The 54,145-nt window shown below is 69.8% G+C and carries 54 protein-coding genes, 3 tRNA genes and 1 pseudogene (1 of these 58 running past the window's edge); 38 read left to right on the top strand and 20 right to left on the bottom strand.

Going from position 1 to position 54,145, the window contains the following annotated elements; all coding sequences use genetic code 11:
* Positions 1–40: 40 nt before the first annotated feature.
* Genes ACO0LV_RS13970 through ACO0LV_RS13940 form a run of 7 tightly spaced genes read left to right on the top strand, consistent with a single transcriptional unit; the run spans position 41 to position 6,185 of the window.
* On the top strand, positions 41–193 hold the full coding sequence (locus ACO0LV_RS13970; RefSeq protein WP_424788519.1) for a hypothetical protein: 153 nt from the start codon (positions 41–43) through the stop codon (positions 191–193).
* A 60-nt stretch (positions 194–253) separates the two neighbouring features.
* Positions 254–3,217, top strand: coding sequence for a DUF4040 family protein (locus ACO0LV_RS13965; protein ID WP_424788518.1), 2,964 nt, complete (start codon positions 254–256; stop codon positions 3,215–3,217).
* Entirely contained in the window at positions 3,214–3,666 is a 453-nt protein-coding gene (locus tag ACO0LV_RS13960; RefSeq protein ID WP_424788517.1) for a sodium:proton antiporter, read from the top strand. Before ACO0LV_RS13965 ends, ACO0LV_RS13960 begins: the two co-directional genes overlap by 4 nt.
* On the top strand, positions 3,666–5,225 hold the full coding sequence (locus tag ACO0LV_RS13955; protein ID WP_424788516.1) for a monovalent cation/H+ antiporter subunit D family protein: 1,560 nt from the start codon (positions 3,666–3,668) through the stop codon (positions 5,223–5,225). The genes ACO0LV_RS13960 and ACO0LV_RS13955 overlap by 1 nt, the downstream gene beginning before the upstream one ends.
* Complete coding sequence (locus ACO0LV_RS13950; RefSeq protein WP_424788515.1) at positions 5,222–5,581, top strand: Na+/H+ antiporter subunit E; 360 nt, start codon at positions 5,222–5,224, stop codon at positions 5,579–5,581. Before ACO0LV_RS13955 ends, ACO0LV_RS13950 begins: the two co-directional genes overlap by 4 nt.
* Complete coding sequence (locus ACO0LV_RS13945) at positions 5,578–5,835, top strand: monovalent cation/H+ antiporter complex subunit F (RefSeq protein WP_424788514.1); 258 nt, start codon at positions 5,578–5,580, stop codon at positions 5,833–5,835. The genes ACO0LV_RS13950 and ACO0LV_RS13945 overlap by 4 nt, the downstream gene beginning before the upstream one ends.
* On the top strand, positions 5,832–6,185 hold the full coding sequence (locus tag ACO0LV_RS13940) for a cation:proton antiporter (protein ID WP_424788513.1): 354 nt from the start codon (positions 5,832–5,834) through the stop codon (positions 6,183–6,185). Before ACO0LV_RS13945 ends, ACO0LV_RS13940 begins: the two co-directional genes overlap by 4 nt.
* Positions 6,186–6,227: 42 nt before the next feature.
* Here ACO0LV_RS13940 and ACO0LV_RS13935 read toward each other — a convergent pair whose 3' ends face one another.
* The gene (locus ACO0LV_RS13935; protein ID WP_424788512.1) at positions 6,228–6,761 is read right to left on the bottom strand and encodes a nitroreductase family protein; all 534 of its coding nucleotides are present in this window, start codon (positions 6,759–6,761) and stop codon (positions 6,228–6,230) included.
* Between the two features lie 86 nt (positions 6,762–6,847).
* The gene (locus tag ACO0LV_RS13930; protein WP_424788511.1) at positions 6,848–7,795 is read right to left on the bottom strand and encodes an NAD(P)-dependent oxidoreductase; all 948 of its coding nucleotides are present in this window, start codon (positions 7,793–7,795) and stop codon (positions 6,848–6,850) included.
* A gap of 130 nt (positions 7,796–7,925) precedes the next feature.
* Here ACO0LV_RS13930 and ACO0LV_RS13925 point away from each other — a divergent pair, with 130 nt between their 5' ends.
* On the top strand, positions 7,926–8,342 hold the full coding sequence (locus tag ACO0LV_RS13925; protein ID WP_424788510.1) for an SDR family oxidoreductase: 417 nt from the start codon (positions 7,926–7,928) through the stop codon (positions 8,340–8,342).
* 6 nt (positions 8,343–8,348) lie between these two features.
* Here ACO0LV_RS13925 and ACO0LV_RS13920 read toward each other — a convergent pair whose 3' ends face one another.
* From ACO0LV_RS13920 to aceA, 5 genes are all read right to left on the bottom strand, one after another.
* A complete protein-coding gene (locus ACO0LV_RS13920; RefSeq protein WP_424788509.1) occupies positions 8,349–9,500 on the bottom strand; it encodes a YeeE/YedE family protein in 1,152 nt (383 codons plus the stop codon).
* Between the two features lie 155 nt (positions 9,501–9,655).
* A complete protein-coding gene (locus ACO0LV_RS13915; protein ID WP_424788508.1) occupies positions 9,656–10,867 on the bottom strand; it encodes a sulfurtransferase in 1,212 nt (403 codons plus the stop codon).
* Positions 10,868–11,032: 165 nt separating this feature from the next.
* Positions 11,033–11,503 (bottom strand): protein-tyrosine phosphatase family protein, encoded by a 471-nt coding sequence (locus ACO0LV_RS13910; RefSeq protein WP_424788507.1) that lies wholly within the window; start codon positions 11,501–11,503, stop codon positions 11,033–11,035.
* Between the two features lie 113 nt (positions 11,504–11,616).
* Positions 11,617–13,284, bottom strand: coding sequence for a malate synthase A (aceB, locus tag ACO0LV_RS13905; RefSeq protein ID WP_424788506.1), 1,668 nt, complete (start codon positions 13,282–13,284; stop codon positions 11,617–11,619).
* The gene (aceA, locus tag ACO0LV_RS13900) at positions 13,284–14,621 is read right to left on the bottom strand and encodes an isocitrate lyase (RefSeq protein WP_424788532.1); all 1,338 of its coding nucleotides are present in this window, start codon (positions 14,619–14,621) and stop codon (positions 13,284–13,286) included. Before aceA ends, aceB begins: the two co-directional genes overlap by 1 nt.
* Before the next feature lie 138 nt (positions 14,622–14,759).
* Here aceA and ACO0LV_RS13895 point away from each other — a divergent pair, with 138 nt between their 5' ends.
* The 3 genes from ACO0LV_RS13895 (at position 14,760) to ACO0LV_RS13885 (ending at position 17,610) form a co-directional block, all read left to right on the top strand.
* Positions 14,760–16,223, top strand: a complete 1,464-nt coding sequence (locus tag ACO0LV_RS13895) for a helix-turn-helix domain-containing protein (protein ID WP_424788505.1) — start codon at positions 14,760–14,762, stop codon at positions 16,221–16,223.
* A gap of 111 nt (positions 16,224–16,334) precedes the next feature.
* Complete coding sequence (locus ACO0LV_RS13890; protein WP_424788504.1) at positions 16,335–17,315, top strand: LLM class flavin-dependent oxidoreductase; 981 nt, start codon at positions 16,335–16,337, stop codon at positions 17,313–17,315.
* Between the two features lie 70 nt (positions 17,316–17,385).
* On the top strand, positions 17,386–17,610 hold the full coding sequence (locus ACO0LV_RS13885; RefSeq protein WP_424788531.1) for a DUF6506 family protein: 225 nt from the start codon (positions 17,386–17,388) through the stop codon (positions 17,608–17,610).
* 425 nt (positions 17,611–18,035) lie between these two features.
* Here the strand turns inward: ACO0LV_RS13885 and ACO0LV_RS13880 are convergent.
* Positions 18,036–18,108, bottom strand: a tRNA-Arg gene (locus ACO0LV_RS13880).
* A 178-nt stretch (positions 18,109–18,286) separates the two neighbouring features.
* Between ACO0LV_RS13880 and ACO0LV_RS13875 the strand changes: the two genes are divergently transcribed.
* From ACO0LV_RS13875 to ACO0LV_RS13860, 4 genes are read left to right on the top strand one after another with little or no spacing between them, the layout of a single operon-like run.
* Positions 18,287–19,501 (top strand): extracellular solute-binding protein, encoded by a 1,215-nt coding sequence (locus ACO0LV_RS13875; protein WP_424788530.1) that lies wholly within the window; start codon positions 18,287–18,289, stop codon positions 19,499–19,501.
* Positions 19,498–20,460 carry a carbohydrate ABC transporter permease gene (locus tag ACO0LV_RS13870; RefSeq protein WP_424788503.1) on the top strand — a complete coding sequence of 321 codons (963 nt, stop codon included), beginning with the start codon at positions 19,498–19,500 and terminating at the stop codon, positions 20,458–20,460. The genes ACO0LV_RS13875 and ACO0LV_RS13870 overlap by 4 nt, the downstream gene beginning before the upstream one ends.
* Positions 20,461–20,465: 5 nt before the next feature.
* A complete protein-coding gene (locus ACO0LV_RS13865) occupies positions 20,466–21,305 on the top strand; it encodes a carbohydrate ABC transporter permease (protein ID WP_424788502.1) in 840 nt (279 codons plus the stop codon).
* A gap of 40 nt (positions 21,306–21,345) precedes the next feature.
* Complete coding sequence (locus tag ACO0LV_RS13860; protein ID WP_424788501.1) at positions 21,346–22,632, top strand: ABC transporter ATP-binding protein; 1,287 nt, start codon at positions 21,346–21,348, stop codon at positions 22,630–22,632.
* A gap of 46 nt (positions 22,633–22,678) precedes the next feature.
* Here the strand turns inward: ACO0LV_RS13860 and ACO0LV_RS13855 are convergent, their stop codons facing one another.
* Positions 22,679–23,677, bottom strand: a complete 999-nt coding sequence (locus ACO0LV_RS13855) for a P1 family peptidase (protein ID WP_424788500.1) — start codon at positions 23,675–23,677, stop codon at positions 22,679–22,681.
* 164 nt (positions 23,678–23,841) lie between these two features.
* Here ACO0LV_RS13855 and ACO0LV_RS13850 point away from each other — a divergent pair, with 164 nt between their 5' ends.
* The 6 genes from ACO0LV_RS13850 (at position 23,842) to ACO0LV_RS13825 (ending at position 31,841) form a co-directional block, all read left to right on the top strand.
* Positions 23,842–25,479 carry a hypothetical protein gene (locus tag ACO0LV_RS13850; RefSeq protein ID WP_424788499.1) on the top strand — a complete coding sequence of 546 codons (1,638 nt, stop codon included), beginning with the start codon at positions 23,842–23,844 and terminating at the stop codon, positions 25,477–25,479.
* Complete coding sequence (locus tag ACO0LV_RS13845; RefSeq protein WP_424788498.1) at positions 25,476–26,993, top strand: GTPase; 1,518 nt, start codon at positions 25,476–25,478, stop codon at positions 26,991–26,993. The genes ACO0LV_RS13850 and ACO0LV_RS13845 overlap by 4 nt, the downstream gene beginning before the upstream one ends.
* Before the next feature lie 234 nt (positions 26,994–27,227).
* Positions 27,228–27,815, top strand: coding sequence for a single-stranded DNA-binding protein (locus ACO0LV_RS13840; protein ID WP_424788497.1), 588 nt, complete (start codon positions 27,228–27,230; stop codon positions 27,813–27,815).
* Between the two features lie 158 nt (positions 27,816–27,973).
* The gene (gene ettA, locus ACO0LV_RS13835) at positions 27,974–29,656 is read left to right on the top strand and encodes an energy-dependent translational throttle protein EttA (protein ID WP_424788496.1); all 1,683 of its coding nucleotides are present in this window, start codon (positions 27,974–27,976) and stop codon (positions 29,654–29,656) included.
* An 18-nt stretch (positions 29,657–29,674) separates the two neighbouring features.
* Entirely contained in the window at positions 29,675–30,196 is a 522-nt protein-coding gene (locus ACO0LV_RS13830) for an acyl-CoA thioesterase (RefSeq protein ID WP_424788495.1), read from the top strand.
* 166 nt (positions 30,197–30,362) lie between these two features.
* A complete protein-coding gene (locus tag ACO0LV_RS13825) occupies positions 30,363–31,841 on the top strand; it encodes a glycoside hydrolase family 3 N-terminal domain-containing protein (RefSeq protein ID WP_424788494.1) in 1,479 nt (492 codons plus the stop codon).
* Between the two features lie 23 nt (positions 31,842–31,864).
* Here ACO0LV_RS13825 and ACO0LV_RS13820 read toward each other — a convergent pair whose 3' ends face one another.
* The 3 genes from ACO0LV_RS13820 to ptsP form a co-directional block, all read right to left on the bottom strand.
* Positions 31,865–32,758 (bottom strand): acyl-CoA thioesterase, encoded by an 894-nt coding sequence (locus ACO0LV_RS13820; protein WP_424788493.1) that lies wholly within the window; start codon positions 32,756–32,758, stop codon positions 31,865–31,867.
* Positions 32,758–33,174, bottom strand: coding sequence for a globin (locus tag ACO0LV_RS13815; protein ID WP_424788529.1), 417 nt, complete (start codon positions 33,172–33,174; stop codon positions 32,758–32,760). The genes ACO0LV_RS13820 and ACO0LV_RS13815 overlap by 1 nt, the downstream gene beginning before the upstream one ends.
* A gap of 87 nt (positions 33,175–33,261) precedes the next feature.
* Complete coding sequence (ptsP, locus tag ACO0LV_RS13810; protein WP_424788492.1) at positions 33,262–34,947, bottom strand: phosphoenolpyruvate--protein phosphotransferase; 1,686 nt, start codon at positions 34,945–34,947, stop codon at positions 33,262–33,264.
* A gap of 104 nt (positions 34,948–35,051) precedes the next feature.
* On the opposite strand from ptsP, the pseudogene ACO0LV_RS13805 reads away from it, so the two are divergent.
* The 4 genes and pseudogenes from ACO0LV_RS13805 to ACO0LV_RS13790 form a co-directional block, all read left to right on the top strand.
* Positions 35,052–35,327: pseudogene (locus tag ACO0LV_RS13805) on the top strand (glucose PTS transporter subunit EIIB); the annotation flags it as partial.
* A gap of 34 nt (positions 35,328–35,361) precedes the next feature.
* Positions 35,362–36,267, top strand: a complete 906-nt coding sequence (locus tag ACO0LV_RS13800) for an acyltransferase domain-containing protein (protein WP_424788491.1) — start codon at positions 35,362–35,364, stop codon at positions 36,265–36,267.
* A gap of 108 nt (positions 36,268–36,375) precedes the next feature.
* Positions 36,376–38,538 (top strand): 4-alpha-glucanotransferase, encoded by a 2,163-nt coding sequence (gene malQ, locus ACO0LV_RS13795; protein ID WP_424788490.1) that lies wholly within the window; start codon positions 36,376–36,378, stop codon positions 38,536–38,538.
* Positions 38,535–39,041, top strand: coding sequence for a PTS sugar transporter subunit IIA (locus ACO0LV_RS13790; RefSeq protein WP_424788489.1), 507 nt, complete (start codon positions 38,535–38,537; stop codon positions 39,039–39,041). The genes malQ and ACO0LV_RS13790 overlap by 4 nt, the downstream gene beginning before the upstream one ends.
* A 27-nt stretch (positions 39,042–39,068) precedes the next feature.
* Here ACO0LV_RS13790 and pepN read toward each other — a convergent pair whose 3' ends face one another.
* On the bottom strand, positions 39,069–41,642 hold the full coding sequence (gene pepN, locus ACO0LV_RS13785; protein ID WP_424788488.1) for an aminopeptidase N: 2,574 nt from the start codon (positions 41,640–41,642) through the stop codon (positions 39,069–39,071).
* A 114-nt stretch (positions 41,643–41,756) separates the two neighbouring features.
* Here pepN and ACO0LV_RS13780 point away from each other — a divergent pair, with 114 nt between their 5' ends.
* The 4 genes from ACO0LV_RS13780 (at position 41,757) to ACO0LV_RS13765 (ending at position 44,338) form a co-directional block, all read left to right on the top strand.
* Positions 41,757–42,368 carry a DsbA family protein gene (locus tag ACO0LV_RS13780; RefSeq protein ID WP_424788487.1) on the top strand — a complete coding sequence of 204 codons (612 nt, stop codon included), beginning with the start codon at positions 41,757–41,759 and terminating at the stop codon, positions 42,366–42,368.
* A 64-nt stretch (positions 42,369–42,432) separates the two neighbouring features.
* Complete coding sequence (locus tag ACO0LV_RS13775; RefSeq protein ID WP_424788486.1) at positions 42,433–43,023, top strand: hypothetical protein; 591 nt, start codon at positions 42,433–42,435, stop codon at positions 43,021–43,023.
* 291 nt (positions 43,024–43,314) lie between these two features.
* The gene (locus tag ACO0LV_RS13770) at positions 43,315–43,821 is read left to right on the top strand and encodes a rhodanese-like domain-containing protein (RefSeq protein WP_424788485.1); all 507 of its coding nucleotides are present in this window, start codon (positions 43,315–43,317) and stop codon (positions 43,819–43,821) included.
* Positions 43,822–43,888: 67 nt separating this feature from the next.
* Positions 43,889–44,338, top strand: a complete 450-nt coding sequence (locus tag ACO0LV_RS13765; protein ID WP_424788484.1) for a ribose-5-phosphate isomerase — start codon at positions 43,889–43,891, stop codon at positions 44,336–44,338.
* Here the strand turns inward: ACO0LV_RS13765 and ACO0LV_RS13760 are convergent.
* On the bottom strand, positions 44,320–45,027 hold the full coding sequence (locus tag ACO0LV_RS13760; protein WP_424788483.1) for a hypothetical protein: 708 nt from the start codon (positions 45,025–45,027) through the stop codon (positions 44,320–44,322). The genes ACO0LV_RS13765 and ACO0LV_RS13760 overlap by 19 nt on opposite strands.
* Before the next feature lie 20 nt (positions 45,028–45,047).
* Between ACO0LV_RS13760 and ACO0LV_RS13755 the strand changes: the two genes are divergently transcribed.
* Complete coding sequence (locus ACO0LV_RS13755) at positions 45,048–45,389, top strand: MGMT family protein (protein ID WP_424788482.1); 342 nt, start codon at positions 45,048–45,050, stop codon at positions 45,387–45,389.
* Between the two features lies 1 nt (position 45,390).
* On the opposite strand, the gene cysE is transcribed toward ACO0LV_RS13755, so the two are convergent.
* Together cysE and cysK are read right to left on the bottom strand one after the other, a co-directional pair.
* Positions 45,391–45,993, bottom strand: coding sequence for a serine O-acetyltransferase (gene cysE / locus ACO0LV_RS13750; RefSeq protein WP_424788528.1), 603 nt, complete (start codon positions 45,991–45,993; stop codon positions 45,391–45,393).
* Positions 45,994–46,022: 29 nt separating this feature from the next.
* Positions 46,023–46,958, bottom strand: coding sequence for a cysteine synthase A (gene cysK / locus ACO0LV_RS13745; protein WP_424788481.1), 936 nt, complete (start codon positions 46,956–46,958; stop codon positions 46,023–46,025).
* A 249-nt stretch (positions 46,959–47,207) separates the two neighbouring features.
* Between cysK and ACO0LV_RS13740 the strand changes: the two genes are divergently transcribed.
* From ACO0LV_RS13740 to rpmF, 4 genes are all read left to right on the top strand, one after another.
* Positions 47,208–47,564, top strand: coding sequence for a GntR family transcriptional regulator (locus ACO0LV_RS13740; RefSeq protein WP_424788480.1), 357 nt, complete (start codon positions 47,208–47,210; stop codon positions 47,562–47,564).
* Positions 47,554–48,576, top strand: a complete 1,023-nt coding sequence (locus ACO0LV_RS13735) for a DUF1648 domain-containing protein (protein ID WP_424788479.1) — start codon at positions 47,554–47,556, stop codon at positions 48,574–48,576. The genes ACO0LV_RS13740 and ACO0LV_RS13735 overlap by 11 nt, the downstream gene beginning before the upstream one ends.
* Before the next feature lie 270 nt (positions 48,577–48,846).
* The gene (locus tag ACO0LV_RS13730; RefSeq protein ID WP_424788478.1) at positions 48,847–49,101 is read left to right on the top strand and encodes a type B 50S ribosomal protein L31; all 255 of its coding nucleotides are present in this window, start codon (positions 48,847–48,849) and stop codon (positions 49,099–49,101) included.
* Positions 49,102–49,192: 91 nt separating this feature from the next.
* Complete coding sequence (gene rpmF, locus ACO0LV_RS13725) at positions 49,193–49,363, top strand: 50S ribosomal protein L32 (RefSeq protein ID WP_424788477.1); 171 nt, start codon at positions 49,193–49,195, stop codon at positions 49,361–49,363.
* Positions 49,364–49,567: 204 nt separating this feature from the next.
* On the opposite strand, the gene ACO0LV_RS13720 is transcribed toward rpmF, so the two are convergent.
* Positions 49,568–49,641, bottom strand: a tRNA-Gly gene (locus ACO0LV_RS13720).
* Positions 49,642–49,753: 112 nt separating this feature from the next.
* Here ACO0LV_RS13720 and ACO0LV_RS13715 point away from each other — a divergent pair.
* A tRNA-Pro gene (locus ACO0LV_RS13715) sits at positions 49,754–49,830 on the top strand.
* A gap of 12 nt (positions 49,831–49,842) precedes the next feature.
* Here the strand turns inward: ACO0LV_RS13715 and ACO0LV_RS13710 are convergent.
* A complete protein-coding gene (locus ACO0LV_RS13710; RefSeq protein ID WP_424788476.1) occupies positions 49,843–50,550 on the bottom strand; it encodes a winged helix-turn-helix transcriptional regulator in 708 nt (235 codons plus the stop codon).
* Positions 50,551–50,672: 122 nt separating this feature from the next.
* On the opposite strand from ACO0LV_RS13710, the gene ACO0LV_RS13705 reads away from it, so the two are divergent.
* Genes ACO0LV_RS13705 through ACO0LV_RS13695 form a run of 3 tightly spaced genes read left to right on the top strand, consistent with a single transcriptional unit; the run spans position 50,673 to position 52,324 of the window.
* The gene (locus ACO0LV_RS13705; protein WP_424788475.1) at positions 50,673–51,311 is read left to right on the top strand and encodes a maleylpyruvate isomerase family mycothiol-dependent enzyme; all 639 of its coding nucleotides are present in this window, start codon (positions 50,673–50,675) and stop codon (positions 51,309–51,311) included.
* A gap of 17 nt (positions 51,312–51,328) precedes the next feature.
* Positions 51,329–51,976 carry a maleylpyruvate isomerase family mycothiol-dependent enzyme gene (locus ACO0LV_RS13700; protein ID WP_424788474.1) on the top strand — a complete coding sequence of 216 codons (648 nt, stop codon included), beginning with the start codon at positions 51,329–51,331 and terminating at the stop codon, positions 51,974–51,976.
* A 57-nt stretch (positions 51,977–52,033) separates the two neighbouring features.
* Positions 52,034–52,324 (top strand): DUF1905 domain-containing protein, encoded by a 291-nt coding sequence (locus tag ACO0LV_RS13695; protein WP_424788473.1) that lies wholly within the window; start codon positions 52,034–52,036, stop codon positions 52,322–52,324.
* Between the two features lie 2 nt (positions 52,325–52,326).
* Here the strand turns inward: ACO0LV_RS13695 and ACO0LV_RS13690 are convergent, their stop codons facing one another.
* Together ACO0LV_RS13690 and ACO0LV_RS13685 are read right to left on the bottom strand one after the other, a co-directional pair.
* Entirely contained in the window at positions 52,327–53,871 is a 1,545-nt protein-coding gene (locus tag ACO0LV_RS13690) for a SulP family inorganic anion transporter (RefSeq protein ID WP_424788472.1), read from the bottom strand.
* A gap of 205 nt (positions 53,872–54,076) precedes the next feature.
* Positions 54,077–54,145: the 3' portion of an MFS transporter gene (locus ACO0LV_RS13685; protein ID WP_424788471.1), read on the bottom strand. It continues 1,128 nt past the right edge of the window; only the last 69 of its 1,197 coding nucleotides appear in the window; its start codon lies off the right edge, out of view — the gene reads right to left on this strand; it ends in the stop codon at positions 54,077–54,079.

The following is a 54,145-nucleotide window of genomic DNA, read 5'->3' as shown; positions in this document are numbered from 1 at the left end:
GGTCGCTCAGCCACCCCGCCGCGGCAGCTATCATCGAACGATGCGCTCCGTGACCACCCCTGCCGGAACGGGTTTCAACCCGGTGCACCGGACGCTCCCGCCGGGGGTGGGCACGAACGGTCAGGTCTGCACCTGGGGCGCCCAACTCGCAGGAGCCGCACCACCCGAGCGGTGGACGTTGAGCCGCGGCTAGGAGCGCCCAACCGGGCCCGAAGGCCGCTTGCGAACCCACGACGAACCGAGTGAGGTCCTGGTGTTGGTGACAATCCTGGCCGGCGCGGCCCTGCTGGCGCTGGTGGCGCCGTTCGCCGGCCGCGCCCTGGGCGCGGGCGCCGGCTGGCTGCTGGGCGCCGGGTTGGCCGGACTGTGCGCGGCGGTCGCGGCACTGGCCCCCCAGGTGTTCGGTCGGTCGCCGGTGGTGCAGACCGTGCCCTGGATGCCCACCCTGGATGTGCACCTGATGCTGCGCCTTGACGGGCTCTCGCTGGTATTCGCGCTGCTGGTGCTCGGGATCGGCGCGATCGTGCTTGCCTACAGCGCTCGCTACCTGGGTAGGGGACCCCATGCCGGCTTCTACGGTTGGATGAGCGCCTTCGCCGCCGCGATGCTGGCGCTGGTGCTGGCTGACGACGTAGTCGTGATGTTCGTGGCGTGGGAGATCACCACCCTGTGTTCGTTCTTCCTGATCGCACGCTCCGGCCCGAGCGCACGCGAGCCCGCCATCCGCACCTTGCTGGTGACCGTGGCCGGCGGCTTATCCCTGCTGGCCGCGGTGGTGGTGATGGTGGTGGCCACCGGCACCACCAGGCTCAGCGCGATCCTTACCGATGGGATCTGGGCCGAGCATGGCGTCCTGACCACCACGGTGCTGGTGCTGGTGGTGCTGGCGGCGTTCACCAAGTCCGCCCAGTTCCCCTTCCACGCATGGTTGCCCGATGCGATGGCCGCAATCACCCCGGTCAGCGCGTACCTGCACGCCGCCGCGATGGTCAAGGCGGGGATCTACCTGCTGTTGCGTTTCTCCGCCGCCTTCGCCCAGGTGCCCATCTGGAACGTGCTGCTGATCAGCGCGGGACTGACCACCGCCGTGCTGGGGGCGGTGGTGGCGTTGCGCCAGCATGACCTGAAGGAACTGGCCGCCTACTCCACGGTGAGCCAACTGGGTCTGCTGGTGGCCGTGATCGGGGTGGGCACGCAGGAGGCGATGGTGGCCGGTGTCGTGCACACCGTCGCCCACGCACTGTTCAAGGGGTCGCTGTTCATGCTGATCGGTGTGGTGGACCGTCAGGCCGGCAGCCGGGACCTGCGCCGCATCGGCGGGGTGGTGCGCGCGATGCCGCTCACCGCGGTGGCGTTGGTGGCCACGGTGGCCTCGATGGCCGGCATCCCGCCGCTGCTGGGATTCGTCTCCAAGGAGAACCTGTACGAGGCGTTCCTCAGCGTCGAGGGACCCTGGGGCCCGGTGTTGGCCGGGGTGGCCGTGGTGGCCTCGGTGTTTACGGTGGCCTACTCCGGACGGATCCTGTGGGGGCTGCTGGCCCGGCCGGCCTCCCCGGCCTCGCGCTCCGAGTCGGTGGCGGCCGCTGCGGATGATGCAGCCGCGCCGGCCGCCGGGGGCGCCGAGCCACGTTCTGAGAGGAAGCCGCGTGAGGCCGCGGTGCCGTTCTGGCTGATGGCCGCCCTGCCCGGCCTGGCCGGCCTGGTGGTGGGTGTGGCACCGTTCCTGCTGGACACCCTGGTCGCTACGGCCGCCGGGGCTGCCGCGGGTACCGGTATCGAGGTGCACCTGGCCCTGTGGCACGGGCTGAACGTGGCGCTGGTCCTCTCGGCGATCGCGGTCGGATTCGGTGCCGTGGCGATCCGGGCCCGAGGGCGTATCGACGTGATCATGCAGGCCCGCAGTTTCCCGTTCTCGGCGCTGGGCGTGGTGGACGCCACCCGGCGGGGCATCATCAGCCTGGGGGTGCGTGCCGGTGCCCCGACGGCTTCCAACGCCCCGGCCCGGCACCTGGCCGTCCCGATGGTGATGATCGTGCTGATCGCCGTGGTGGGCCTGGCCCGGTTCGCCGGGTTGCCCCAGGTGGTCGGGACCCGTAGCCAACCACTGGACTGGCTCCTGGTGGTCCTGATCGTGGGCGGCGTGGCCGGTGCGGTGCTGGCCCCCACCCGGGTGGCGGCGATCGTCGTCACCGGCGTGGTGGGGTTCTCCACCACGCTGTGGTACTACGTCCTGGGCGCGGCCGATGTGGCGCTGACCCAGTTGCTGGTGGAAATTCTGACCGTGCTGGTGATGGTGCTCGTGCTGCGCCGACTCCCGGAACGATTCCGGCCGGCCTCCAACCGGCGCCGCCTGGGTGCGGGCGCCCTGGCGCTGGCCGCCGGGGCGGCCACCACGGTAGGGGTGCTGGCCCTGACCGGCCGGCGCCCGCTGTCCCCGGCCGGGGAGTTCTACCTCATGCGAGGAGAGGACCTCTCCGGGGGGCAGAACGTGGTGAACACGATCCTGGTGGACTTCCGCGCCCTGGATACCCTGGGCGAACTCACGGTGCTCGGTGTGGCCGGGGTGACGGTGGCCGCGATCCTGGCCGCCCGGGACCCGCTGGCAACCCAGCGGCCGGACCCACCGTTGCGCCACGGCGGCGGTCTGGCCGACTCGGCCCACAACACCATCTTCATCCGCACCCTGCAGAAGTGGGTCGGTCCCGCCGTCGTGGTGTTGTCGGTGCTGTTCCTGGTCCGGGGGCACAACCTGCCCGGTGGCGGGTTCATCTCCGCCCTGATCGGCGGGGCGGGGTTCGGGCTGAGCTACCTTGCCGCCCCGCAGGACAAGCAGTTCCGCCTGCCACCGATGGCGCTGATCGGCTCCGGCGTACTGGTCGGGACCGGGATCGGTCTGGTGGGCCTGGCCGACGGCTCGTTCCTGCGGCCGCTGCACGCCTACCTCTTCGACATCCACCTGACCACCGCGCTGGTCTTCGACGTCGGGGTCTACCTGGCCGTGATCGGTGTGGTGCTCGCCTCGATCAACCTGCTCGGCTCCGAGCGTCCGCCTACCAGAGTGCGGCGGGACACCACCGGCCCACCAGACCAGCCCAGCGGAGCCTCCACGGAACCCCCGTCCGCAGCCGCCGCCGGGAACGCGCGCTCCGGTGACCCGCATGCACATACCAGCGGCGAACCCGCGCCAGTCGCTGCCGGGGAGGTGGAGCGGTCATGACCTTGGCCCTGACTGCCGGCCTGCTGATCGCCGGGGCGGTGTACCTGATCCTGCAACGGGAGATGTTCCGGGTGATCCTGGGCTTCATCCTGTTCTCCCACGGAGCGAACCTGATCCTCTTCGCCGCCGGTGGCACCAGCCAGCGTGCCGAACCCATCGGTGGGGACCTGGACCCGGCCACCGTGGCCGACCCGCTCCCGCAGGCGTTCGTCCTGACCGCGATCGTCATCGCCTTCTCCATCACCATCGTGATGCTGATGCTGGCCGTCGCCGGGCGCCGGGCGGACGATACCCACGACTCCATCCCCGATGACGCCGACGACGACGGCAGTGCCGAGCACGACGGGGACGCCGGCAGCGCCGAGGACGACGGGGACGCCGGGCGCGCCGGGGCCACCGCTGGGGCCGACCCCGGCGGCGCACCCGCCCGGGGGGTGCAGCCGCGATGATGACGACGCTACTGACGCTCTTCGTTGCGGTGCCGCTGCTCACCGGCGGCATCCTCATCACCCTGCCCCACCGGGTGCGGTTGCACCAGGTGACCCTGCTGGTGAGCCTGGCGGGCCTGACCGGCTTCGCGGTCGCGGTCGTGGCAGCCACCTCCGGCGGCGCCGTGCTCGCCCACGGAGTTGCCGACTGGCCGTTCGGTATCTCCATTCCGTTCGTGGCCGATGCGTTCTCGGCGCTGATGCTGACCGTCACGGGGCTGTTGGCACTGGTCTGCTCCTGGTTCGCGCTGCTCACCCAGGTGGGGCGCTCGAAGTTCCTTGCCCCCATGGTGCTGGTGCTGGTGGCCGGGGTGAACGGTGCGCTGCTGACCGGGGACCTGTTCAACCTGTTCGTGTTCATCGAGGTCATGCTGCTGCCCTCCTACGCCCTGTTCGTGCTGGCGGCGCCCGGGCGCGGGGGGCTGCGCCAGATCTCCGGGGCCCGGCTGTATGTGACGGTCAACCTGCTCACCTCCACCGTGTTGCTGGCCGCGGTCGCACTGATCTACGGGGTGGCGGGGACGGTCACCATGGCTGAACTGGCCGGCCTGGCCGCCGAGAACGGGACCGTGGCGATCGGGGCGACCGTGGCCCTGCTCGCCCTGTCGATCAAGGCCGCGGTGGTTCCGGTGCACGGGTGGCTGGCCCGGGCCTATCCCGCCACGCCGCCGGCAATCAACGCCCTGTTCTCCGGGTTGCACACGAAGGTGGCGATCTATGCGATCTACCGGATCTACGCGGTCCTGTTCGACGGCGACGAGCGGTACCTGTGGGTCGGGGTGGTCGCCTTCACCCTGACGATGGTCATCGGCGTGATGGGCGCGGTGGGGGAGACCCGGGGCCGCACCGTGCTGGCGTTCCACATGGTCAGCCAGATCGGCTACATCCTCATGGGCGTGGCCCTGTTCGGACCGCTGGGGCTGACCGCGGGTATCTTCTACCTGCTGCACCACATGATCGTGAAGGCCTCGCTGTTCCTGTCCGTCGGTGCGGTGGAGGCCACCTACGGCACCGACCGCCTCGGGAAGGTCGGTGGGGTGGCCAGGCGCGACCCGGTGCTCGCGGTGGCGTTCTTCATCGCGGCGCTGTCCCTGGCCGGACTGCCCCCGTTCTCCGGATTCGTCGCCAAATACAGCCTTATCCTGGCCTCCATCGATGCCGGGCAGGTGGCCGCGGCCGTTGCGATGGTGGTGGTCAGCCTGGTCACGTTGCTGTCGATGCTGAAGATCTGGTCGGGAATGTTCTGGGGTAAGGCCGATGACGACGGACCTGCCCGGGTGGGCGCTGCACCTGCCGCTGAGGGGCCTGAGCCGGCCACCGCCGCTGGTGGGACGGCGACGAAGACGCGTTCCGCCGTCATCGGTCGTGTCGGGCTGCGCCTGACGCTGCCCGCGCTCGCGCTGGCTGCGGTGACCTCCGCACTCGGTGTGGGTGGGGAGGCGCTGCTGTCGTTGGCGGAGGTGGCCGCGGGCAACCTGTCCGACACCTCCGCCTATGTGGAGGCGGTGCGGAACTCATGAGTTGGTTGACCTGGCCGGTGCGCATCGTGGTGTTCTTGTTCTGGTTCGCATGGGCGGTGATCACCGCCAACCTGGCGGTGGTGCGCGATGTGGTCACCCCCGGGCAGGGCTCCACCCCCGGCGTGGTGGAATTGCGGACCCGGTGCGGGACGAACCTGGAGGTCACCCTGCTCGGGGTGATCATCACCCTGACCCCGGGCACGCTGACGATGGGAACTCACGTCACCGATGACGGCACCCGCACGCTGTACGTGCACGGGATGTACAACACCTCGGCAGAGGACCTTGCCGGGGACCTCACGCAGATGGAGTCGTGGTTGTTGTGGGCGATGCGACGCAAGGGGGTGGGCACATGATCGGGTTGGATGTGGCCATCGTGGTCCTGGTGCTGGTGGCGCTGGCTGCCACGATCAGGATGCTGCAGGGCCCGAGCAACGCCGACCGGGCGGTAGCGGCGGACCTGCTGATGTTCTCCGTGCTGGGCCTGATCGCCCTGATCGGGGTGCGCTCGGGCTCGATCGCCACGTTCGACCTGCTGCTGATCGCCTCGCTCGTCGGCTTCCTCTCGGCGCTGTCCCTGGCCCGTGCCCTGACCAGGGGGAGGCGATGACCGTGTGGGAGATCATCGGGCAGGTGCTCATCCTGGCCGGCACCGTGCTGTTCGCGGTGGCCGGTCTCGGGCTGTTCCAGTTCTTCGATGCTTACAGCAGGATCTCGGCGGTCGGCACCGCGGCGGGGCTGGGTGTCGCGCTGGTCGTGGTCGGGGCACTGTGCCTGCAGCCCGGGTTGTCCAACGGGGTAAAGGTAGCGGCGATCGTGGTCTTCCAACTCACCACCTCGGCGGTGGCCACCTCGGCGATCGCAAGGGCCGCTTATCTGTCCCGGGCACCCTTGCGGCGGCTCACTTTCGACCAGTTGACCCCCACCGAACCGGATAGCCGGGCGGGCGAGGAGGCCTGATCGCTCCCTCACAGGGCAATCGGGCCGCCCGGCGCCATGTGCTCACTCGGCCAGGTGGCCCAGCGGCATGATGCCCAGGACGGTGTGACCGGCGGGCAGCAGGGGGGCCGCCGCATCCGCCATCGCGGGCCGATCCAGCCCGCCGATGAACACGGTGCCATGCCCAGTGGCCGAGGCCCACAGGTAGAGGTTCTGGGCGATCAGACCCGCCTCGAGCCAGGCGAACCGCTCGCCCTGTCCGGGGCCGAGCTCGGCGAAGTAGCCGTCGGCATGCTCGGCACGTGTGCTCAGGAGCACCAGCATCGGGCAGTGGGCTGCCCACGACGCATCCACGGTGGCGCGTGCGAGCCGTTCGCGGTGATCATCGCAGGCGCGCATCGTGAGCCGGTGCACCGCGCCGTCGTACTCGTAGGCCCCGGGGGCCAGACCCCGTACCTGCCCGATGATCGCCGTCGCGGTCACCAGGTACTGCGCGCGTGCGCTGGCGTGTGCGGCGCCTGTGACCCGGCCGGCGGCGTGCCGCAGTGCGCCGCCGACGTCAGCGATCCCCAGCGCGACCTCCGGGAAGGACCTCACCGACCTCCGGCGAGCCAGGAGCGGGCGCAACGGGGTCTCGGGTCCGCAGGGGAGGGGGACGCTGAGCGGTCCGGGATCAGCCCCGGTCACGTTTCGGTCCCCGCCCGCGAGGCCGGGGAATTGTTGTACCCGGTGCGGAACAGTTCGAAGACCACAGCGTGGTCCTGCTCGCCCCACCCGCGCCGTTCGACCTCGAGGAAGAGTTGGGTGAGGAGCGCGGTCATCGGGCTGGGGGTGGCCTCGGCCATGAACGTCTGCATCGCGTAGCGCAGGTCCTTGAGCTGGTTGGCGGCGCTCCCGCCCAGGGAGTAGTCGCCGGTGAGGAACTTCTGCTGTTTGAGTTCGAGCACGGCACTGTTGGCCAGCCCACCGGAGAGAATGCTCACGGCGTCTTCCAGGTCCAGACCACCACGCTCGGCCATCGCCAGCGCTTCGGAGGTCGCGGCCAGCGCTCCGGCGACGATCACCTGGTTACACAACTTCATCAGCGAACCCGTCCCGAGTCCCCCCATCCGCAGCACGGTGCCACCGACCGTCTCCAGCACGGGCCGGACGGCCTCGGTGTCCGTTTCGGAACCGCCCATCATGATGCTCATGGTCGCCTCACGTGCCCCCTTGTCGCCGCCGCTCATCGGAGCATCGACCACCCCGACGTCGTACTCGTCCAGATCCGCGGCCAACGCCCGGACCTCACCCGGGGAGGTGGTGCTCATCACCACCAGGCGCGTACGGTCCAGCCCCGCCAGGCCGGCCAGCAGCCCTTCCGGCCCGAACAGCAGCGTGCGCAGTTGGGCCACGTCCGGCAGTACCGACAGGACCACGGGCGCGGCCGCGTCGTGGGGTGTCCGTGCCCGTGTGGCGCCGACGGACTCCAGGTCCGACGCCGGTCCGGGCGAGCGGTTCCAGACCGTGACGTCGTAACCGGCGCCGACCAGGTTGCGCGCCACCGGCGCCCCCATCACACCCAGGCCCAGCACCGCCACCGGGGCTTGGCCGGACCGCGATCGTGCTGCTCCCGTGGGCGTGGTCCTCATCGGTCTTCTCCCGGTTCGTGATCAGGGGGCACTGGCTCGACCTCCATTGTGGTGCCACACGGAGCGGATCCGTATATTCGATGGACCGGGCAGCGCAATGGTTGCCGTGTACCAAGGAGGTCATCGGACCATGCTTTCCCCCTATCCGGCCGAGGATTTCCCCAGCCAGGCCACGGCGATCGTCACCGGCGCCGGCTCCGAGCGTGGCATCGGCCGCACCTCGGCCCAGCGGGGTGGCGCGGTCTACAGCCTGGCCGCCTACGCCGCATCCAAGGCGGGGGTGATCGGGCTGGCCAAAACGCTGGCGCGCGAACTCGGCCCCCTGGGTATTACCGCCAACTCCGTCTCGCCCGGCTCCATCGACACCGACATCATGGGTGGGCGCCTGACCGATGAGCGCAAGGAAGGGATGCTCAAGGACCTGCCCGTGGGCAGGGTGGGCACCGTGGAGGACGTCGCCCACGTCATCGCGTTCCTGCTCGGCCCCGAGGCCGGGTACCTGACCGGCGTCACCTATGACGTCAACGGCGGCTCGCACATCGCCTGACAGCTCTCAGACCCGGTGCAGGCCGAGCCGGAAGCCGATCCCGAGTGCGGCCACCACGGCGGCGGCGAACACCCAGCCGGAGGCCGCCAGGGCTTGGGTTCCGGACAGGAACACCCCCACCGTGCAGCCCAAGCCGATGATCGCGCCCCACCCCAGTAACACCCCGCCGACCACGGCGGTTCCGGTGCCGCGCAGGGTCAGGGGTTCGATGCTGAACCTGCGTCCGGGCAGGGCCGCTGCCAGGGAACCAGCGACGATGCCCGCCACCAGCCAGCCGTTGGAGGTGATCGTGTCCACCACCAGGGCCACGCAGCCGCGCAGGGTCTGGTCCAGGCCGAGCAGGGTATGGGGGAGTAGCCCGGCCGAATCCAGACCGGTGCGAGTCAGGCCGGAGAGCTGGGAGGTGACTCCCAGCGGTTGATCGCGCAGGAACGCCAGGAACCCGATCACGCCCACACCGGCGCCGGTGGCCAGCGCCGGCCAGCGGTTGACGAACACCGACCGGTGCACGGTCTGCGCGGTGACCCGCGTGGCCGGGCGGGCCGGCGTTGGCGGGTTCCAGCGCAGCAGCCACACGCCGATCAGTACCAGCACGCCCAGTTGCAGCACCGTCGCGATCCCGTAGCCGCCACCGGAGGGCAGCCACGGAACCGGCGCACCGGCGATGGCGTGGGTGTAGATCGGGTTCCAGGTGGCAAAGCCCAGCCCGAACCCGCCCACTGCGCCGGCCAGCGCGGGCAGGGCGCGCAGGCTGCCCTCTCCCAGGCGGTACAGGTGCCCGGCGATGCACCCACCGGAGATCACCACCCCGAGCCCGAAGGCCAGGCCGGCGGCCACCAGCGCCAGGCTCACCGGCCCGATGTGGGCCTGGCCGGGCAGGTTTCCGGAGGTGGGGTCGGGCATGCGGATGGAGAAGATCAGCACGTAGCCCACCGTGCCCACCGCCAGGGCGGTCAGGACCGAGTAGACCCCGCGGGTGTTCTTCTCCTCGAAGGCATCGCGGAAGATGCAGAAGAAGCAGAACCGGCCGCGTTCGAACAGGATGCCCAGTCCCGCGCCGGCCAAGAGCGCGAACGAGGCGCTGGAGCCACCGACGCCCGCGCCCCGGGTGGCGCCGAGCCACCAGGCGGTACCCAGCAGCGTGAGCGCGATCGCCACCGCGATGGTGGTGCGGACCGTGTCAGCCCGTGTCCATCGGACCCCCGTGGACGCGCCCGCCCCGTCCCCGGCAACTGGCGCGTCCGGCGCCCCGCTGGCACCGCCGTCGTCGGCCGCCTCAACGGCGGCCGACGCGGCGGGCGAACCGGAACTGCTCAACTCTGGCCCCACAACCCGCCGCGCTCACCGGTGTTGTTCGTCACCGGCACCCCGACGGAGTTGCCCCACTCGGACCAGGAGCCGTCGTACACGGCCACCTCGGCGCCCAGGATCTGGCTGAGAGCGAACCAGGTGTGGCTGGCACGCTCACCGATGCGGCAGTAGGTGATGATCGGCTCGGAGAAGTCCACCCCGGCCTCGGTGTAGATGGTGCGGATCTCCTCGGCGCTCTTGTAGGTGCCGTCCTCGTTCACGATGTCACCCCACGCCACGTTCACCGCCCCGGGGATGTGACCCCACACCGCGGCGCCCTCACCGTCGAAGATCGCCGGGTCAACGCCGATCTCGCCGTTGTACTCCCCTTCGGAGCGGATGTCGATCAGGGTGGCGTTGGCCTCACCCTCGACGACGTCGAGCACGTCGGGCTGGAAGGCGCGGATGTCGAAGTTCTGCGGCTTGGCCACGAAGTCGCCGCGTTCGCGCTCGGGGACCTCCTGGACCAGTTCGCGCCCTTCGACCTGCTCCCACTTCTTCAGCCCGCCGTCGACCAGCCGAACATCGGGTACGCCGTAGAGGTTGAACACCCAGGCGGCGTAGGCGGCGAACCAGTTGTTGTTGTCCCCGTAGATGACCAGGGAGGAGTCGGTGTTCAGGCCCAGGCCCTGCAGCAGATCGGTGATCTCGTCGGCGTCCAGGAACTCGCGGGTGTTGGGCTGGACGAACTCTCCTGTCCAGTCGACGTACTGCGCGCCGGGGATGTGCCCGTCGACGTAGGCGGTGAGTTCGGAGGTGGGCAGATTCTCGCTGACGTCGATGAGCACGATGTCGTTCTCGGCCAGGCCCTCATCGATACGATCGGCCAGCCAGTCGGTGGAGACCAGGACGTTCTCCAGGTCTTCATCGCCGCCCTGGTGCACATCGTCGAAGCCGCGGTGCTCCCCGACGGCGAAGCTCGTGACGGTGGTCGAGGCCACCTCTGCGTCGGCGACGGAATCGCTCGCGGCCGACGCGGTTTGCTCGGCTGTCTCGCTGCTGGCGTCGGCCTCGGAGCCGCCGCCGGCGATCAGCGCGCCGGCGGTGGCGGCCATTGCGGCCACGGCCACGAAGGCGATGCCGGTGGTCAGGCTCTTCCGGCTCGAGCCGCGGGTCTGCTCGGTCGGCTCGGACAGCTCCGACGGGGTGGGCTCGGGTGCGTCGGGAGTGCTCATGGAAGACCTCTCGGTGTCGGTTCGGGGCAGCGACACCGGAGTTGCCCGGACCGCCTGTCGAGGAACACTAGGGAGGCCGCCGGTGGTGACGTCTTGGTCACCCCGATCCGCTCACATCGTGAGATGGAAGTCTCAGCGAGAGAGTCGAGAACCGTCGTACCGTGACTAGCGGGGTGCTGGTGGGTCCGGTCGTGGTCCGGTTTCGAGATAAGCGGTCGCGGTCCTGAGGACCCATCGCTCCTGCTCGGCGGTCTCCACCGCGCGCGGTCGGTAGTGCCGGCGCACCCAGGCCACCGCGTCCTCGGCCCGGACCCCACTCATGATCGCCAGGACCGACAGGGCGGTGCCGGTGCGTCCGGTGCCACCGGCGCAGGAGATCTCCACCCGATGGCTCGCCATCACCTCATGGATCCGGCGCAGCGTCGCCACCGCATCAGGGGTGCTGACCGGCAGGGAGAAGTCGGGCCATTCGATCCACAGGTGCTCCCACGCCTGGGTGCCCGGGTCGGCCTCGAGCAGGTACAGGGCCACCTCCGGCTCGGGCGCATCGCCGCGGGCTTGGAGCCGCCCGATGCCCCGGACGCGGCGCCCGTCGGGCAACTGCACCACGCCATGACCCAGGTCCCACGTCGTCATGGAGGCACCCTAACGTCGGGATGAGACCGATGAAACCGGCCCATCTCGGCGCCGTCGGCCCCGGCCGAGGCAGGCGGGGCCGACGGCGTGGCTCGCCCGGGCGAGCCCGGTGCTCACAGGTAGCGGGCGTAGCCGCGCAGGGTGAAGAATTCCTCGAACTCCTCGCCCAGTGCCACCTCCCGGAAGAGTTCGATGGCCTCGTCGAGACGATTGGACGATCCGTCACCGCCACCCTCGTCGGCGATCTCGCGGGAGATCCGGGCAGCCTCGTTGCCGATGAGGCGCTCCACCAGCTCGGTGGTGACATCCAGGCCCTCCTCCAGGCGCACGGCCTGGTTCACCCATTGCCACACCTGGGTGCGGGCGATCTCCACGGTGGCGGCATCCTCCATCAGGTGGTCGATCGCGACCGCGCCCTGGCCCTGCAGCCAGGCCTGCAGGTACCGCAGCGACACGGCGATGTTGGAGCGCAACCCTTCGTAGGTCACGCCGCTGCCGGCGGTGTGCAGCTCCAGCAGGTCACCCGGGTCGAGGAAGTCCTCGCGCTGCCGCTCGAGCTGGTGGTCCCGGCCGCGCAGCGCCGGGCCGAAGGCGTCGCGTGCGGTGTCAACCAGCCCCGGGTGGGCCACCCAGCCGCCGTCGAAACCGTCCTCGGCGTCCCGGGCCTTGTCCGCCCGGACCCGCTGCAGCGCCCTGAGCGCCGCGGGCCGATCGGTGCGGCTGGGCAGGTAGGCGCTCATGCCCCCGATCGCGTGGGCGCCACGCTTGTGACAGAGAGCGACCATGCGTTCGCAGTAGGCACGCATGAACGGCGTGGTCATCGTGACCGCTGCACGGTCGGGCAGGACGGCCTCGCGGCCCCTGCTGCGCAGGGTTTTGATGATGGAGAAGATGTAGTCCCACCGCCCGGCGTTCAGCCCGGCGGAGTGCTCGCGCAGTTCATACAGGATCTCCTCCATCTCCAGTGCCGCCGGCAGGGTCTCCACCAGCACGGTGGCCCGCACTGTGCCACGGGGGATGCCGTAACGGTCCTGGAGGAAACAGAAGACCTCGTTCCACAGGCGTGCCTCCAGGTGTGACTCCAGTTTCGGCAGGTAGAAGTAGGGGCCCTGGCCGCGCTCGATCAGAGCATGGGCGCAGTGGTGGAAGTACAGCCCGATGTCGACCAGTGCCGCTGCGGGGTGCTCGCCGTCGATGAGCAGGTTCTTCTCGGGCAGGTGCCATCCGCGCGGGCGCATCATCACGGTGGGCGGGTTCGGCCCCACCCGGTAGGCCTTGCCGGCCGTGGAGGTGAAGTCCAGTTGCCCGGTGGTGAACCGGATCAGGTTGAGTTGGGCGGCCATCAGGTTCGCCCAGGTGGGGGAGGTGGCATCCTCCAGGTCGGCCATCCACACATCGGCCCCGGAGTTCAGGGCGTTGATCGCCATGGAACGGCTCACCGGCCCGGTGATCTCCACCGTGCGGCGTGCCAACCCCGGTCCCGGCGGGGCAACCTGCCAGGTGGGGTCCTCGCGCACCGTGCGGGTCTGGTCCAGTAGGCCCAGGCCCTCACCGGCTGCGATGCGCTCCTGGCGCGCCACCCTGGCCTTCAGCAAGGTATGACGACGACGGCCGAACCGGCGGTGCAACTGCGCCACCGTGTCCTGGGCCCCGGGGGTGAGAACGGTCCCGGCCTCGGGCACCGGCGGTCCGCTGATCTGCACCGACGGCGTGGCCGGGTTGGCGCCGGGGTGTGCGGCCGGCGGCGGCTGGGTCGTTGGCGACATCGTGGGGGTACTCATCAGAACTGCTCCTCTTCGGTCGAGCCGGTCAGCGCCAGCGTCTGGGAGGTGGGGTTGAGTGCGGTGGCCACCCGGTCGAAGTACCCGGTGCCGACCTCTGCCTGGTGCTTGACGCCGGTGTAGCCGCGCTCGGCGGCGGCGAACTCGGCCTGCTGAAGCGCGGCGTAGGCGCTCATCCCGGTACGGGCGTAACCGTGGGCGAGTTCGAACATGGAGTGGTTCAGGGCGTGGAACCCGGCCAGGGTGATGAACTGGAAGGAGTAACCCATCGCGCCCAGTTCGCGTTGGAACCGGGCGATCTGGTTCTCATCCAACGCGGCCCTCCAGTTGAACGACGGCGAGCAGTTGTAGGCCAGCATGGTGCCCGGATGCTCGGCCTGGATGGCCTCGGCGTACCGGCGCGCGAAGCCCAGGTCCGGGGTTCCGGTCTCCACCCACAGCAGGTCCGCATAGGGGGCGTAGGCCAGCCCGCGAGCGATCGCCGTCTCCTCACCGGCACGGGTGTGGAAGAAGCCCTCGGCGGTGCGCTCGCCGGTGAGGAAGGGCTGATCGCGCTCGTCCACGTCGGAGGTGATCAGGGTCGCGGCCAGGGCGTCGGTTCGGGCGATGACCAGGGTGGGCACGTCGCTGATGTCCGCGGCCAGCCGGGCGGCACCGAGGGTGCGGATGTGCTGTGCGGTGGGCACCAGCACCTTCCCGCCCAGGTGGCCGCACTTCTTCTCACTGGCCAGTTGGTCCTCGAAGTGCACTCCGGCCGCACCGGCGGCGATCATGGACTTCATCAACTCGAAGGCGTTCAGGGGGCCGCCGAAGCCCGCCTCGGCATCGGCGACGATCGGGGCGAGGAAGTGCTGGCTCTCGGCGCCCTCGGCGTGGGCGATCTGCCCGGCCCGCAGCAGGGCGTTGTTGATGCGGCGCACCACCGCCGGCACCGAGTTGACCGGGTAGAGCGACTGGTCGGGGTAGGTCTGCCCGGCCAGGTTGGCATCGGCGGCGACCTGCCAGCCGGACAGGTAGATCGCCTGCAGGCCCGCCTTGACCATCTGCACCGCCTGGTTGCCGGTCAGCGCGCCCAGCGCGTTGACGTAGTCGGTGGTGTGCAGCAGGTCCCACAGCCGCTCCGCCCCGAGGCGGGCCAGGGTGTGCTCTTCGACCACCGGCCCGCGCAGGGCGATGACGTCCTCGGCGGTGTGCTCGCGGCGCACCCCGGCCCAGCGGGGCTCGGTGGCCCACCGATGGCGCAACTCCTGGGCGGGGTCCGCTCCTGCTCCGTCCGGCTGGGGGGCACCGTTGGTGTCCGTCAGGTCGGTTCCGGTGCGGTGTTCGCTCGCGGTCATGGTCATCGTCGTCTCCTTGGATCGGTGCGGGCTGCCTTATCGGCCGGACTGGCCATGACCCGAGCCTGGACAACGTTGTGCCGTACTTCTACGCCAACGTTCGTGAAAGAACGACGCTTCTTTCGCTATAGTGAGGAAATGTCCCTCACATCCGCGACCAGAGCGGGAAACACTGTCCTGACCGTCGGGCGCCGCATCCGGCACTTCCGCACCGCGGCCGGCTTGACGCTGGATCAGGTGGCCGCCCAGGTCGGCGTGGCCGCCAGCCAGTTGTCGCTGATCGAGAACGGCCACCGGGAGCCCCGCCTGACCCTGCTGCGCACCTTGGCCGAGGCCCTGGGCACCACGGTGGCCGACCTGCTCGATGAGTCACCGCCGAGCCGACGCGACGCCCTGGAGATCGAACTGGACGCTGCCCAGCGCGGCTCGCTGTACCGGGCACTGGCGCTACCCACCGTGCGTCCCGGGCGCAGACTCCCGATGGAGGCCCTGGAGGCGCTGGTGGGTCTGCACGGCGAACTGGCCCGCCGCTCCAACGAGGCCAGTGCCACCCCGGAGGAGGCCCGTCGCGCCAACACCGAACTGCGCCGGGACATGCGCGCGCGGGACAACTACCTGGTCGAGATCGAGGAGGCCGCCGAGAGTCTGCTCTCCGCGGTCGGTTACACCGCCGGCCCGGTCACGCACCGCACCGTGGAGCGGATGGCCGACCACCTCGGGTTCACGCTGCACTACGCCAGGGACCTACCGTCGTCGACCCGTAGCGTCACGGACCTGGAGAACCGCCGGATCTACCTGCCGCCGCAGTCCATCCCCGGCGGGCACGGGCTGCGCTCCCTGGCACTGCAGGCGCTGGCGCACCGGGTGCTGGAACACACCCAGCCGAGTACGTATGCGCACTTCCTTCGCCAGCGTCAGGAGATCACCTACTTCGCCGCCGCGGTGCTGATGCCCCGCCACCAAGCGGTCCAGTTCCTCACCTCCGCCAAGAAGGACCGGGAGTTGTCCATCGAGGACCTGCGCGATGCGTTCGGGGTGACCCACGAGGGTGCGGCGCACCGGTTCACGAACCTGGCTACCTCTCAGTTGGGGATCCGGGTGCACTTCGCCCGGGTGGGGCGGGACGGGACGTTGTACAAGGGATATGAGAACGATGACGTCACCTTCCCCACCGACGTGACCGGTGCGATCGAGGGGCAACTGGTGTGCCGGTACTGGACCTCCCGGACCGTGTTCGATCACGCCGACCGGCCGGGGGAGTTCCATCAGTACACCGACACTCCCTCCGGGACGTTCTGGTGCACCGCCCAGATCGGTACCGGCGCCGGCGGTGACTTCTCCATCACCATCGGTGTGCCCTTCGCCGACGCGAAATGGTTCCGGGGCAGGGATGCCACCTCCAGGTCGGTCTCGCGCTGTCCGGACCTGAGTTGCTGTCGTGAGCCAGAGCCTGCTCTGGCCGAGCGGTGGCGGACCTCCTCCTGGCCGAGTGCCAAACTGCACACCCACATCATGCAGGCCCTGCCGGGCGGGACGTTCCCGGGTGTGGACGACTCCGAGGTCTACGCCTTCCTGCAGACACACGCTCCCGATCAGGAGTGATCGGACCCGTCCGCACGAGCCCGGGGGTGCGGTGGGATGAAAGCCGGGACTCGATCGGTTGTCCCCATTGGCGGTGCCAGTCGGCGCCGCCCCGTCTGTGAAAGGTGCCCGATGCCGCTGCCGCTCTCCATCCTCGACCTTGCCACCGTTGCCCGTGGTCAGACCGTTGCCGAGTCACTGGCCGGAACCGTGGCGCTGGCCCAGAAGGCGGAGGAGACCGGCTACCAGCGGGTCTGGTACGCCGAGCACCACAACATGGCCGCGATCGCGTCCTCGGCGACCTCGGTGCTCATCGCGCACGTCGCCGCCCACACCGGCTCGATCCGGCTGGGCTCGGGCGGCATCATGCTGCCCAACCACGCGCCGTTGCTGATCGCTGAGCAGTTCGGCACCCTGGAGACCCTCCACCCCGGCCGGATCGACCTCGGCCTGGGCCGCGCCCCGGGCACCGACCAGAACACCCTACGTGCGCTTCGCCGCGACCCCGCCTCGGCGGAGTCCTTCCCCCAGGACGTCCTGGAACTGCAGGCCTACCTGCGGGGCGAGAGCCGCATCGCCGACGTGGACGCCTATCCCGGCAAGGGCACCGACGTGCCCCTGTACATCCTGGGATCCTCGCTGTTCGGCGCGGAACTGGCCGCCGTCCTCGGCCTGCCCTACGCCTTCGCCTCGCACTTCGCCCCGGCGGCTCTGCACGAGGCGATCGCGCTGTACCGCAGCAAGTTCACGGCATCGGAGCAACTCGCCGAGCCCTATGTCATCGCCGCCTACAACGTCATCGCCGCTGATGACCAGGCCGACGCCGAGCGTCAGTTGCAGGAAGTCATGCGCAGCCGGGTGGCGCTCCTGCTGCGCCCGGGGGCCGAGTTCACCGACGAGCAGGCCGACGCGCTGCTGAGGTCACCGAAGGCCCAGCACCTGCACCAGATGATGACCTACAGCGCAGTCGGAACACCGGACGTGGTGGAGCAGAAGGTGGCGGAGTTCGCCGAGCAGACCGGCGCGGACGAACTGATGATCGCCCACCAGGGACCTCGAGTGGACGATCGGCTGCGTTCGGTCGAACTGCTGGCCGAGGCGTACCTGACCTGACCTGACCTGGGCCGGGATCACCCCGCGGCGAGCAGCGCGCCGGCGGGTCTGATGTGGCTGCCTCCGAGTCCTGGTCCCCGTTCCATCGCCGGCGGATGCCCCCGAGACGGCGCGCCGCCTGGTGGAGGAGGAGAACGTCTCACTGATCGAGTTGTGCGGAGGCTTCGAGTTGCCCGACGCGGCGAGAGTGGCCGATGCAGTGGGGGGCAAGGTGCCGGTGGGGCATGTGACCTTCGCAATCGACTCCATACCGGCAGCCGCCCGCTTCAACGCTCAGACCCACCCTTCCCGCTGAGATGCCGCTTCAGATGGACTACTGGGGACAGATCGCCGGTGTAGACGGCGTCCGAATGGTCGAGTTTTCGTAGAATCTGGAGGTGTGAGCCGGATGGAGCGGTAGGCGAACTCCGCGCGGGTCTGGCTCGTGAGAGGTGCCGCCACATGCCCAAGTCAGGAGGGCAGCAGTCGATGTCCGACGCGATTGGGCGGGCTGGCGGGGCCCTGGGGATTCTGGCGTCCCGGCCGACGGGCCCGGCTTGAGTGCTGGGTCAGGAGGTGACCTGGCGGCCGCGGGCGTCTGCAAGGAACTCGAGCAAGACCGCATCACCGGCGAGCTCGACCAGGTGGACCGCCGACTCGACGCCCACCACGACAAGCTGCGCGTCGAGAACGCCCGGCCCTTCGAGATGCTGCGAGATCCCGAGGTCGACGTGCGTTGGGTGCCCCCGGCAGGACTCGAACCTGCAACCTACGGATTAGAAGGCCGTTGCTCTATCCATTGAGCTACGGGGGCGCACCGAGCAGAATACCGCCGCGCCGGATCCCAACCCCCACCAGCGGCTCTGCTCGTTCGAGTTGCAGGCACGCACGTCTGGTTGTTGGGTGAGCAGACGTCATCGTATGGGGGAGCGCAAGGAGGCCACGTGTCCCGAGTCCGTGTGGTGGGTCCGCTGCTGGCCGTTGCCGTGGTGATGTCGCTGGCGGCCTGCGCCGACGACTCCGGGCCACCGACGCTGACCTGGTACATCAACCCCGACGACGGGGGCCAGGCCGAGATCGCCCAGACCTGCACCGAGGAATCCGACGGCGCCTACGTGATCCAGACCGCCCTGCTGCCCCGGGAAGCCTCCGATCAGCGCGAACAACTGGCCCGCCGCCTGGCCGCCCAGGACGCCTCCATCGACATCATGAGCCTGGACCCCCCGTTCATCCCCGAGATGGCCGAACCGGGCTTCCTGGCCGAAGTGCCCGAGGAACTGCAGGACACCGACGGCGTGGTTCAGGGCGCGATCGACTCGGCGACCTGGGAGGACGAACTGGTCACCGTCCCCTTCTGGGCCAACACCCAGTTGCTCTGGTACCGCGAATCCGTCGCCGAGGAGGCCGGGTTGGACATGAGCGAACCGGTCACCTGGGAGCAGTTGATCGAGGCGGCCGCCGAGAACGACCTGTACCTGGGGGTGCAGGGGGCCCGTGCGGAGTCCCTGACCGTGTGGATCAACGCGTTGGTGGCCTCCGCCGGGGGAGAGATCCTGACCAACCCCGAGGCCACCTCGGACGAGTTGGAACTGGACCTGGACTCCGAGGCCGGGCGGCAGGCCGCCGAGGTGGTCAGCCGGATCGGTTCGGAGGGTCTGGGCGGCCCGGGGCTGCCCACCGCCGATGAGAACGCCTCGATGAACCTGTTCCAGGGAGACCGTGGCTCGTTCATGGTGAACTGGCCGTTCGTATACCCGGCGATGATGGACGCGGAGTCCGACGTCATCGACGACCTCGCCTGGACCGCCTACCCGCGCATGGACGCCGATACCGAATCAGCACCGCCGGTCGGGGGCATCAACCTCGGCGTGGGTGCCTTCTCCAGCAACATCGAGGAGGCCTGGGAGGCGGTGGCCTGCATCGTGCAGCCCGAGCACCAGGCCGAGTACTTCGTCACCAACGGCAACCCGCCCTCGGCGATCGAGGCCTACGAGGACGAACGGGTGCAGGAGGAGTTCCCGATGGCAGATGTGATCCGGGACTCCCTGGAACAGGCTGCCCCGCGCCCGCAGACCCCCTTCTACAACGAGATCTCGATCGGGCTGCAGACCACCTGGCACCCGGTCTCCGGGGTCGACCCGGAGATCACCCCGGGCAGTTCCCAGCAGTTCATCACCGAGGTGCTGCGAGGGGAGCGGTTGCTGTGAGCGCATCGGCCACGACCCGTCCGAGGGACCAGAGCCAGGAGGGGCCCCGTAAGAAACGTGCCTCCGACCGGACCCGCTCCGAGGCGCGGCTGGGCTGGTGGCTGGCCGGCCCTGCCTTCGGCCTGATGCTGCTCGTGACGCTCTATCCGATCGGTCAGGCCACCTTCGACTCGCTGTTCTCGCTGCGGTTGACCGCCCCGGACGAACGGGAGTTCATCGGGCTGAACAACTACGCGGTGATCCTGACCGATTGGGCCTTCTGGCGTTCGATGCTGGTGACCCTGTTCATCACGGTCACCACGGTGGCGATCGAGTTGGTGCTCGGCTTCGCCCTGGCGATGATCATGCACCGGGCGATCAAGCGCCTGCGCGGGATCGTCAGGACCGCGATCCTGGTGCCCTACGGGATCATCACCGTGGTCTCGGCGTTCGCATTCTTCTATGCCTTCGACATCAACACCGGGTACATCAACAACTGGTTCAGCTGGGTGCCCGGCATCGACGATGGCTTCAACTGGTTCGCCTCCCAATGGCCTTCGCTGTTCGTGATCGTGCTGTCGGAGGTGTGGAAGACGACACCGTTCATCTCCCTGCTGCTGCTGGCCGGTCTGGCCCAGGTGCCCGGGGAACTGGAGGAGGCCGCCAAGGTCGACGGGGCCCGGTCCAGGCAGGTGCTGCGCAAGGTGACCCTGCCGAACATGAAGGCCGCAATCATGGTCGCGGTGCTGTTCCGGGCGCTGGAGGCGTTCCGGATCTTCGACAACATCTTCATCATGACCGGCGGCGCCAACAACACCGAGGCGCTGTCCCTGCTGGCCTATAACACCTCGATCGGACGCCTGGAGATCGGGATGGGTTCGGCGATCTCGGTGCTGCTGTTCCTCAGCGTGCTCTTGATCAGTTTCATCGCGATCAAGGGGTTCCGCGTGGATCTGTCCGGCGGGAAGGGGGACGACTGATGGGTATGACGACGAAGGCCAAGGTCGGCTGGGCCGTCGCCACCGTGCTGGTGCTGGTCTGGTCGCTGTTCCCGGTCTTCTCCATCCTGATGACCTCGTTCAAGACCCAGGCCGGGCTGTTCTCCGGCACGCTGCTGCCCCGGGAGTGGACCTGGGAGAACTACGCCGAGATCCTGGCCCCCGGAGGCAGCGCCCAGGACCTGTTCCTGCCCGCCCTGCGCAACTCCATCGGCATCTCGCTCATCGCCACCGCGATCGCGGTGGTGCTGGCCACCCTGTGCGCCTACGCGATCGCCCGGCTGGACTTCCGCGGCAAGAAGATCATCCTGACCTCGGCGCTGGCCGTCTCGGTGTTCCCGGTCGTGTCCATCGTCACCCCGCTGTTCAACCTCTGGCGCGTGGTGGGCCTGTACGACACCTGGGCCGGGCTGGTCATTCCCTACCTGTCGTTGACGCTGCCGATCTCGATCTGGACGCTGTCGGCGTTCTTCCGGCAGATCCCCTGGGAGTTGGAGCAGGCCGCCCAGGTCGACGGCGCCACCCCTTTCCAGGCGTTCCGTAAAGCGGTGGTTCCGCTGGCCGCACCCGGGGTCTTCACCACCGCGATCATCGCCTTCTTCATCGCCTGGAACGATTTCGTCTACGGCATCTCGCTGACCTCCACCACCGCCGCACGCCCGGTGCCGGCGGCGCTGTCCTTCTTCACCGGGGCCTCCCAGTTCGAGGAGCCCACCGGGGCGATCTCGGCCGCGGCGATCGTGGTGACGGTGCCGGTGGTGGTCGTGGTGCTGATCTTCCAACGCCGGATCGTCTCCGGCCTGACCCAAGGCGCCGTCAAGGGCTGAGTCCCGCGGCCACACCAGCCACACATGAGGAGGAGTTCCGATGGCGTCGATCACCCTCGACAATGTCGTCAAGACCTACCCCGATGGGTTCACCGCCGTGCGCGGCGTGGACCTGGACATCGCCGACGGCGAGTTCGTCATCCTGGTCGGGCCCTCCGGCTGTGGCAAGTCCACCCTGCTGCGCATGATCGTGGGCCTGGAGGACATCACCGAGGGGGAGTTGCGCATCGGGGACGAGGTGGTCAACGACAAGGCCCCCCGGGACCGGGACCTGGCGATGGTGTTCCAGAACTACGCCCTCTACCCCCACCTGAGCGTGTACGAGAACATCGCTTTCCCGCTGCGCCTGACCAAGGGCGAGCACACCGACACCGAGATCGATGAGCAGGTCCGCCGTGCCTCATCGCTGCTGGAGCTCGATGAGCACCTGGAGCGTAAGCCCGCGAACCTCTCCGGTGGTCAACGCCAGCGGGTGGCGATGGGCCGGGCGATCGTGCGGGACGCCCAGGCCTTCCTGTTCGATGAACCGCTGTCGAACCTGGACTCGAAACTGCGCGGGCAGATGCGCACCGAGATCGCCCGGCTGCAGCGCAACCTGGGCACCACCACCGTCTACGTCACCCATGACCAGACCGAGGCGATGACGCTGGGGGACCGGGTGGCGGTGCTGCGCCGGGGGGAGTTGCAGCAGGTGGCCAGCCCCCGCGGGCTGTACGAGGAGCCGATGAACCTGTTCGTGGCCGGCTTCATCGGTTCCCCGCCGATGAACTTCCTACCCGCCACCGTCGAGGGAGACACCCTGCGGCTGCCGTTGCTGGAGGTGCCGCTGGACGAGCGGCTGCGCAAGGCGGTGGGGGAGCGGGAGGTGCTCATCGTGGGGATCCGGCCCGATGCGTTCGAGGATGTCGACGTCATGCAAGCCACCGAGCGCGAGGGCGTGACGTTCGAGGCCGAGGTGGATGTGACCGAGTGGCTCGGGGAGGTGCTCTACGCCTACATCCCCTTCGAGGCTCATGCCGACCTGGCCGACAAGTTGGAGGAACTGGACCGGGACCTCGACGGGGAGAACCTGCGCCCTCAGGTGGTGGTGGCGCTGGACGCGGTGAGCCGGGTACGCGCCGGTGACGTGGCGGAGTTGTGGCTGAATCCGGACTCCCTGTACGTGTTCGATCCCGAGTCCGGGGAGAACCTGACCCGGGAGAGTGAGCGGGCCGAGAAACTGGAGGCCGAGGCGCGTGACCAGCGCGCCCGTGCCCTGGAGCGTGCCAAGAAGCGCCAGCAGAAAGCAAAAGCGGCCGACGACGGCGCGCGCGGCTCCGCGGCGTGAGTCACCGGCCGTAGCGCCCTCCCGTCCGGGCGGGTGACCGGGCGCCTCAGCCCAGGGCGTCCCGGAGCGCCGGCACCACGCGCCCGCCTGGGCCGGTGACCGGGTCGGCAGCGACCAAGGCGTTCAGGACCGCTTCCTCGGTGGCGTCCAGTCCGGCCTCGAACACCGGGCTCAGCGCCCGATCCGGTGGTGGTAGACGCCCGGCGGAGGTGGAGACCGCGATCGCGTAGTCCCCGGAGCCGTGGGTGTAGGCCGCACCCAGGCGGCCCAGGGCGAAGACCGCCCGCGCGGCCAGGCGGGAGAGCTGGCGCCCGTCCAGTGGGGCGCTGGTGGCCAGCACCACCATGCACGAGCCCAGATCCGGCTGGGGTGCAGAAGGTGTCGGTGGGCGTACCTGCCGGCCGTGCACCCGCAGTACCCCGGCGAAGTTCGCCTGCACCAGCACACCCAGGGTGTGCTCGTCGTCGACCTCGATGATCCGGGAGGCGGTACCGATGCCGGCTTTGAAACCCAGGGCGACCAGGCCGGTGCCCGCACCCACGCTGCCCTCGGGAACCGCGCCGTCGTCGGCCTCGTCCAGGGCGGCATGCACGTGCTCCGGGCGCACCGGCCGGGCCCTGATATCGGAGAGCACCGAGTCGTTGCACTCGCCCACCACGGGGTTCAGCGTGCGCACCTGCTCATTGCCGGGCTGGTCCAGCACCCAGGTGAGCAGGGCATCGGCGGCCCGGAACGCCGACAGCGTCGACGTCAGCACGATCGGGGTCTCCAGGTGTCCCAGTTCGGACAGTTGGGTGGCGCCGATGAGTTTGCCGAACCCGTTGCCCACGCTCAGCCCGGCCGGCAGCGCTCGCCCCGGGCTCACCTCGTCGCCGAACCGGATCGCGCTCACCCCGGTGCGTATCCTCGGCGCCCGGATGATCGTGGTGTGGCCCACCCGCACGCCGGGGACGTCGGTGATCGCGTTGTGGGCACCGGTGCGCGCGGTGGCGGGGTAGAGGCCCAGGTCACGGGCCCGGGCCGGGTGTGTCTGCGGTGTTGCCATCGCCCCCGATCCTGCCCCCGACGCGACTCCGCCGGGGCTGCGCCACGCCGTTCCGGGCGGTTCGGCGGCGACCGGGCACTCCGGTGCAGCGATGCACCACACCAAGATCGAGGACAACGGCGCGACGCATGGAAGTTCAGGCCCAAACCAGGCAGGCTAGGAGGGTGAGCACCGATCCCGCCCCCCGCCCCGCAGACGACGGCCCGGGCGAGAGCGGTACCGGTGAACGATTGCCCATGGTCGAGGTGATCGAGGACCTGCTCGCCAACCTCGAGGCCGCGCCGCTGCTGCTGGATTCCGACGACGTCGCCCAGGCCCGGGAACTGCGCGCCCGCCTGGTGGCCCAGGTGCGCAACCACTTGATCCCCCGGTTGCGGGAGGTGGCCGCACCGGTGCTGGTGGTGATCGGTGGCTCCACCGGGGCGGGCAAGTCCACGCTACTGAACTCGGTCCTCGGCGAGGAGGTCAGCCCGGCCGGGGTGCTGCGGCCGACCACCCGCCAACCCGTGCTGGCGACCCATCCCGCCGACGCCCACTACCTGGAGGGCCACCCGGTACTCGACCTGGCCGACGTGGTCACCCACGAGCAGGTGCCGCGCGGGCTCGGGCTGCTGGATGCCCCCGACCTGGACTCGGTGCGTGCGGCCAACCGGAACCTGGCCCTGGAACTGATCGAACTGGCCGACCTGTGGGTGTTCGTGACCACCGGCTCCCGGTACGGGGACGCGGTGCCGTGGTCGAGGCTGCGTGAGGCCAGCGAACGGGGGCTGTCCCTGGCGGTGGTGCTGAACCGGATCGAACCCGATGCCCTGATCGAGGTGCGTCGCGACCTGTTCCAGCGACTGCAGGCGCAGGGCTTCGGTGCGCTGCCCTTGTTCGTGGTGCCGGATGTCGGTCCGCACCAGGGCCTGCTGGAGCCGAAGCTGGTGGGGGAGTTGGTGGCGTGGTTGAAGATCCTGGGCGCCCAGAGCCAGTCACGGGCGGTGATCGCCCGGACCGTGCGCGGCGCCTGGCCGTCGCTGCGCCGCGACGTCCAGGAGGTGGCCGCGGCGGTGGAGATCCAGCGGCGCACCTCCCGGTCCCTGCGCGGGCAGGTCGTGGCCGCGGTACGTCCAACCGCTGAACAGATCCACGCCGACCTCGGCTCGGGGGCGGCCGCGATCGGGGCCCCGAGCACCGCGTGGCTCTCCAGTGCGGGTTCCGGTGGTGTCCTGGCACCGCTGGTCGACGAACCTGCCGGCCCGCGGCAACGCTGGCGCGCCAAGCGCTCCACCGCCGCCCGGGTGGAATCGGTGCGGTCCCTGCGTGACACCGCCGTCGGTGCGGCGGGATCGATGGTTCGTGAGGCCGGCACCGCGGCCGAGTTGTCGGTGCGTCAGATGCTCGCCGAATCCGCCGCCGGGCGTCAGATCGCCGAGCTGGTGGACGTCGACGAGGCAGCCCGGGACCGGGAGCAACGGGTGGAGACCCTGATCAGCGAATGGGGCACCGAGGCCGAGCGGCGCGGCGGCGAACTGGGTCTGAGCGCGGAGCAGGTGGGCCTGGACGATCAGGGGGCCGCGTCCCTGGTGGAGGTGGCCGCGGTGGGCGTGGACGGAGCCGAGCGGGCGGTGGGGCGGCTGTTCGGCACCAGGGGTGAGACGATGGTCGCCGAGATGCGAAAGATGCTGGCCGAGTGGGCCGGGGCCGCGGTGGGCGCCGAGACGACGCCGTACCTGGATGCGCTCGATGAACTCAGTATCGATGACGCACCGGCCCGGAGCCTGCGGCTGCGCGCCAGTGAACTCAGGGGGTATGTGTGAGCACCACGATCGAGGACAGGGTCGCCGACGGTGCGGACCAGGGGTTCGATGCCGATGCCCTGAGCCGTCTGCGGGCGCAGATCACCGAGGCCCTGGATGTGGCCGGCGAGCGGATCCCCGCCCCGGCGCGCGAACAGGCGCAGGTGAACCTGGATCGGGTGGACGAGCGCTTGCAGTTGGGCGTGGGGCACACCGTGGTGGCCCTGGTGGGCGGGACCGGCTCGGGTAAGTCCTCGCTCTTCAACGCGCTCTCGGGCCTGGACTTCGCCGATGTGGGCGTCATCCGGCCCACAACCGCTCAGGCGGCGGCCTGTACGTGGGGCAGCAGAGCCGAGGAACTGTTGGACTTCCTCGGGGTGGCACCCGGACGGCGCATCCAGCGCGACTCGGTACTCGATCACGATGAGCACACCAGCCTGCACGGCCTGGTGCTGATGGACCTGCCCGATCACGATTCGGTGGAGCAGGGGCATGCCCGCCAGGTGGACCGGCTGCTGCCGTTGGTGGACCTGCTGATCTGGGTGGTGGACCCACAGAAGTACGCCGACAACGTGCTGCACGAGCGCTACCTGCGCACCCTGTCCGAACGGCAGGGGGCGATGCTGGTGGTGGTGAACCAGGTCGACACCATCCCCGCGCACACCGAGGAGCAGATCCGCGACGACGTGGGCCGGCTGCTCAGCGAGGGGGGCCTGGATCAGGTGCAGATCCTGCTCACCTCGGTGCGCGAGGGCACCGGGCTGGACCAGCTGCGCGAGCGGATCGCCCAGGTGAGCGCCTCCGCCTCGGTCTCGGCCCGCACGGCCCGCGCCCAGTTGGAGGCCACCGCTCGGACGCTGATGGAGCACCTGGGCCCAGCGCAGCCCGAACCCGACGACGCCGAGACGGTCGCGGAGAACCTGGCCACCGCATCGGGGGTGGCCTCGACGTCCGAGGCCATCCGCGAGGCGGTGGCCAGCCCGCGACAGGTGCTGCTCGACCCCCTCCGGCGGCCTGCCCGCTCCCGGATCGACGCCATCCGGGAGCGTTGGCTGGCCAAGGCCACCGTGGGCCTGCCCCGGGCGTGGCAGGAGTCGGTGACACGGCACGTGGCACCGCCGCAGACGTTCTACGACCACCTGTGGCGGGCGCTGAGCAAGGTGGAGCTGTCAGCCACCACCGAGCACCGGTCGCGTCGGATGCGTGCCTTCGCCCAGGGGTTGCTGGGGCTTGGTGTCCTTACCCTGATCGCCGGGGTGGCGCTCTGGGTGCTCGGGATCGCCGGTGTGCTCACGGGTCTGTCCGTTGCGGCGTGGGTCGGCGTCGGTGCGGGTGCGGCCGCGATCGTGGCCGGGCTGGCGCTGCGGCTCTTGGCCAGACGACGCCGACGGGCCGCGGCCGCAGAGCGCGCGAGCAGCTACATGTCCAGGGCCACCCACGAGATCCGTCGGGTGGTCGCCGCCGATCTGATCGAGCCCACGGCCGGGCCCCTGGCCGAGCACGATCAGGTCCGCCGGGCACTGACCACGTTGTAGCCGGTCACCCGCGCGGTGGCGAGGCTCGGCGCCGCACGTGCGCCGGCGCGCTCGCATGGCCGAAGCCACGCTACGTACCGATGCCCGCCATCCACAGGGCCGGTGGCGCCACTGCCGGCGTCCACATGCCGCCCGGTCGTCCCGGCGGCCTTCGGCGGTCACCGGCATCGTCGTCGGTGCCGGAAGTCCCGGCAACTCGACACCGGCGGCGCTGACCGCAGGGAAGGACCAATCATGCGAGAGACGATGATCACCGTGACCGGCAACGTCGGGGGTGCCCCGACCTTCTTCAAGGCCGGGGCGAACGGGGACCCGCGGCTGCGGCTGAGCGTGGCTACCACCCCGCGGTTCCGGGACCGCGACTCCGGCGAATGGCGGGACGGGCGTACCTCCTGGTACGACGTGTGGATGCACGGGCGGATGGCCCTGAACGCCAAGGACAGCATCAGCAAGGGCGATGCGGTGGTGGTGACCGGGTCGGTGGAGTTCGTGCGCTGGGAGGACGGGGAGAAGTCCGGCCGCAATGCGGTCATCAACGCCCGTGCCTTCGGCCCGGACCTGAACAAGTTCCCGGTGTCTATCTCCCGGGTGCGCCTGGTGGAAGCGGATGGTGACGGCGCGGCCCAGGACGCCGGGCAAGGTGCGGAACAGGACGGCAACGGTTCGGACCGGATCCCGGATGTGACCGGGTATGCCGAGGTGGACGAGGACGGCAACCCCCTGCCCGTCCTCGATGCCGACGCTGATCCCGACGCCGACGGCGACCCGCAGGACCCTGCCGATACCTCCTCGATCGCGGGCAGGATGGTGGCCGGTCTGTGACCCAGGGGCGGCCCCGGTAGGCACTGGTGGTCACGGCGCCTATAGTTGGGGCTGGCCCGGGCCGTGCCGAGAGTGTGCGTTGCCCGGCATCAGACCAGGTATCAGGCCCGCACCTGCCGCGCAGGCCCGGGGCCGCTTCTGCGAAAGGTTCTTCACCTGTGGCCGAATACATCTACTCGATGGTCCGCGCGCGCAAGGCGCACGGGGACAAGGTCATCCTCGATGACGTGACGATGTCGTTCCTGCCCGGGGCCAAGATCGGCATGCTCGGGCCCAACGGCGCAGGTAAGTCCACCATCCTGAAGATCATGGCCGGTCTGGACACGCCGTCCAACGGGGAGGCCCGGCTGAGCCCCGGCTACACCGTGGGCATCCTGGAGCAGGAGCCGCCCCTGAACGAGGACAAGACCGTGCTCGGCAACGTCGAGGAGGGCGTGGCCGGGATCAAGGGCAAGGTGGATCGGTTCAACGAGATCGGTGACCTGATGGCCGAACCCGATGCCGACTTCGATGCCCTGATGGCGGAGATGGGCACCCTGCAGGGAGACATCGACGCCGCCGACGCATGGGATCTGGACTCCCAGCTCGAGCAGGCCATGGACGCCTTGCGCACCCCACCGGGCGATGCGCCGGTGTCCAACCTCTCCGGTGGTGAACGGCGCCGGGTCGCACTGGCGAAGTTGCTGCTGGAGAAGCCCGATCTGCTGCTGCTCGATGAGCCCACCAACCACCTGGACGCCGAGAGCGTGTTGTGGCTGGAGCAGCACCTGGCCAAGTATCCCGGCGCGGTGATCGCCGTCACCCACGACCGGTACTTCCTGGACCACGTGGCCGAGTGGATCGCCGAGGTCGACCGCGGCCGGCTGTACCCCTACGAGGGCAACTACTCCACCTACCTGGAGAAGAAGCAGGAACGGCTGAACATCCAGGGGAAGAAGGACGCCAAACTCGCCAAGCGCCTGGCCAGTGAACTGGAGTGGGTGCGCCAGGGCACCAAGGGACGCCAGGCCAAGTCCAAGGCCCGGCTGGCCCGGTACGAGGAGATGGCCGCTGAGGCCGAGCGCACCCGGAAGCTCGACTTCGAGGAGATCCAGATCCCGCCCGGCCCGCGGTTGGGCTCCCAGGTGATCGAGGCGGAGAACCTGCGAAAGGGCTTCGGGGACCGGGTGCTCATCGACGGCCTGAGTTTCAACCTGCCTCCGAACGGCATCGTGGGTGTGATCGGTCCCAATGGTGTGGGTAAGACGACGCTGTTCAAGACGATCGTGGGAATGGAACCGCTCGATGGTGGCGACCTGAAGATCGGCGACAGCGTGAAGATCTCCTACGTCGACCAGACCCGCGGCGGGATCGACCCGGACAAGACCCTGTGGGAGGTGGTCTCCGACGGCCTGGACTTCATCGAGGTCGGCAAGGTGGAAATCCCCTCCCGGGCCTACGTCTCCCAGTTCGGGTTCAAGGGCGCCGACCAGCAGAAGCCGGCCGGGGTGCTCTCCGGTGGCGAACGCAACCGGCTGAACCTCGCCCTGACGCTCAAGCAGGGCGGCAACCTGCTGCTGCTGGACGAACCGACCAACGACCTGGACGTGGAAACCCTCGGCAGCCTGGAGAACGCGCTGCTGAACTTCCCCGGTTGCGCGGTGGTGGTCTCCCACGACCGGTGGTTCCTGGACCGGGTGGCCACCCACATGCTCGCCTGGGAGGGCACGGAGGAGAACCCGGCGAACTGGTACTGGTTCGAGGGCAACTTCGCCGCTTACGAGGAGAACAAGGTCGAGCGCCTGGGAGCCGATGCCGCGCGCCCGCACCGGGTCACCTACCGCAAGCTCACCCGCGACTGACCCGTGGGACGCATCACGGTGCCCGTCCCGATTCGCTGGAGCGATATCGACGGGTACGGCCATGTGAACAACGCCGCCATCCTGACCTTGCTGGAGGAGGCCCGGGTCGCCACGTTCTGGGACACCGGCACCGGCTCCGGTGGTGCCGGCACCGCGGCCGGGACGGGTGGAGCCGCCCCCTCCGGTGCGGCGGGTCCGGAGCAGTCCGAGGGCGGCGTCCGCAAAGCGGCGCAGGTGCTGGCCGGAGGCGTGCACGCCGACAGCCACACCCTGGTGGCCCGCCAGGAGATCGAGTACCTGGCACCGCTCACCTACTCCCAGGAGCCGGTGAGCGTGCAGTTATGGATCGGCAGGATCGGGGGCGCCAGCCTGGAGGTCTGCTATGAGGTGTACGCACCCGACGGAGGGCTGTGCGCCCGGGCCGCCAGTTCGATGGTGATGGTCGAGGCTGCCACCGGACGCCCGCGCCGGCTTACCGAGCACGAACGCTCCGCGCTGCAGATCCTGGTGGAGGAGCCGCTGACGTTCCGACGCCGCTGAACCCGGCGCGACTGCCGACCTGACGCCGGGGGTGCCCGCCGCCTCGGAGCAGGCCCAGCCGCTTCGGTGGCAGCGAGGGCGATCCGGTGTATCTTCGGTGGATCAATGTCGATCCCAGGGGGTTCATCTTGACCTGTGTTTTCTGTGCCCATGTGAGCGCGCTCCGGTGAGCCCCGAGGGTGACCAGTTGTGCCGGGACATCCACGGGGTGCTCCTGCCAGGGTTCAACGGCGCTACACCGCCGCCGTGGCTGTGGGCAGCCGCCGAACAGGGGCTGGCCGGCGTGCTGTTGTTCGGACACAACACCGGCTCCCCGGAGCACACCGCGGAGATCACCGCCCAGTTGCACCATCGCGCCCCGGACTTGATCATCAGTTCCGATGAGGAGGGCGGGGATGTCACCCGCGTGCAGACGGGCACCGGGTCCTTCCTGCCCGGGGCATGTGCCCTCGGCGAAGTCGACGACGTCGCCCTGACCCACCGCGCGGCCGTGGCCCAGGGCCGCCTGATGCGGGCCGCGGGCGTGGACCTGCCGCTCACGCCGGTCCTCGATGTGGCCTCGCAGCCGGCCAACCCCGTGATCGGAGTGCGTTCGTTCGGCCCGGACCCGCACCTGGTGGCCCGGCACGGCGTGGCCACAGTGCGCGGCCTGCAGGAGGCCGGGGTGGCGGCGTGCGCCAAGCACTTCCCCGGTCACGGCGACACCGACGTCGACTCCCACCTCGCCCTACCCAGGCTGGAGGTGGGCGAGGAGTTGCTGCGCGGTCGGGACCTGCCCCCGTTCACCGAAGCGATCAGCGCGGGACTGGACACCGTGATGACCGGCCACCTGGTGGTGCCGGCCCTGGGTGAGCTGCCCGCCTCCCTGGAGCCGAAGGTGGCCGCCCTGCTGCGCCGGCTCGGGCACAGCGGCCCGATCGTCACCGACGCCCTGGACATGGCCGCCCTGCACGCCGATACCGGGGCCGGACCCGGCACCACCGCGGCGGAACTGGTCGGCATCGCCGCTGTTCGCGCGCTGGCGGGGGGTGCGGATCTGCTCTGCCTGGGGTCAACCCCGGATCGTGACGACGCGGCGTTGTTCCAGACGGTGTACGCGGGGATCCGCCGCGCGGTGCAGGAAGGCCGCCTGGACGCCGCCGCACTGGCGCGCAGCGCGGTCCGTAACCGCGCCCTGGCCGCCGGCCTTCGCAGCCGCCAGGCCCGGACCGAGGCCCCGGACCTGCTCACCGCCCTGACCGACCTGGAACACGTGGGGGCCCGGGTGGCCGCCGCTGCGGTGCGCACCACCGGGCAGGTGCGACTGTCGCGCGATGACGCGCTGGTGGATTTGCGTGCGGGGGTCAATATCGCAGCCGGGCCGCGCGCGGGCGCGGTCGTGGACCTGCTCACCGCCCGCGCCGGCCTGGTACCGGTGGCGGCGGCGGAGCTGCCCTCCTGGCTGGCGGACCACCCGGGAAAGGGGGTCGCGCTGCTCACGCGTGGGCCCACCGACGCGGTGGCGCCGGTCCTGGCGCGGGCGCCGCACGCCGTCGTCGTCCATCTGGGTGTACCCGGCGCCGCGCCGCAGGCGCCCAACCTGGTGCTGGCCCACGGTTCGGCGCTGGCGAACGGTCGCGAGATCCTCGCCCGGACCACCGGCTGAGTCGCGAGCCCATGGTGGCGGGCTCAGTCGCCGCCGCGGACCATGCCCTCCTGAGCAATGGTGGCCACTAACAGGCCGTCCCGGTTGTACACCCGCGCAGTGCCCAGGCCCCGGCCGCCTTGGGCGGAGGGGGAGTCCTGGACGTAGAGCAGCCAGTCGTTCATGTCCACGTCCCGGTGCCACCACATTGCGTGGTCCAGGCTGGCCACCGCGATCCCGCGGGCCCGCCAGTGCAGGCTGTGGGCGCGCAGGACCGGCTCGAGCATGATCTGGTCACAGGCGTAGGCCAGCACCGCCCGGTGGTGCATCTGGTCCCCGGGCACCGGGCCGCGTGTGCGCATCCACAGGTGCTGCGCCGGCTCGGGGCGCGTGGGTTCTCCCAGGAACAGCCCTCCCTCGACGTGGCGGACGTCGAAGGCGAAGTTGCGATAGAAGTACTGGGCGAGTGGATGTTCGATGGTGCGGAACATCTCCACCGAACTGGGCAACTCCTCCGGTTCGGGCACCCGCGGCGGCCGGTCGGCGTGCTCAACGCCCTCCTGGTCCTCCTGGAAGGAGGACATCATGGTCAGGATCGGTTTGCCGAACTGCAGCGCGTGCACCCGGCGGGCGCTGAAGGAACGCCCATCACGCAGCCGCTCCACGGTGAAGGTGATCGGCTCCTCCAGGTCCCCGGGGCGGAGGAAGTACCCGTGCACCGAATGCGGTAGCCGACCCGGGGCCGTCGTGGCCGCGGCCGCGATCATCGACTGCGCCAGCACCTGCCCGCCATAGACCCTGCCGTGCACCTGCGGAACCGAGCGAGCCGTGTAGGTGTCGGCCTGCGCACCCGGGGAGAGTTCCAGGTAGGTCAGCAGCGCGCCCAGGGGATCCGGTTCGTCGTCCGCGAAGGCTGGCCCCGGTCCCGATGTGCCCATCAGACCTCGTCCTCGTCGGCGCTGTTGATCATGAAGTGTGCGGCCCGTTCCAGGTAGTCCCACAGGGTGGCCTCATGGATCGGGCTCAGGTCCGCCTCCCGCACGGCCACCCGCATGTGCGCCAACCACCGGTCCCGGGCGGCGGGGGTGACCCGGAAGGCCGCGTGGCGCATCCGCAGGCGAGGATGACCGCGCTGCTGCTGGTACGTCGTCGGACCTCCCCAGTACTGCTCCAGGAAGGTACGCAGCCGGTCCTCGGCCGGACCCAGATCCTCCTCGGGGTACATCGGACGGAGCAGATCGTCGGTGGCGACCAGTTCGTAGAAACGGCTCACGATCGCCCGGAACGTGGGCTCCCCGCCCACCGCCGCCCAGAATGAGTCGGCGCGCTCGGCACCGCGCACGCGGCGGGTCAGACCGAGTTGCCGATGCTGACCGGGCGTCGGTTGTGTGGGCTTATCGGAAGGCTGGGATGAGGCGGACACGGCACCAGCGTAATCGGCTCACAGGCCCAGTTCGTCCAGCACCGGCAGTTGCTCGCGGATGCGCAGGCGCGCGTCCCGGGCGCTCTCGGCGGCCAGTGCCAGGGCGGCCACCTGCGCGCACTGCGTCATCGACAGCGCGCCCAGCACCGCCGCCACATCGCCCAGGGCCCGCGGCGTCATCGACAGGCTGCGCACCCCCAGCCCCACGAGCACGGCGGCCAGTGCCGGGTCCGCCGCGGCTTCCCCGCACACGGTCACCGGCCGGTCCTGCGCCTGGGCGCCGGTGCAGGTGGCGTGCACCAGCGCCAGCACCGCCGGGTCCCACGTGCTGGCCATCTTCGACAGCGATCCCAACAGCCGGTCAGCGGCGAGGGTGTACTGGGTCAGATCGTTGGTGCCGATCGAGGCGAAGTGCGCTCGGGCCAGGATCCGGCCGGCCAGCAGCGCGGCGCTGGGCACCTCCACCATCACCCCGGCGGTCTCCAGCCCGTGGCCGGAGGCCCGTGCCACGAACTCCTCGGCCTCGGCCACGGTCGAGATCATCGGCGCCATCACCCACACCCGGGCGTCCTCGGCCCGCGCCGCCTCGGCGATCGCGGCCAACTGGCGGTCGAGCACCTCGGGGTGGGCCGCGGCGGTGCGGTACCCGCGCACGCCCAGGGCGGGGTTGGTCTCCACCTCGGGGTTCAGGAACAACAGCGACTTGTCCGCCCCGGCGTCCAAGGTGCGCACCACCACCTTCTTGCCGGCGAAGGAGGCAAGTACCTGCCGGTAGGCGCTCACCTGTTCGTCGTGGTCCGGTTCGTCCTGGCGCTCCAGGAAGCAGAACTCGGTCCGGAACAGGCCCACCCCCTCGGCCCCGGCCTCGGCGGCCTCCGCGGCGGCGGCGGGGTCGCCGATATTGGCCAGCAACTCGATGCGCTGCCCGTCCGTTGTTACGCAGTGGCCCTCGTATCGGCGCTGGGTGACCGGGCGCAACGCCTGGGCGACCGTCTGCTCATCCGGGTCGATGCACACCAGGCCGGAACCGCCATCGACCAGCACCATGTCACCGTCGGTGAGGCGGTCCAGCTGCTCGTCCAGGCCCACCACGGCCGGGATGCCCAGCGCCCGTGCCAGGATCGCGGTGTGGGAGGTGGGCCCACCCTCGGCGGTGAGCAACGCGTGCACGCTAGCGGGGTCCAGTGCGGCGGTGTCGGCGGGGGACAGATCGGTGGCGACCAGCACGAACGGCTCCCGGCGGCGCGGCACCCCCGGCATCGGATCGCCGGTGAGTTTGGCGATGATGCGGTCACGCACATCGCATACATCGGGTACCCGCTCGGCGAAGTACCCGCCCAGCGAGGCGAACTGCTCGGTGACCGCGCCGGCGGAGTCCCAGACCGCGCGCTCGGGGGTCAGCCGCTGCTGCCGAGTCAAGCGTTGGGCCTCTTTGACCAGGGTGGGATCCTGGGCGATCTGTGCGGTGGTGCGCAGCAACTCCTGCGCCGGGGCCTGCTCGCAGGAGTCGGCCCGAACGCGCAGGTCCTCGGCCACCTCGGCCGCCGCCACGGTGATCCGCTCGGCGGCCTTGTCCACATCCACCCGCACCGGCAGTGCGGAGGGCTCCTCACGGCCGGTGACCATCCGCGCAACGGGCGCGTGCACCCGCCCGGGACTGACCCCGACACCGCGCAGTTTCGCGGTGGCCGAATCGGTGTTCATCACAGCACCCTTCGCAGCGGACAGCGGCCGGTGGTCCCATTGTCCACGGCGGCACGAGTGGATGAGCACATGTAGAGTGGGATGCATCACACGGGAGACAGCGCGCGAGCGCCCCCGTCACATACCGACTGAGCCTGGGAGCGAACGTGAGCAAGGCCGATGACATCCTCGCGGCACTGGGCGGTACCGAGAACGTCGTGGATCTCGAACCGTGCATCACCCGACTACGGGTGGAAGTGAAGGACCCCGAACTGGTGCTGGAAGAGGACCTTCGCACGAGCGGGGCCTTCGGTGTGGTGCGTTCGGGGCGGGTGGTGCAGGTGGTGGTCGGGCCCGAGGCGGACGACCTGGCCGGCAGTATCGACGAACTGCGCACCTGAAGACCCCCGGATCCGTCGACCCAAGTCTGCAACCGTGACCACTTTCACGGCCGATCAGGTGCGCGCTGCGCTGAGCGCGGGCCCTCTGGACGCGCTGCTGACCCGCCTGCGGTTGCGGGCCGAGGACCATGCCGCCGTGGTCCAGCACGTCGCGGCGCTGGGCGAGGACGATCTGCAGGCCGTGGCCGCGGCCGCGACCGCCCTCGGTGGCACGCTGGGCCAGTGGGGGTACACCGAGGATCGGGTATTCGCTCCCTGGCCGGACCTGCAGGGGCGGCCCCGCGGGCTGATCCCGATGCTGGCCCTGTTGGCCGGGGTCCCGGTGGTGCGGCAGTACCACGCAGACCGTGGAATCGCCGCGGAGTACACCTACGCCGCACTGGCCGATCTGGGTCAGCAGATCTGGGTGTTCCGGCAGGTCTTCGGCGAGTTCGGCCTGGACAACCAGGAGTGGCTGACCGCTGCGTGGTCCGGGGCGCTGTTCTGGCTCGGGCGGTTGCAGGTGAACCTGTTGCCCTATGGCGGCGGGCACGTCATCTCCACCCACATCCCACAGACCGGCCCGCTGCGTCCGGAGGAGGTGGATGACTCCTTCGCCCTGGCCCGGGACTTCTTCGCCACCCACTTTCCCGACGCCCCCGCCCGCGCTCTGCACTGTGACTCCTGGCTGCTCGACCCCCACCTTGCCGAGGTGCTGGACGCCGGCTCCAACATCGTCGACTTCGGGCGGCGGTGGCGCCTGGTGGGGGAGGCCCGTGAGTCCGATGCGGCCGTGCTGTACTTCGTGTTCGGCTACCGGCCCCGCCCGGGTCAGGAGCCCGACCGGAGCGGGCTACCCCGGCGTACCAGCCTGGAACGGGCGGTACTGGACCATCTGGACGCCGGCGGGCACTGGTATGCCCGGACCGGCCTGATCGATCTGGACGAGCGGCCGGCCTGATCGATCTGACCGCGCCCCGCCGCGTCTGGCAAGATCGCAGGTGGGCGGCCCTGGGCCGCCGATTAGTTGTCCGCAGACCGACCAGACGCCGGGAGACCCAAGAGCACCGTGGACGAAGCACAGGTGGATCCCACCGCCCCCGATGAGTCCCTGCGCGCACTGGCGCAGGCGCACGGCGTGGCGGTGCAGTTCTGGGACTTCCACGGCAACCAGCGCGACGTGACGGCTGCGACCATCCGCGAGGTGCTGGCCGCCATGGACGTGGCGGCCGACACTCCCGAACAGGTGCAGCAGGCGCTCGAGGCACACCGGCTGGCCCCGTGGCGCCAGGTCTTGCCGCCCAGCATCGTGATAGCGGCCGGCCAGGAGCGCGAGTTCGCGGTGCACGTGCGCCACGGTGCCGCCGTGGCCGTGCATGTGGACCTGGAGGATGACGGCGGAAACCGGGAGTTGGCGCAGATCGACAAGTGGGTGGATCCCCAGCACGTGGATGGGGTCCTCACCGGTCAGGCCACGTTCGTCCTGCCCGGTGATCTGCCGCTGGGCTGGCACCGGATCGTGGCCGAGGTCGACGACGGCACCCGCGCCGAGTGCGTGCTGGCGGTGAGCCCGGCCCGGCTGCAGGCCCCGCCGCTGCGCCCGGAGTTCGCGGACCGCGCCTGGGGGCTGATGGCCCAGCTGTACTCGGTCCGATCGGAACGCTCCTGGGGTGTGGGGGACTTCGCCGACCTTGCCGAACTGGGATCCCTGGGCGCCGAACTGGGCGCGGACTTCGTGCTGGTCAACCCCCTGCACGCAGCCGAACCATCGACGCCGCTGACACCCTCGCCCTACCTGCCCACGACCAGGCGGTTCATCAATCCCATCTACATCCGGCCCGAGGACATCCGAGAGGCCGCCTACCTGCCCAACGCCCAGCGCACCCTGCTGGAATGGGGTCTGGAGGCAGTGTCGGAGCAGAACACCGACCCCGGCCCGATCGACCGCGACGCGATGTGGCAAGCGAAGAAGCCGGCGCTGGAGACGATCTACGCCGCCGGGCGCTCGCGTTCGCGCCAGCGGGACCTGGAGGCGTTCCGCCGCGAGCAGGGACAGGGCCTGGAGGACTTCGCACTGTGGTCTGCGGTCAAGGAGTCCTACACCGGCCAGGACTGGCCCCTGGACGATGCCATCACCCGGGCCGGGGTAGCCCGGCTCCGCCGCGAACTGGCCGAGCGGATCGACTTCCACGTCTGGTTGCAGTGGATCGCCGATGCCCAGTTGTCCCAGGCCCAAACGGTGGCCAAGGCAGGCGGGATGAGCATCGGCATCATGCACGACCTCGCGGTGGGCGTGCACCCCGAGGGCGCCGACTCCTGGTCCCTGCGCGGCGCCCTGGCCTCCGGGATCAGCGTGGGCGCACCCCCGGACATGTACAACCAGCAGGGCCAGGACTGGTCCCAGCCCCCGTTGCGCCCGGACCGCCTGGCACAGCAGGCCTACGCGCCGGTGCGGGACATGATCCGTACCGTGCTGCGCCACGCCGGCGCCCTCCGGGTGGACCACATCATCGGGATGTTCCGGCTGTGGTGGATCCCCGCCGGCCAGCCCCCCGGTGCCGGCACCTACGTCACCTACGACCACGAGGCGATGGTCGGGGTGCTGGCGCTGGAGGCGCACCGCGCCCGCGCGATGGTGATCGGGGAGGACCTTGGCACGGTGGAGCCCTGGGTACGGACCTATCTGACCGAACGCGGGATCCTGGGAACCTCGGTGCTGTGGTTCGAGCGCGAAGCCGACGGCACCCCGCTGGCCCCGGAGAGGTACCGCCGGCTCGTGCTGGGCACGGTGACCACCCATGATCTGCCCCCCACCGCCGGCTATCTGGCCGAGGAACACGTGGATCTGCGGGAGTCCCTTGGCCTGCTCACCGAACCGGCCGAGCAGGTGCGCCACGCCGCCCGGGCCGAGCGGGCACAGATGGATCAGGCCCTCCTCGAACGCGGACTGCTGCCCGATTACCCCACCGAGCGCGAACGCGTGGAGGCCCTGCACCGCTACGTCGCCTCCAGCCCGGCGATGCTCGTCGGGATATCCTTGGCCGACGCGGTGGGGGAGCGACGAGCACAGAACCAGCCGGGCACTGACACCGAGTACCCGAACTGGAAGATCCCCCTGGCCGACGGGTCCGGGCGGTGCGTACTGGTGGAGGACCTGCCCGGCAACGCCCGGTTCGCCTCGCTGGTCTCAGCCCTGGACAAGCAGTTGCGCAAGCCGTCGGAGCGGCCATGATGGCCACGGAGGCGGGGAGCAATCGGGAGGTCCTGGTGGCCCCGATCAGCGGGGTGGTGCGCGAACTCACACAGGTACCCGACCCGGTGTTCGCCCAGGAAATGGTCGGACCCGGGGTCGCCATCGAGCCCGACGGGGAGCACACCCTGCAGGTGCTGGCGCCGGTGACCGGGGTGTTGCTGAAGGCTCACCCGCACGCCGTGGCAGTGGCAGTGCCGGCCGCCGGCGAAGGAGCGGGGGTCCTGGTGCACCTGGGGCTGAACACCGTGGGCCTGGACGGCGCCGGGTTCACCCTGCACACCGGCACCGGGGCTCAGGTGCACCGTGGCACCCACCTGATCGACTGGGATCCGGCGCCGGCGCTGGCCGCCGGGCTCGACCTGATCAGCCCGGTGATCGTGCTGGGCGCCACGAGTGGGCAACTGAAGATCCTCGCCCGCCCGGGCGCCTCGGTACGCGCCGGGCAGGCCTTGTTGTCCTGGACCGCCCCGGCCCGGACCTGAACCGGCATCCAGCGGACGGCACCCAGTTCAGCGGGCGGCGCGGTCCACTCGTTGGGCGTGCAGGGCCCGGCGGACACCGTCCGCCGACTCGGTGACCAGACGGCGCAGTGCCGGCGACCGATCGTCCAGGGAGTCCAGGAACTCCTGCACCATCCCCGGCACATCCACCCCGGTGGAGGTGTCGATGTCCGCCACGGTGGCCGGGAACAGGCCCACCACGATGTTCTGCGCCATCTCGTGGGTGTGGGTATCCCACACCTGTTCAATCACGTCGAAGTAGCGGTGCGCGAACGGGGCCAGCAGGCTGCGGTCCTGCACCCGGCTGAACCCGGCGATCACCGCACGCTGCAGCGCGTTCGGCAACCCGTCGGCCCGGACCGCATCGGCCCACACCCGCTCCTTCGCCTCGGGGGTGGGGATGCCGGCCCGGGCCCCAGCGGCGGCCCGCTGACCGGTGGCGGTGGGATCGAGTTCCAGTTCGGCATCGATCCGGGCCTCATCGGCCCCGCCCGCGGCCACCAGCGCGGTGAGCAACTCCCAGCGCAGGTCGGTGTCCACCGCCAGCCCCGGCAGTGACACCGACCCATCGAGCAGACCACTCAGGGTCTGGATGTGCGCCGGCGCGACGACGTGGGCGGCGAAGGCCTTGACCAACTGGAGCTGGGCGTCCGAACCCGGTTCGGCGGCACCGCCCAACTCCCACAACCGGTCCGCCACGGCAGCCTCGGTCTCCTCACGGTGGGCCGGGTCCACGTAGGCCGAGACCGCGGTGCCCAGTTGGCGCAGCAGCACCAGCACCACCGAGGAGTCGGTCTCGGCGGCGATGTTGGTGGTGACCAGGTCGATGAACCTCGACGCCGGCCACTCCCCGTCACGGGTCATGTCCCAGGCCGCGTTCCACACCAGGGTGCGGGGCAGGGAGTCGCTGAAGTCCTTCAGGTGCTCCACCGCGTTGGCCAGTGAACGCTCATCCAGGCGCACCTTGGCGTAGGCCAGGTCGTCATCGTTGAGCAGGATGAGGGTGGGTGAGTCCAGCCCGACCAGGTCCGGCACCGGGGTGGCCGCACCGTCGATGTCCAGTTCCACCCGGTGCACCCGCTCCAGCGTGCCGGCGTCGGTCAGGGTGTAGCAGCCCACCGCGATGCGGTGCGGGCGCAGCACCGGGTGCTCCTCCGGTGCCTCCTGGGTGATCGCGAAGGACGTGATCCGGCCCTGGGAGTCGGTCTCGACCTGTGGACGAAGCAGGGTCACGCCCGCTTCTTCCAGCCACACCTTCGACCACGCGGTCAGGTCCCGCCCGGAGGTGGCCTCCAACTCGGCCAGCAGATCGCGCAACTCGGTGCTGCCCCAGGCGTGCTTGCGGAAGTAGGCGCGCACGCCGGCGAAGAAGGCGTCCCGGCCCACCCAGGCCACGAGTTGCTTCAGCACCGAGGCGCCCTTGGCGTAGGTGATCCCATCGAAGTTGACCAGCACGTCCTGCAGATCGTTGATCTCGGCCACGATCGGATGGGTGGAGGGCAACTGGTCCTGGCGGTAGGCCCAGGACTTCTCCAGCGAGGCGAACGTGGTCCAGGCCTGCTTCCACTGGGTGGCCTCGGCGGTGGCCAGCGTGGAGGCGTACTCGGCGAAGGACTCGTTCAGCCACAGGTCGTTCCACCACCGCATGGTGACCAGGTCCCCGAACCACATGTGCGCCATCTCGTGCAGCACCGTCACCGCGCGCCGTTCCACCATCGCCTCGGGCACCGCGGAGCGGAACACGTAGTTCTCCAGGAACGTCACCGCGCCGGCGTTCTCCATCGCGCCGGCGTTGAACTCCGGTACGAACAACTGGTCGTACTTGGCGTAGGGGTAGGGGTAGTCGAAGGACTCCTCGAAGAAGGCGAACCCCGCCTTGGTGAGTGCCATCAGGTCATCGGCGTCGAGATACTGCGCCAGCGAGGTCCGGCAGAACAGGCCCAGGTCGATCGTGCGCCCGTCGGAACTGGTGAACTCATCGGTGACCCGGTGATACGGGCCGGCGATGATCGCCGTCACGTAGCACGGCAGCACCTCGGTAGGCTCGAACGCCCAGGTGGCTGCGCCGTCGTCGTCCGAGGTCGGTGTGGGGGTGGGGGAGTTGGACACCACCTGCCAGTGCTCCGGGGCCCGGACGGTGAAGGTGAAGGTGGCCTTGAGGTCGGGTTGCTCGAACACGGCGAAGACCCGGCGGGTGTCGGCCACCTCGAACTGGGAGTACAAGTAGGTCTCGGAGTCCACCGGGTCGACGAACCGGTGCAGGCCCTCACCGGTGTTCATGTAGGCGCATTCGGCGTGCACCACCAGTTCGTTCTGCTCGGCCAGGTCCGCCAGGGCGATCCGGGAGCCGGCGAAGACCTGGGCAGGGTCGAGTTCGCGCCCGTTCAGCACCACCTTGTGCACCGCCGGGGCGATCAGGTCGATGAACGTGTCCGACCCCGGCTTCGCGGTGAAGGTGACGGTGGTGTGGGAGGCGAACGTGGCACCCGTTCCGGTCAGGTCCAACTCGACCTGATAACTGGACACCTGCACCCGTTCGGCGCGTGTGATGGCTTCGGCTCGGGTGAGGTTCTCTCCAGGCACGGGGGGCGTCTCCTCGACGTCGCATAGGATAGGCGGCGGTCTGCCACCAGCGATCCTGTCACGAACAGCGGGGCAGACCGAGTTGATTCCCGTTCTGCGAAGGAGTGCGTGTTCATGACCGACGACGTTGCCGACTTCTGGTTCGACCCCGCTTGCCCGTGGGCTTGGATGACGTCCCGCTGGATGGACGAGGTGGCCAAGGTCCGTAACATCACGGTGAACTGGCACGTGATGTCCCTGACGGTGCTGAACGAGGACAAGGACGACATCTCCGAGTCCTACCGCGCCTCCCTTGCCACCGCGATGGCCCCGGTCCGCCTGATCAACGGCGTCCGGGAAGTCCATGGACAGGAGTACGTCAAGCCGCTCTACGACGCGATCGGCACCCGGTACCACCCGCAGGGCCGCCGGGACGACCAGCGTCAGGTGCTGATCGAGTCGGTGGCGGAGGTGGGTCTGCCGGCGGAAGCGATCGACCTGGCCGACTCGGGGGCCCACGACGAGTCCCTGCGGGCGTCGCACGACCGGGGGATCGGACTGGTGGGTCAGGACGTGGGGACCCCGGTCGTGGCGTTCAACGGCATTGCCTTCTTCGGCCCGGTGGTCACGCCGGCACCCAAGGGTGAGGAAGCCGGTAAGCTCTGGGACGCGGTAGTGCAGGCCGCCGGCTTCGAGGGCTTCTTCGAACTCAAGCGCACTCGTACCCGGGGCCCGATCTTCGACTGAAGTACCGGCGGCGGGTGGCCGGAAGTGCCCGGCCGACCGCCAACCGGTGAAGGAGGTGCTGACTATGGCGGCGCGTGGTCTGAGCCGCGGCGTGATGGCGTTGATCGTGGTGGATTCGATCCTGGTGGTCGTGCTGATCGCACTGCTGATCAGCCACCCCAGACCGGAGGGTGAGCCGACCCCAGCCGCCACCGGTCCGGCTGCTACCGCCGACGAGGAACCCGGGCGGGAGGAGCCAGAGGCCGAGGAACCCGAGGAAGACGAGGAAGACGAGGAAGACGAGCCCGCCCTGCAACCCCCGGACGACGCAGTCAGCGAGGCCGCGTTCGTCACCCCGTCGGGCAACATCTGGTGCGAACTCGGCGCCGACTCCGCCACTTGCACGATCGGCTCGCACTCCTACAGCGTGCCGGATCAGCCCTGTGACGGCCCGTACGGCCGGGTGCTGCAGGTGTCCGAGGACGAGGCGACGCTGCCGTGCCTGAGCGAGGAGCCGGCCACCTCCGCCCCGGACGGCCTGGCCGAACTCGACTACGGCGAGTCCACCGTCGTGAACGACTTCTGGTGCACCAGCGAGGAGAGCGGGGTGACCTGCTACTCGGTGATGAGCGGTCGCGGCTTCTCCGTGGCTCGGGCCAACTACACCACCTTCTGACGGGTCCGCTCCCGGGAGGGCCCGGCGGCGACTCCCGGGTCGGTGCGGGCAGCGGCCTCGCCCAGCCCGACCCGGTCCGCGGCGCCATCTCAGTATCCGAGAGGGCCGGGCCGGCGGTTCCGATTCCATCACGAGAGTGATCCACTGCGGGCATGCCTTCGATCGACTGCGCCACGGACCGGGCCGCCGTGCCCGGGGCGTCGTCATGGGCTGCACCGAGGTGTACCGGCGGGATGCGAATGCCCATCCCGCCCCGCGCCCCGCACCCCTGATCGAAGAAGGACACCGCACATGGCCGTCGTCACCGGCACCCCCTGGGATCTGGCCCTGGACCAGAGCGCCTACCCGGCCCGGGCCCGCACCCCCTCCTCCTCCGGATCGCGCGCACCCACGGCGCTCCGCACGCGCGCACCCCGTCTGTTCGCGGCTCGGACCGGCCCCGCCCGCGGGGCTCAGGCGGCCCCGGAGGCGATCACGCCCAGAGCCGCCTACCAGGACGCGTTGCACGGCAGGGCCGTTCTGGTGGACATCCGGCCGGCGTGGCACCGGGCGCGTGATGGCCAGTTGACCGGCAGCGCACCGTCCGGCGTCACACCCGAGGTGGTGCAGATCGAGGCGCACCTGCTCATCACCTGGTTGGTGCGCCACCGCGAGGGTGGCGGTGCGATCCTGGTCAGCACGGACGGCGTGGAGGCCGCCGCGCTCGCCCAGGCGCTGGGCGAGGTGGACCTGGCTCGTCCGGCGTTCCTGGCCGGGGGCTTCGAGGAGTGGCGCGCAGCCGGTCTGGCCACCGGTTGAGCAGGCGGCAGGTGAGTCGCGGGCGTGCTGGACGCGGGTGCGCCCAGCACGCGGCACAATGGAAGCCATGCGCATCCACATCGCGGCGGATCACGCCGGCTACGAACTGAAGACCGTCCTCCTTCAGCACCTGCGCACCGCCGGCCACGACGTCGTCGACCACGGTGCCCATTCCTATGACGCCGAGGACGACTACCCGGCGTACTGCTTCGCTGCCGCCGAGGCCACGGTCGCGGAGCCGGGCTCGCTGGGATTGGTGATCGGCGGCAGCGGCAATGGCGAACAGATCGCGGCGAACAAGGTCGACGGCGCGCGGGCGGCCTTGGTCTGGAGCGTGGAAACGGCCACCCTCGCCCGCGCCCACAACGACGCCAACGTCGCCGGCATCGGTGCCCGCCAGCACACCGAGGCCGAGGCGATCGAGATCGTCGAGGCGTTCCTGGCCGAGCCGTTCAGCGGCGCCGAGCGCCACCAGCGCCGCATCGACCAACTCGGCGACTACGAGTCGGCGCGCTGACCCAGTTCCACCCAGCGATGGTGGGGTTGGCGAACTGCGGTGCGCCGCAATAGCGCCACGATCGCCACGTGCAGGGGCACCAGCACGAGCACCAGCAGTGGGAGCACCCCGGTCGCCCATACGTAGCCGCCCACCAGCACCGCCAATGCTGCGGTCGCGGCCAGGTCGGCCAGGTCCCGGTCCTGGTGACGGGTGATCGCCGCGGAATCGCGCGCCACCTCACCCTCCCGGGTGTCCTGGGCCAGCAGCGCCCGCAGCCGCCACAGGCGTACGGCCTCGGCGGCGAAGGCACCGGTCAGGTAACCCACCGCGATCGCGGCGGCAAACGTCCAAACCATCGGATCCATCCGCGTGGCGATCGCGGCCAACGCGGGCGTCAGCGCCGCCGCGAGGAGTGCCCCGAGCATCAGCGCCCGGGTCCGCCCCAGCCGGCTTGCCAGAAGCGCCGAGGTGAGCACCCCTGCCGCGGTGCTCAGCGCCCACAGGGCGATGCCGGCAGCGAGACCGGCCGCCGCCGCGGGGGTCGGCAGGGCCAACAGGATCGTCAGTATCGCCGCGACCGCCATCACCGCGCGTGCGGCGACGGCGTACAGCAGCGCGCGACGCCGGGACCGAGCGTGCTCGGCACTGTCCAGATGGACGTGATCATCGGTGTCGCCGCAGTGGACGCAGGCGGTGCTGTGGCTCATCCCCTCTAGGGTAGGCCGGGATGGACGCCGCGGAAGACCCGCCCAGCGCGGGGGAGGAGTACGCCGACCTGGTGTTGGACCTGGTGGCCCAGATCCCCCCGGGCCGGGCCAGCAGTTACGGCGCGATCGCCGACGCCGCCCGGGTCCTGACCGGACGCGGCTCGGCGCGAACTGTGGGCCGGATCATGTCCATCCATGGCCACCAGGTGCCCTGGTGGCGGGTGGTTCCGGCCACTGGGTTGGTACCGGAGCACTTGCGCGAGCGGGCCGCGGTGCACTACCGCAACGAAGGGACCGCGCTTCGCAGCGCGGACCCCCTCCGGGTGGATCTACGGCGGGCGGGCTGGCAGCCCCGGCTCTGACTCAGATGTACAGGGCCGGGTCCTCCAGGTCCCCGAAGGCCGACGTCGCCGGCCGGTTGCGCACCTGCCCGGGGACCCCCACCACCACCGAGTTCGCCGGTACGTCCCGCACCACGACCGCGTTGGCGCCGACCTGGACGTCATCACCGAGGGTGATCGGGCCGAGGACCTTCGCTCCGGCACCGATCATCACCCGGTCGCCGACGGTGGGGTGACGCTTGCCCTTGGACATCGAGCGCCCACCCAGGGTGGAGGTGTGAAACATGAGGACGTCATCACCGACCACCGCGGTCTCCCCGACCACGACACCCATCCCGTGGTCGATGAAGAAGCGCCGTCCGATCACCGCCCCGGGGTGGATCTCCACCCCGGTGAATATCCGGGCGAAGTGGGAGATGAGCCGCGCGGGCAACTTGGCCGGGCCACCCAGGTTCCATAGGTGGTGGGCCAGCCGGTAGATCCACAGGGCGTGCACGCCCGGGTAGGTCAGCGCAACTTCGACAGAAGTCCGGGCGGCCGGGTCGCGCTGCTTGGCCGTCTCGAGGTCCTCGCGCACCCGCGCGCGCACCCCGGACCAGGTGGTGCCGGAGGCTGCGGGGTGCATCGCTGCGGTGTGGGTGATGTAGGGGTAACTCATTCGGCGAGGTCGGCGTACAGGATGGTGGACAGGTACCGCTCACCGAAGGAGGGGATCACCACCACGATGGTCTTGCCCTCGTTCTCCGGACGCGCGGCCACCTGCAGCGCGGCGTCGATCGCGGCACCGGAGGAGATGCCGACCAGCAAACCTTCCTCGGTCGCCGCGCGCCGGGCCTGCTTGACCGCGGTCTGGGCGTCGACGTCGATCACCTCGTCGTAGACGGAGGTGTCCAGGATCTCCGGGACGAAGTTGGCGCCCAGGCCCTGGATCTTGTGCGGCCCGGGGTCTCCGCCGTTGAGGATCGGGGACTCGGCCGGCTCCACCGCGATGATCTGCACCTGCGGCTTGCGCTCCTTGAGTACCTGGCCGACTCCGGTGATCGTGCCACCGGTGCCGATCCCGGAGACGAAGATGTCGATCTCGCCGTCGGTGTCGTTCCAGACCTCCTCGGCGGTGGTCTTGCGGTGGATGGCGGGATTGGCTTCGTTGGCGAACTGGCGGGCCAGAACGGCGCCCTCACGCTCGGCCGCCACCTGCTCCGCCTTGGCCACAGCCCCCTTCATGCCCTCCGAGCCGGGGGTGAGGATGAGCTCGGCGCCGTAGGCCTTGAGCAGCATCTTGCGCTCGTTGGACATGGTCTCGGGCATGGTCAGCACGACGTTGTAGCCACGGGCAGCACCGACGAAGGCCAGCGCGATACCGGTGTTCCCACTGGTGGCCTCCACGATGGTGCCACCCGGGGGGAGTTCACCGGAGGCTTCGGCCGCGTCGACGATCGACACCCCGATCCGGTCCTTCACGCTGGAGGCGGGGTTATAGAACTCGAGCTTGGCCAGCACGGTGGCCCCAAGTCCCTCGGTGAGTTTGTTCAACCGCACCAGCGGCGTGTTACCGACCAGGTCGGTGGCGTTGTCGTAGATGCGAGCCATAGGTTTCCTCCTGTTCGGCGGGCACCGTTCTGCGCCCGGACGAGATTCCGCTGCCAGCCTGCCATGCTCGGCGCCCGATGTCGTCGCCAGCCCGGATCGTCTCGAATCACGAACGCGAGCCGCAGTTCCTGCGAACGCGAGCCGCAACTCATCCCGGGCGACGGCTGCCACCCGCTACAGCCAAGGAGGGCACGGGTTTATTCCTTGACCACCTTGCTCCAACTGTTACAGTTCTTATATAACAGTCAGATGTTGATCCGGGTCGACCAGTCGAGCGAGACGCCCCTGTTCGAGCAGGTGGCGGCCTCGGTACGGGCCGGCGCGGCCGCAGGCCGGATCCGGCCCGGCGAACGGCTGCCCTCGGCCAGGGAGGTGGCCGCCGCACTGGATGTCAACCTGCACACCGTGCTGAAGGCCTACCAGGACCTGCGCGATGAGGGTCTGGTGACGATGCGCCGTGGCAGGGGCGCAGTGCTGACAGAAGCCGCGGGCCACCTGGCCCAGATCCATCGCGACGTTCTCGACCTCGTCGAACGGGCCCGGGCCCTGGGTTTGTCCACCGAAACACTTGCCTCGATCGTGAAGGAGCTCTCCGATGACCGCTGAACCCACCAGCAACGGCACGGTCAGCAGGTTCGGCCTCGTCACCATCCTGATCCCGGCGATGCTGACGACCGCGGCCGTCATCGTCCAGGTGGCCATTGCCCCCGCACTACCGAACCCGGTGGCCATCCATTGGGACGCCGCCGGCGCGCCCGATGGGTTCGCTCCGCTATGGACCGTGATTGCGGTGACCGTGCTGACCGGCTTCGGTGTGCCCGCGCTCATGGGCCTGAGCGCCCTGCCGGGCCTCAAACTGGGTGATCAGGGCGTGACCTACCGGTTCCTGGGCGCCACCGCAGTCGGACTGTCGGCGATGCTCACGGTGCTGAGCACCTGGTCGCTGATGGTCCAGCGGGGCCTGGACGATGCGACACAGGTCGCCACGATCACCCCGGCGGTGCTGATCAGTTCGCTGGTGGGACTGGCCGCCGGGGCCGGTGGCTGGTTCGCCCAACCGCACATGCCTGCGGTCACCAAGCCGGAACGCTCCTCCGAACCCCTCGATCTTGCTGAGGGGGAGGACGTGGCCTGGCTACGCGTCACGACCTTGGGCGGGTCGGGCATGGGCATCCTCGCGGTCAGCCTGGTCGCGCTGCTGCTGGGCACCATCGCGGCCTGGTTGATCCCCACCGACCCGACGATGCCGTGGATCCTCACCGGCACGCTGGCGATCCTGATGGTGGCCGCCGCCGTAACCGGGGCATTCCGGGTCCGCGCGGGCCGGGATGGGCTCACCGTGACCTCGCTGGTGGGATTGCCCCGGTTGCGGGTGCCGCTGGCGGACATCGACTCCGTCGGTGTGGTGGATGTCAATCCGGCCGGGGAGTTCGGGGGAGTGGGTCTGCGGTTCGTGCCGGGACGGTTCGGAGTGGTGCTGCGCACCGGAGAAGCCATCCAGGTCACCCGCCGCAACGGGCGCCAGTTCGTGGTGACGGTCGACGACGCCGCTACCGCCGTGGCGGTCTTGGCGGCCTATCGGGTGCGCAGCCGCGCGGACACCCGGGAGAATGGGTGAGGAGCCGACCGGACGTCGCGTGCACGGGCCGGCAGGGTACGGGGGCGGCGGTCCGGGTGTGCGCGGTGCCACATCGGCGACGCATCGCTGTCGGGGTCGGGATGTGGGTATGATGTCCCGGGCGCAGCGTGACTGGCAATCCTTGCTGCGGCGTGCAATCCGGTCCGAACGGACCAGCGCACGCGCCTGACTCGTTGTCTGGGCCTTGTCCGGAGCCACCAGCCCGCTGGCAACCAGAGCCCGCGCCGTCGAACTACGTAGGAAGCAGACATGAAGAAGGACATTCACCCGGAGTACCACCAGGTGGTGTTCCGCGACATCTCCGCCGACTTCTCGATCCTGACGAAGTCCACCATCACCTCGGAGAACACCGTGGAGTGGGAGGACGGCAACACCTATCCGGTGGTCGACGTCGACATCTCCGCCGCTTCGCACCCGTTCTACACGGGCAAGCAGAAGATCATGGACACCGCGGGCCGGGTGGAGAAGTTCCGCCGCCGCTACGCCAAGCCCGAGGGCAAGTAGGCGTCCCCGCTCGGTGACCCACGCCGTCGGCCCTTCGTGGCCGGGGCGACCATCACACAGACAACTCTCGACGGAAGGGGAGGTAGGGCTCATGGCAGTTCCCAAGCGCAAGCTCTCGCGCAGCAACACCCGCTCGCGCCGCTCGCAGTGGAAGACCAAGGCCGCGGACCTCGTACCCGTCCGCGCCGGCGGGCGTGAGGTCAAGGTGCCGCGGCGCCTGGCCCGCGCCGTCGAGCGTGGCCTGGTCGATACCGACGACTGAGTCGGCCGCCGCACGGATTCCAGGGCCGTCACCCCAGCGGGTGGCGGCCCTGAGTCGTCCCTACCTCCCGGGGCTTGCACGTGGGGCTGCGCCATCCCTGCGGCAGCAGCAGCGTGCCCGCAGCCGGCGCGCCCCACGCGCACCGCGTCGGAGACCATCGGGGCCCGGCCCACGTCGATGTGGGCACGGCCTGCTCCGACCTCATGGAGCGGGTGACGAGAATCGAACTCGCACCATCTGCTTGGAAGGCAGAGGCTCTACCATTGAGCTACACCCGCGTGCGGCAGCAATTCTACATCCTTCGCGCGGCCGATCGAGCAGCCACCTTCAGTGGTGCCGGGTAGGGGGTTGGCAGGGATAGAATCCCTGATTGGCGCCGTGTGGTTGCCTCGGGATGTGGCGCAGGTTGGTAGCGCGTCCGCTTTGGGAGCGGAAGGTCGCAGGTTCAAATCCTGTCATCCCGACCAGCAGGACAGGTCTCAGCCCTTCACATCGAGAGGTGAGGCCGAAGCACCGCTGAGCGATGTCGCGACGATCAGCTCGCGCACCGCGCCCTCGTCGCCGGACACGCGCACATCCGGCAGTTCCTCGAGTGGGACACCCCCGATCACGCACGCGCTCCAGTCCCGGGTGGTGGCTGAGGCCTGCGCATCGGTCCGTTGCGGGTCCGGCGACCGCTCGATGGTCGTGGCTCGCGCGGTCATCCGCGCCACGTAGGTGACCGGTTGGGCGTCCGGCCGCCTGGAGTCGGTGAGCACCAACGCGACACATCGCTCACCTCGGCCCCTGGAGGCCGGCCGCGCGTGGGCGCGCATCGCGAGGATCACGGTGTCGGGGCTCATATCCGCCTCGCGGGGCAGTGCGGGCGATGTCACGGCCCACCGGGACAGAGCCGTGTTGACGGCTTCCAGTCGGTAGCCCCATTCGGTCAGTTCGTAGACGTCGATGCGCCCTGGTCCGGGCCAGCGGCGTCGTTGCACCATGCCGCCGGCCTCCAGGTCATGCAGGCGCTGGGTCAGGACGGTGGGCCCGATACCGATGACGTCTCGCTGGATGTCGGAGAAGCGCTTGGGCCCCAGCAGGAGTTCCCGAACGACGATCATCGTCCACCGTTCGCCGATGAGGTCGAGTGCGTGGGCGGCGGCGCAGCCGTCGTTGTACGAGCCGTATGACCGTCGGGATGCCATTGACACATGATACTACTGATCCTGTAGCGTGCACTTTGCTATCCGTAGTGACACCGGTAGGTGGCACCCACACCCGAGGAGGAGCCAGCATGGGGGCATTGGCAGGAGAGACTTGGCGGACCGTGCACGCCGAGCGGCGGCGGCTCGTGAGGGATGTCTCCGGGCTTGGCGACGACCAGTGGCGAGTCTCCTCCCTCTGTCCGGGTTGGGATGTCCACGACGTCCTGGCGCACCTCGTGGATACCGCGCGCACCGGGCGCGTGGCCTTCGTCCGCGACCTGCTGATGGCCCGAATGGACTTCGACCTCGCGAACGCGAACGGCATCGTCCGGCACAAGCGACAGGACCCGCGGGACACGGTGGAGGCGCTCAAGCAGGCCGCTGACCTGACGCGGACGCCACCGGCGCGCCTCGCAACCCGACTGGTCGAGGCCATCGTGCACGGCGAGGACATCCGCCGGCCGCTGGGCATCATTGGGTGGTATCCGGAGGCTGCGATCGCGCGGGCTCTGGAATACCAACTGCGCACCCCCGTCTCCTTCGGTGGTGGGCGCGAGCGCGCTGCGGGCCTGCGACTGATCGACCGGAGAACCGGGGCGGTCTGGGGCCGTGGCGAGGACGTGGTGGCCGACGCCATCGATCTGCTGCTCGCAGTCTCCGGGCGCCGCGTGGATCGGGAGTGCCTCACGGGAAGCGGAGCATCCCCACTCGCCGGAACCGCCCCGGGAACGCCGGGGGCAGGCGCGGCGTCGCACCGGTGACGAGGGGAGCGAACACCATGGGCAGAGGGGACGACGGGCTGTGGGCGCTGATGCGGGCCGAGCGGTCCGCGCTGGCGGAGGACCTGTCGACCCTCAGTGCGGACCAGTGGCGACACGACACGTTGTGCGGGCAGTGGGACGTCGAGCAGGTTGTCGCGCACCTCACGGCGGCCGCCAGCCTGAATCAGTGGCAGTGGCTACGGAGCATGTGTGGCGCACGTTTCCGTCCCGACGTCCACAACCAGCGGCGGCTCGCCGAGTACCGCGGCGACACTCCCGCCGCAACGCTCGACCGGTTCCGTGCTGTGATCGGTAGCACCACGGCACCGTCCGGCCACACCGCGGCCTATCTCGGTGAGGTCGTCGTGCACGGCCAGGACGTCCGCTGGCCGTTGGGGCTGCCCAGGAAGCCCAGCATCGAGGCGCTGACGCCCGTGGCCGACTTCTTCGCCCGACGGGACTTCGCCGTCGCCAGCCACACGCGGGCGGCCGGTCTGCACCTGCGGGCAGACGATGGGCCGTTCGCCACTGGCTCCGGGCCGCTGGTCACCGGTTCTACCCTCGCCTTGGTGATGAGCATGGCCGGCCGCGCACCGTACCTCGACCAGCTCCACGGGCCAGGAGTGCCGATCCTGCAGGCACGCCTGGACGGCAGCACAGCCTGAACCACCGTCGCAGGACTCACCATCCGCGCGAACCCATCACCTCACGAAAAGGGCGCAATGACCGACTTCCCGCAGAACCTCGACCACACCTTCACCGCTCCGATCGGCGTCGACGTCAAAGGAGAAATCTGGTCATGCGTCGAGATGCCGGGCTCAGCCGGGTTCTTCGGGACCAGGAAGAGCGTGCGGGTAGACGCCACCGTGGACGAGATCCCGATGCCCGACGTCGGACTGATGGTCACCGGTCGTGGCGGGCACATGCTCTCACTCAGTGCCGCGATGCGTAAGCGGCTCGGCAAGAGCCTGGGCGACGACGTCGTCGTTCACCTGCTACGCCGTCTCCGCTGAGCTCAAGCCTGTCCGTTCAGGTATCCCGCCAGGCGGGTATGGCGCGCGGCACTGGCTTCGTTCAGGCCGGTGATGGTCACACTCTTGCCCTTGTCCCGGTACTTCTGCGTGATGGCATCCAGGGTCGCGACGGTCGAGGCGTCCCAGATGTGGGATCTGGACAGGTCGATGACGACGTTCGCGGGGTCCCCGGTGTAGTCGAACTGGTAGATCAGGTCGTTGGAGGAGGCCCACAGCAATTCACCGACCACGCCGTACACGCGGGTGTTCTCATCCGGGCGGTCCAGTTCGACCACGTGGGTCAGGTGGGCAACCCGGTTGACGAACATGACGGCTGCGACCACGACACCGGCGAGCACCCCGTAGGCGAGGTTCCCGGTGGCCACCGTGATCACCACGGTGGTGACCATGACCGCGGTCTCGCTCTTGGGCATCCGGCGCAGCGTGCGCAGTCGCACCGAGTGCCAATCGAAGGTTCCTACCGAGACCATGATCATCACCGCGACCAGGGCCGCCATCGGGATCCGGCCGATGACGTCGCCGAAGCCCACCACCAGGATGAGCAGGAAGACCCCGGCAAGGAACGTGGAGATGCGGGTGCGGGCGCGGGATTCCTTGACGTTGATCATGGTCTGGCCGATCATCGCGCACCCGCCCATGCCGCCGAAGAAGCCGGTGATGATGTTCGCCACGCCCTGCCCCCAGGACTCGCGGGTCTTGTTGGAGTGGGTGTCGGTGATGTCGTCGACCAGTTTGGCCGTCATCAGCGACTCCATCAGCCCCACCAGGGCCATCCCGATGGCGAACGGGGCGATGATCCGCAACGTCTCCAGCGTCATAGGCACATCGGGCAGGAACAGCGTCGGCAAGGAGTCGGGCAGTTCCCCCTCGTCGGCCACATCGGGCACCCGCAGGGAGAACGCCAGCGTCACCGCCGTGAGCACCACGATCGCCACCAACGGGGCGGGCACCACGGTGGTGAGTTTGGGCAGGAACACCAGGATTCCGATGCCGACGGCGACCATCAGGTACACCATCCAGGAGACCCCGGTCAGGTAGGGCACCTGGGCGAGGAAGATCAGGATCGCCAGGGCGTTGACGAACCCGACCATCACGCTGCGCGGGATGAACCGCATCAACCGGGCCACCCCGAGCACACCGAAGAGCACCTGGATGATCCCGGCCAGGATCACCGTGGCGATCAGGTAGTCCATCCCGTGCTCGCGCATCACCGGGGCGATCACCAGCGCGATCGCGCCGGTGGCCGCCGAGATCATCGCCGGGCGGCCCCCCACGAAGGCGATCGAGACCGCCATCGTGAAGGAGGCGAACAGCCCCACCCGCGGGTCCACCCCGGCGATGATGGAGAAACTGATCGCCTCCGGAATCAGTGCCAGGGCCACCACCAGCCCGGCCAGCACCTCGGTGCGCAACCTCCGCGGGTTCCGAAGCGCCCCGAGCACGGAGGTGACGTCCTCCGTACGGGCCTGACGCCGCTGCATCGGGGTGCGCCGCGGTGGACGCGGCGGAGCAGAGGATGAGGTCATGACAACTCCGTGCTCGTGGGGGATGCCCGACGTCCTGGGCGGATCGCCGGACACGGGCCGGGCGGGGCGGGGCGCACCGGGACGAGGCCCGGCCCAGCGCTCAACCCTACCCACCCGATTCGCCGGAGCGCCCACGGGCCGTGTGGGGACCTCTGGTGAGGAACGGCGTCACCGACCGGCAGCGCCCTGGCGGGCGAACAAGGCCCTACGGCCGGGGTCTGCGGGATGTCTGCGCCACCAGCGCCAGCACCGAGGCGGCCGTCACGACGGTGAT

The sequence above is a fragment of the Pseudactinotalea sp. Z1739 genome (genome assembly GCF_049725055.1).
Classification (GTDB): domain Bacteria; phylum Actinomycetota; class Actinomycetes; order Actinomycetales; family Beutenbergiaceae; genus CALKWS01.
Note: the sequence above shows the minus strand (reverse complement) of the source record. Positions and strands in the feature narration are given on the sequence as shown.

What these genes read in the sequence shown, in the direction of transcription:
- ACO0LV_RS13875 (WP_424788530.1), top strand. Translation starts at nt 18,287, where the DNA reads ATGTCGCTGGCGGCCTGCGCCGACGACTCCGGGCCACCGACGCTGACC.
- ACO0LV_RS13755 (WP_424788482.1), top strand. Translation starts at nt 45,048, where the DNA reads ATGGACGCCGCGGAAGACCCGCCCAGCGCGGGGGAGGAGTACGCCGAC.
- ACO0LV_RS13955 (WP_424788516.1), top strand. Translation starts at nt 3,666, where the DNA reads ATGACGACGCTACTGACGCTCTTCGTTGCGGTGCCGCTGCTCACCGGC.
- ACO0LV_RS13775 (WP_424788486.1), top strand. Translation starts at nt 42,433, where the DNA reads ATGGCGGCGCGTGGTCTGAGCCGCGGCGTGATGGCGTTGATCGTGGTG.
- ACO0LV_RS13970 (WP_424788519.1), top strand. Translation starts at nt 41, where the DNA reads ATGCGCTCCGTGACCACCCCTGCCGGAACGGGTTTCAACCCGGTGCAC.
- cysK (WP_424788481.1), bottom strand. Translation starts at nt 46,958, where the DNA reads ATGGCTCGCATCTACGACAACGCCACCGACCTGGTCGGTAACACGCCG.
- ACO0LV_RS13710 (WP_424788476.1), bottom strand. Translation starts at nt 50,550, where the DNA reads ATGGCATCCCGACGGTCATACGGCTCGTACAACGACGGCTGCGCCGCC.
- ACO0LV_RS13945 (WP_424788514.1), top strand. Translation starts at nt 5,578, where the DNA reads ATGATCGGGTTGGATGTGGCCATCGTGGTCCTGGTGCTGGTGGCGCTG.
- ACO0LV_RS13940 (WP_424788513.1), top strand. Translation starts at nt 5,832, where the DNA reads ATGACCGTGTGGGAGATCATCGGGCAGGTGCTCATCCTGGCCGGCACC.
- ACO0LV_RS13765 (WP_424788484.1), top strand. Translation starts at nt 43,889, where the DNA reads ATGCGCATCCACATCGCGGCGGATCACGCCGGCTACGAACTGAAGACC.
- rpmF (WP_424788477.1), top strand. Translation starts at nt 49,193, where the DNA reads ATGGCAGTTCCCAAGCGCAAGCTCTCGCGCAGCAACACCCGCTCGCGC.
- ACO0LV_RS13735 (WP_424788479.1), top strand. Translation starts at nt 47,554, where the DNA reads ATGACCGCTGAACCCACCAGCAACGGCACGGTCAGCAGGTTCGGCCTC.
- ACO0LV_RS13770 (WP_424788485.1), top strand. Translation starts at nt 43,315, where the DNA reads ATGGCCGTCGTCACCGGCACCCCCTGGGATCTGGCCCTGGACCAGAGC.
- ACO0LV_RS13855 (WP_424788500.1), bottom strand. Translation starts at nt 23,677, where the DNA reads ATGGCAACACCGCAGACACACCCGGCCCGGGCCCGTGACCTGGGCCTC.
- ACO0LV_RS13930 (WP_424788511.1), bottom strand. Translation starts at nt 7,795, where the DNA reads ATGAGGACCACGCCCACGGGAGCAGCACGATCGCGGTCCGGCCAAGCC.
- ptsP (WP_424788492.1), bottom strand. Translation starts at nt 34,947, where the DNA reads ATGAACACCGATTCGGCCACCGCGAAACTGCGCGGTGTCGGGGTCAGT.
- aceB (WP_424788506.1), bottom strand. Translation starts at nt 13,284, where the DNA reads ATGAGTACCCCCACGATGTCGCCAACGACCCAGCCGCCGCCGGCCGCA.
- ACO0LV_RS13700 (WP_424788474.1), top strand. Translation starts at nt 51,329, where the DNA reads ATGGGCAGAGGGGACGACGGGCTGTGGGCGCTGATGCGGGCCGAGCGG.
- ACO0LV_RS13960 (WP_424788517.1), top strand. Translation starts at nt 3,214, where the DNA reads ATGACCTTGGCCCTGACTGCCGGCCTGCTGATCGCCGGGGCGGTGTAC.
- ACO0LV_RS13760 (WP_424788483.1), bottom strand. Translation starts at nt 45,027, where the DNA reads ATGAGCCACAGCACCGCCTGCGTCCACTGCGGCGACACCGATGATCAC.
- ACO0LV_RS13865 (WP_424788502.1), top strand. Translation starts at nt 20,466, where the DNA reads ATGACGACGAAGGCCAAGGTCGGCTGGGCCGTCGCCACCGTGCTGGTG.
- ACO0LV_RS13840 (WP_424788497.1), top strand. Translation starts at nt 27,228, where the DNA reads ATGCGAGAGACGATGATCACCGTGACCGGCAACGTCGGGGGTGCCCCG.
- ACO0LV_RS13820 (WP_424788493.1), bottom strand. Translation starts at nt 32,758, where the DNA reads ATGGGCACATCGGGACCGGGGCCAGCCTTCGCGGACGACGAACCGGAT.
- ACO0LV_RS13890 (WP_424788504.1), top strand. Translation starts at nt 16,335, where the DNA reads ATGCCGCTGCCGCTCTCCATCCTCGACCTTGCCACCGTTGCCCGTGGT.
- ACO0LV_RS13740 (WP_424788480.1), top strand. Translation starts at nt 47,208, where the DNA reads ATGTTGATCCGGGTCGACCAGTCGAGCGAGACGCCCCTGTTCGAGCAG.
- cysE (WP_424788528.1), bottom strand. Translation starts at nt 45,993, where the DNA reads ATGCACCCCGCAGCCTCCGGCACCACCTGGTCCGGGGTGCGCGCGCGG.
- ACO0LV_RS13950 (WP_424788515.1), top strand. Translation starts at nt 5,222, where the DNA reads ATGAGTTGGTTGACCTGGCCGGTGCGCATCGTGGTGTTCTTGTTCTGG.
- ACO0LV_RS13925 (WP_424788510.1), top strand. Translation starts at nt 7,926, where the DNA reads ATGCTTTCCCCCTATCCGGCCGAGGATTTCCCCAGCCAGGCCACGGCG.
- ACO0LV_RS13695 (WP_424788473.1), top strand. Translation starts at nt 52,034, where the DNA reads ATGACCGACTTCCCGCAGAACCTCGACCACACCTTCACCGCTCCGATC.
- ACO0LV_RS13780 (WP_424788487.1), top strand. Translation starts at nt 41,757, where the DNA reads ATGACCGACGACGTTGCCGACTTCTGGTTCGACCCCGCTTGCCCGTGG.
- ACO0LV_RS13915 (WP_424788508.1), bottom strand. Translation starts at nt 10,867, where the DNA reads ATGAGCACTCCCGACGCACCCGAGCCCACCCCGTCGGAGCTGTCCGAG.
- ACO0LV_RS13860 (WP_424788501.1), top strand. Translation starts at nt 21,346, where the DNA reads ATGGCGTCGATCACCCTCGACAATGTCGTCAAGACCTACCCCGATGGG.
- aceA (WP_424788532.1), bottom strand. Translation starts at nt 14,621, where the DNA reads ATGACCGCGAGCGAACACCGCACCGGAACCGACCTGACGGACACCAAC.
- ACO0LV_RS13895 (WP_424788505.1), top strand. Translation starts at nt 14,760, where the DNA reads ATGTCCCTCACATCCGCGACCAGAGCGGGAAACACTGTCCTGACCGTC.
- ACO0LV_RS13690 (WP_424788472.1), bottom strand. Translation starts at nt 53,871, where the DNA reads ATGACCTCATCCTCTGCTCCGCCGCGTCCACCGCGGCGCACCCCGATG.
- ACO0LV_RS13730 (WP_424788478.1), top strand. Translation starts at nt 48,847, where the DNA reads ATGAAGAAGGACATTCACCCGGAGTACCACCAGGTGGTGTTCCGCGAC.
- ACO0LV_RS13910 (WP_424788507.1), bottom strand. Translation starts at nt 11,503, where the DNA reads ATGACGACGTGGGACCTGGGTCATGGCGTGGTGCAGTTGCCCGACGGG.
- ACO0LV_RS13790 (WP_424788489.1), top strand. Translation starts at nt 38,535, where the DNA reads ATGATGGCCACGGAGGCGGGGAGCAATCGGGAGGTCCTGGTGGCCCCG.